Here is a 57671-nt window from a genome sequence, read left to right on the forward strand (position 1 = left end):
AAAGTAGGTGCCCCCCCGCACAGGGGGAACGCTAATAGACCACTAACAAAACAAGAAAAGGCCAAAGCCCTAAGAACACGGCCAAACAAGCGCTACGCAAGAGAAACCCCTATACGGCCATCACGGCCCTCTTCCTCTCAGCCCGCTGCATAAAATAATTCCCCAAAACAACCCCAACAGTAACCACAGCAATAAACAACGTAGCCAACGCATTCATCTCAGGATTCAACCCAAGCCGAACACGAGAAAAAACAACCAACGGCAACGTCGTAGACCCAGGCCCCGACAAAAACGCCGACAAAACCAGATCGTCGATAGACAAAGTAAACGACAACAACCACCCAGAAATAAGCGCCTGCGAAATCAACGGCAACGTAATGAAGAAAAACACCTTCAGCGGCGTCGCCCCTAGATCCAGCGCAGCTTCCTCAAGCGATGGATTCAACTCCTTCACCCGCGATTGCACAATGATGGCCACATACGAAATACACAACATCACGTGCCCGATCCAGATCGTGAAAATACCGCGCCCAGCAGGCCACCCCAACCACTTGGCCATTTCGATGAACAGCAGCAACAACGAGATCCCCTGAATCACCTCGGGAATCACCAGCGGCGCATTGATCATCCCGGTGTAAAGGGTAAAGCCCCGAAACCGCCCCATGCGGGCCAAGACAAACCCGGCCCACGTGCCGATAATCACCGAAGCAAACGCCGTCAGCAACGCCACCCGCAACGACAACCACGCCGCTGCGATCAACTCGTCGTCCTGCAACAACGCCGCATACCAGCGCGTCGAAAACCGCGTCCACACCGTGACCAGTTGCGATTCGTTGAACGAATACACAACCAGACTCACGATCGGAACGTAGAGGAAGAGAAAGCCGATCCCCAAAGCAATGAACTGAAAAATCCGGTTCGGCTTCATCAGCGTCTTTCCTCCATCGCCTTCGCCTGCGCGTACTGGAAAAACGCCATCGGCACCAATAACAACAACACCATCGCGCACGTCACGGCAGACGCCATCGGCCAATCGGCATTGTCGAAAAACTCATTCCACATCACGCGGCCAATCATCAACGTGTTCGCGCCGCCCAGCAATTCCGGAATCACGTACTCGCCCACCGCCGGAATAAACACCAGCAAACACCCGGCAATAATGCCGTTCTTCGACAACGGCAAGGTGATCTGCCAGAACGCCCGCCACGGCTTCGCACCGAGGTCGTAGGCAGCTTCCAGCAAGGTCATGTCCATCTTCACCAGATGCGCGTACAACGGCATCACGAGAAACGGCAGGTACGAATACACCATGCCGATATAAACCGCGGTGTTCGTGTGATACAGCTCGATCGGCGTATGGATCAGCCCGGTCGACATCAGGAAGTTGTTCAGCAAGCCGTTGTTCTTCAGGATCCCGATCCATGCATACACGCGAATCAGAAACGACGTCCAGAACGGCAGCATCACCGCCATCATCAGCAGATTCCGACTTGCCGGATTCGATCGGGCAATGTAATACGCCATCGGATAACCGATCAGCAAACACAGCAACGTGGATATCGCCGCCACCACCACCGAATTCACATAGGTCGCGAAATAAAGGCTGTCGGTCAGCAGAAACGCATAGTGCGACAGGTCCAGCGCGACGTGAACCACACCGTCGGTGTACTTGGCGAGTTCGGTATAAGGCGGAATGCCAAGCTGCAAATCGGCAAAGCTGATCTTCACGACCAGCAGGAACGGCACGAGGAAAAACAGCAGCAGCCAGATGAACGGGCCGGCCACCACCGCGGTGCGGGCAGTCAGGTTGAAACGGCGCACCGGCCACGACGCAAAAGAACTGATCGAGCGCTTCATGACGTCAGCACCACGCCGGCCGATGCGCTCCAACGCACATACACCTCGTCGCCCCAGGTGGGCGGATCGATCTCCGTTAAGGCAAGGCTCGTCACGTTGGCGATCACGGTTTTGCCGGCGTCGAGTTTCACGTGGTACAGCGAATAGCCGCCCATGTAGGCGATATTCGTGACTATGCCCTTGCCCCAGTTGTACGCACCCTCAGGCGGTTTGCGCGTGAGCGCGATGCGCTCGGGCCGCACGGAAATCGTCACCGGCATGCCGAGCGGCCCGGTGATGCCATGGCTCACGTAAAGACGGACCGGCAAGTCGGGCGTTTCGATGAATACGTGATCGGGTTCGTCTTCGACGACGTTGCCGTCGAACAGATTGGTCGAACCGATGAACTCGGCTGAAAAACGGCTATTCGGATATTCGTACACTTCATGCGGTGTGCCGAGCTGGACGATCTCGCCTTCGCTCATCACGGCAAGACGGTCCGCCATCGTCATCGCCTCTTCCTGGTCGTGCGTCACCATCATGCAGGTCACACCGACCTTGTCGAGAATGTTGACCAGTTCGATCTGCGTGCGCTGACGGATCTGCTTGTCGAGCGCGGACATCGGTTCGTCGAGCAGCAGCAGCTTCGGCCGTTTGACGAGCGAGCGCGCGAGCGCCACACGCTGCTGCTGACCGCCGGAGAGCTGATGCGGCTTGCGCTTCGCAAAACGGCCCATCTGCACGAGATCGAGCGCGGTCTGCACGCGGTCTTTCAGTTCAGACTTCGGCACGCCTTCCTGCTTAAGGCCGAAGGCGACGTTGGCCTCGACCGTCATGTGCGGAAACAGCGCGTATGACTGGAACATCATGTTGACCGGCCGGCGATAAGGCGGCAATTGCGCGAGGTCTTCGCCATCGATCAGGATCTTGCCCGATGTGATCGATTCGAGGCCGGCCAGCATGCGTAACAAGGTGGATTTGCCACAACCGGAACTGCCGAGCAGCGCGAACAGCTCGCCCTTTTTCACCGACAGGTTGACCCCTTTGACCGCTGCGGTCTCGCCGAACTTCTTCACGATGTCGACGATCTGGACGAAATTCTCTGCGGCATCGCCTGCTGCGGCGTTCAGGCCCGGGGACGGCACGGCGGTCCCTGCCAGCGCGCCCGACTGGTCACTACTCATCACAATGCTTTACTCCGGCGTTTGACGAACAAAGCCCCCGGTGGACACCGAGGGCTTCTTGATGATACTTACCCGCTCACTCTGACGGCGAATCAGCGGCCGGACTTGAATTCAGTCCACAGCCGCGTTTGCAGACGCTGGATTTCCGGCGGCAGCGGCTTCAGCAGGAACAGCGTCTTGATGACTTCAGGCGAGGGGTACACGGCCGGATCGTTCGCCACGTCCTTGTCCACATACTTGCGCGCTTCGAGGTTGGCGCTCGGATAGTAGACGGCGTTGGTGATCGCGGCATGAACCTGTGGCGTTTCGATGTAGTTGATCCACTCGAGCGCGGCTTCCTTATTCTTCGCGTCCTTCGGAATCGCCATCACGTCGAACCACACCGGGGCGCCGCCCTTCGGAATGTAGTACTCGATCTTGAAGGCTTTCTTCGCCTCGATCGCGCGATGCTTGGCGATCACGACGTCGCCCGACCAGCCGTACGCGAAGCACACGTCGCCGCCGACCAGGTCATTGATGTAGCCCGACGAGTTGAACTGCGTGATGTACGGACGGATCTTCTTCATCATCTCGAGCGCGGCGCGGTAGTCGGCCGGGTTCGTGCTCATCGGATCCTTGCCGATGTAGTGCAGCGCAGCGGCGAACATCTGGTCCGGTGCGTCGAGCACGGACACGCCGCAGGTCTTCAGCTTCGAAATGTTTTCCGGCTTGAAGAGGACGTCCCAGCTGTCGAGCGGCACGTTCTTGCCGAGGATCTGCTGCGCCTTGGTGACGTTGTAGCCGAGGCCGGTCGTGCCGTATGCCCAGGGTACCGTGTACTTGTTGCCCGGATCGGCGCCGGCCACGAGGGCCATCAGCGAGGGATCGAGGTACTTCAGGTTCGGCAGCTTCGATTTGTCGAGCGGCGCGAAGATGCCCGCGGCGATCTGCTTGCCGGCGTAGTTGCTGGTCGGCACGACGATGTCGTAACCGGAACTGCCGGTAAGGAGCTTGGCTTGCAGCGTGTCGTCGCTGTCGTAGTTGTCGTATTTGACCTGGACACCGGACTGCTTGGTGAAGTTCGGAATGGTGTCCTTGGCGATGTAATCGGACCAGTTATACACGTTGAGCTGCGTGTCTTTCGCAGCAGCCGTCAACCACGGTGTTGCGCACAGAACCAGTGCCGCCACTTGTCCCACTACCCGTCTTTTCATCCCGTTCTCCGATCCTGGCCGGCCCGATCCGGCTGTCTTCAACCACGCCGCGGCACACCGCACGCGGCTCCCCTGAAAAATCCGAAAACTACCATTAATTATTGCGCGCACCAAAAAAAATGCTGGGCTGTCGCGCAAACGGTACAGCGTAAGCCGCGCCGCTACAAAATGGGCGCAATTTTAGCGGGTTATCGGCGCGTGTCTACCCGAAAAAAACACCAGTGACGGCCTTGGTGTTATCTCGTTGTCAAGTTACGGCCGCCGCGCCCCATCGGGTTCGCATCAAGGCAGCAGCCAGAGGCCGTTTCCCGCGAATCTTATGCCTTACAGCTAACCTCGATGCGAGCGTAAGCCACCCGTCGCGCCACGGTGCACAATACCGTAGAGAGCCTTGTAGACGGTACGGCGCGAACCACGCGGACGTACCTTCGGGACTGGCTCCCTGGCCTCGCTGCGTCGCGTGCCGGGTTCGCTGCGGGCACGTCACTTGCGCATGAGTGCGGTCTCAAATCTCCAGGTATCGATCAACACGAATCCGTCCGCGTTGCGACCGAACCGCCGTCGGCGTCTGCCGGACGGCAGACCGGCTGGCCTGACTGTCGGCGGCGTTCATCATCCTGCTGAATATGGCGCTGCTATGGCAGTTGGCATTCGGCGGATGAAGTGGTGGGCCGGCTACTCCCCGCATTGTGTTTGCGAATGAAGCCGGTTTGTAAGTATTCTCTTAGAAATTCCTGATGACCTGCGATGCCGCTGTCTTACCGCGGTGCCGCCTCGCCGTCTTGCCGCCTCGCTCACGCTCCCCTGTTCTCTGGACGACAGCCCATGCGCTTTTTCGCTTCGCTTGCCCGCCTCGCCCCCGATACGTCACTTCAAAGTCAGCGCGCCGTCCAGCGCAATTCACGCACCGTCTTGCTGTCCACCCTCCTCGCCATCGTCACCATCGGCGCCTTCTGCGGCGAGGCCCGCGCGACGGTCGCGATGCTGCAGCCGGCGCGCGTCGCCGCTGCCAACGAGCCATTGCAAATCACGCTGCTCTATTCCGCCGACGACGCCCGCGCCCTCACCGTCACCGTCCCGCCGACGATCCGCGTCACCTTGACCGGTGCCGAGGAGTCGCCGCAGCCGCTCGACCTGCAGCGCGAACCTGGCGTGCCCGACACGCTGCATCTGCGGCCAGGTCAATTCCGCAAAGTGCGTTTCTCGGCACCCTGGCCGCAGTCGGCACGCGGCGAAGTGCGTATCGATCCAGTGGGCTTCGACGCGTCGCCGGCGCTCGTCGCGATCAATCGTGGCCCGCAGCAGGACGCCATCGCCCAAGCAGAACGCGCGGAAAGCGAAGCGAGCACGCCTGCCCAGGCGGCCGAAGCGGCCGCGGCCGCGGCCGCGGCCGTGGGCGGCCCGACAGGCGACGCGATGTCGCCGCCCGGCGACTCGCTCTCCACCACCGGACGTGGCGTGCTCGCGCACGTCTCCTACTACGAGCCGATGTACATCGCCTTCGGCCACAATGGCGATACGAACGCCCGGCTGCAACTGAGCTTCAAATACCGCATCCTGATGCCCGACGATCTGCGCTCGAAGGCGTTCCTCGACAACCTGTACTTCGCCTACACGCAGACCTCGATCTGGGATCTGTCCGCCGACTCACGGCCGTTCCGCGATACGACCTACTCCCCGCAGTTGTTCTACTACGTGCCGGACACCGGTTGGCACAGCCCGTTTTTCACGCGCATGGGTTTTGCAGCAGGTATCGCGCATGAATCGAACGGCAAGGCGGGTACCGACTCGCGCAGCATCAACATGCCCTTTATCCGCCCGACATGGGAATTCGGCGATCTGACGGGCAACCATCTGACCGTCTCGCCAAAAATCTATTACTACCTTGGCACGAGCAACAACCCCGATATCGCCGACTATCGCGGCTACGTCGACCTGTTGGTCAAATACGGCAGCCCGGACGGCTGGCAACTCGCAACCACGCTGCGCAAGGGTACCAAGCACTGGTACGGCAGTGTTGATTCGCAATTCACCTATCCTCTCGCCAAGCTGCTCGGCAGCAAGTGGGGCGGGTATATCTGGGTCGGATACTTCAACGGCTACGGCGAGGATCTGCTCGATTACAACAATCGGCAGCACTGGATGGCACGGGTCGGGTACAGCATCGCGCGCTGAGGAAGGTCGGGGGTTAGGCGTTGATGGTTTTGAAGCTGCCGGGTTCAAGCCAGAACACCGCCGGATGCTGCCAATCGTGCAGGGTTCCTGGCCGCTTCGGGGGCGTGGCCGCCGCATCGGATAACATAGCGGAACTTCGCTTCTCCGCCCCAAGGTTTCCGATGGCTTCGAATCTCCACGATCTTCCCGACAGCCCGTGCATCGGTGTCTGTTCCACGCTTTTCGACGAGGTCTGCAAAGGCTGCGGCCGCACCGCCACCGAAGTGTCCAACTGGGTGTTCCTGAGCGACGAGGAAAAACGCGCGGTGTGGGTACGCATCGAGCAGGACGGCACTGCCATGCGTTTCAAGAACGACAAGCTGTAGCCTCTTGCAGCACTGTGGCCGGCCGCATCGGCCCTCCTGCCGGAAAACCCGTCTCCCGATCGACATAGCAATTGCAATAAAAAACGCCGGACATTCCGGCGTTTTTTGCGTGACGAACGCGGCTTCTCGAGCGCGGCAATCAGAACCGCATACCGACACCCAAACCGACCACCACCGGGTCGATATTCAAGCGGCCGAGCGACTGACCGCCAAGCGTTGCATCGGTGTGCATCCAGATCTTCTTGATGTCCGCATTGACGAACAGCGACTTGGTCACCTGCACGTCCACACCTGCCTGCAACGCGGGGCCGAAGCTGTGGTTTGTGATCGAGATCGGCTGACCGCCTGCGTTCAGGCCGTTGTTATAGAACAACGTGTAGTTCAGACCCGCCCCAACGTACGGACGGATGCGCCCCGCGTGGTTGAAGTGATATTGCAGCAGCAGCGTGGGCGGCAACACGTTCACACCGCCGAGATTGCCGAGACCCGACGTCAACTGATGACGCGACGTGCCGAGAATCAGCTCGACGCCGAGGTAGTCGCGGATCATGTAGGTCAGATCCAGCTCCGGCACGATGGCATTGTTGACGTCTACATTAAGCGCCGACAGCGACTGGCTGGTCCCCACGTTCGGCATGATGCTGATTGCGCGCAGACGCACCAGTACGTCGCCGGCGTGAATGCCGCTCATCTGGTCGTCGCCGGCAGCCTGTGCCGGCAAGGCCAGCGCGCCCGCGCCTAGTAGGCACGTCGCGACAGCAGCGGCCTTGATTCTGTTCCTGAGCAAGTGCTTCATGTGCTTCCCCGAGTGTTGTTTGCGTGCGGGGATTGTCGAAGGTCTTGTCAGGTTTCACGTTGACCCGCATCAACCCAGCGAGAACGCCCAACGACCTGCGACAGCGGGTCGCGTCGCACCGGTCAGGAGCAGTTCGATCAGGTCATGGACGCTGCGGATGGCCGTGTCGAACGGCAAGGCTTCGCGGCCGCGAAAGAACAGGCCGTTAGCCACGTCACCGCGCAATGCCGCGGCGAGTCGCGTGTCGATACAGAAGTGGCCGAACTTTTCGACACCGTCGCGCCAGCCACAAACGCTGAGGCATTCGAGCGCGGTCGGACAGGTGTGTTTGAGCGCGCCGATCTTCTCGCGGATCTTCGTCTCGTGACGCAGATAACGCATCAGCCATGGTGTTTTAACAGCGCGCGCAGGCAACCCCGTCACGCTGACGAATTCGACAATGTCGTCGGGTGTCGCTTCGGCCAGTACGCGTTTGAAGTTCGGATGCGCATCACCTTCTTCGGTGACGGCGAACGGCGTGCCGAGCTGCACGCCGCTGGCACCGGCGCTCAGCAACTCGCGCACAGCTTCGTGACTATTAATGCCGCCCGCGACGATCAAGGGCACGTCTTCCCGACGCAAACCAAGCGACGTGAATACCGCATCGAGTTCCTCAAGCACACGCAAGAATTCGAAGCGTGGGTCATGCATGTCAGAGAGATTGCTCACGCCGAGATGGCCGCCTGCGTGGGCCGGATGTTCGATCACGACGGCATCGGGCAGACGGCCTTTTTTCATCCACTTCTTCAGCACCAGCGCGACGCCGCGGCTATCCGACAGAATGGGGATCAGCGCGATGTCGTGGCTTTGGGTCATGTCCGGCAAATCGAGCGGTAAGCCGGCGCCCATGACAATTGCATCGGCGCCGTTTTCGCAAGCGACGCGCACGTACTCCGCTTGCGCGTTGACCGCTTTCATCACGTTGACGGCGATCATGCCGCGGCCTTCGCTGAGCGCTTTGGCGGTGTGGATTTCACGCGCCAGCGCGGTGAGGTTCGCCTGTTCGAGCATAGCCCGGTCGGGAGATTGCCGGCAGCGTTCGATCAGATCGGGATGATGATGGCGCAGGTCGATGCTGGCGATGGTGCCGAGTGCGCCTTCGCGGGCGACGCTGCCGGCGAGGCGGTGGGCCGAGATGCCGACGCCCATGCCGCCTTGCACGATTGGAAGCAGCGAGCGGCCGCGGATAACAAGTGGTGGGAAAGAGTGAGAGGTGTGCATTGACGACCCGATGGATGGACTATCGAAGCGGTGATCATCGATTGTCGGGCGCGGCGTGCGTTGCTTTGGGTCAATAAGGCTGTTTGCCCGTTTGATTTTGAGACCGGTTGGTTGACGTTGGTCACTTCAAGGTGAGATTGATTCGCGCGGACGGAGCAACCAGGACCCGCGTGCAGAACGCCCACCATGAAAAAAGCCCGCTTCTTTCGAAGCGGGCTTTTTCTTGCACTACACCGTAAAGCAGAGAGCGCTTACTGCACGCCCTGGCTCAACAGGAAGTCTTCATAGTTGCCGCCGAAGTCGTTCAGCGTGCCATCGGTACGCACTTCGATGATTCGGTTCGCGAGGCCACTCACGAACTCACGGTCGTGCGAGACGAAAATCAGCGTGCCTTCGTACTTGTCGAGCGCGATCTGCAGCGATTCGATCGACTCCATGTCCATGTGGTTGGTCGGCTCGTCCATCAGCAACACGTTGTGACGGCCCAGCATCAACTTGCCCCAGATCATGCGGCCCTTCTCACCACCAGAGAGCACCTTGACCGACTTGCGGATGTCGTCGGCATTGAACAGCAGACGGCCGAGCGTGCCGCGCACCATCTGCTCGTCGTCGCCTTCCTGACGGTAGCCGTCGATCCAGTCCATCAGCGTGACGTCGGTCGGAAACTCTTCATACGTATCCTGCGGCATGTAGCCGACGTTCGCGTTTTCCGCCCACTTCACGGTACCGTGATCGAGCGTGAGCTTGCCGAGCAGCGAACGCAACAGCGTGGTCTTACCCGCGCCGTTCTCGCCGATGATCGCGATACGCTCGCCCGGCTGCACGCTGACACTGAAGTCGTTGAAAATCTGACGCTCGTACTTCTTCGAGATCTTGTCCGCCACCACCGCGATGTTGTGCAGCTTCTTCTCGTACTCGAAGCGGATGAACGGGTTCTGGCGCGACGACGGCTTGAATTCCTCGATCTTGATCTTGTCGATCATCTTCAGACGGCTGGTGGCCTGACGCGCCTTCGACTTGTTCGCCGAGAAGCGGCGCACGAAGTCCTGCAGGTCGGCGACGCGTTCCTTCGCCTTGGCGTTGGCGTTCTGCTGACGCTCGCGCGCCTGCGTGCTGGCCAGCATGTAGTCGTCGTAGTTGCCGGGATAGACCTTCAGCGTGCCGAAGTCCATGTCGGCCATGTGTGTGCAAACCTGGTTCAAAAAGTGACGATCGTGCGAGATGATGATCATCGTCGAGTTGTACTGGTTGAGCACGTCTTCCAGCCAACGGATCGAGTTGATGTCCAGGTTGTTGGTCGGTTCGTCCAGCAGCAGCACGTCCGGCTTCGAGAACAGCGCCTGCGCGAGCAGCACGCGCAGTTTCCAGCCCGGTGCGACGTTGCTCATCGGGCCATTGTGGTCTTCGATAGCGATGCCGATGCCGAGCAGCAGCTCGCCCGCGCGCGCTTCGGCGGTGTAACCGTCGTACTCGGCGAACTTCGCTTCGAGTTCGGCGGCGTGCATGTAGTCGTCGTCGGTGGCGTCAGGGTTTGCGTAGATCGCGTCGCGCTCGGTCATGGCAGCCCACATTTCCGTGTGGCCCATCATCACGACGTCGAGCACGCGCACGTCTTCGTACGCGAACTGATCCTGACGCAGCTTGCCGAGGCGCACGTTCGGTTCGAGCATCACGTTGCCGGAGCTCGGTTCCAGATCGCTACCCAGGATCTTCATGAAGGTAGACTTGCCGCAACCGTTCGCACCGATCAGGCCGTAGCGGTTCCCTTCCCCGAATTTGACCGAGATGTTCTCGAAGAGGGGCTTTGGCCCGAATTGCATGGTGATATTGGCGGTAGACAGCACGGCGCGTCCTTTAAGGTGATATCGGCGAACAACCCAATATTTTAGCAGGTTATCGCGAATTCAACCCACGCGAGCGCCGTGCTCGCGCGTTTCGACGCCGCTTTTACGGTCGGTTTGCGCCCCGTTTGCGCCCGATTTGCGCCTCCCCGCCTGCCTTCTAGCCGCCGCGCGGCGTCTGCAAAACGTCGATGAAGGCCGACAGATCGGCCTCGCCCAGCCCCATCGCCGCGCCGAGCCGCAGCAGTTGCTGGACCGTCGACGAAACCGGCATCGGCGTGCCGGTCTCGTACGCCGTCGCGGCGACCGTGTCGATGTCCTTCTGGAACGTACGGAATGCGCCGATCGGCGCGAGGCCGCTTTGTGTCATGCGCGGCACGAAAATCTGCAGCAGCACTGAATCGGCCCAACCGCCAGCGAGACCTTCCGTCAGTTTTGAGGCGTCGATGCCGCTGCGCTGCGCAAGGCTCACGGCCTCGGCGATCGCTGCCAGGGTCGCGGTGACGATGGTCTGATTGCACAGCTTGGTGGTTTGCCCCGCCCCAACGTCGCCCATGTGCGTGACACGGGACGAATACGCGCCAAGGAACGGCGTGACCGCCTCGACGTCCGCTGCGGCGCCGCCCGCCATGATCGCCAGCGTGCCCGCCGTCGCGCCCGCTACGCCACCGGATACCGGCGCGTCGATCCAGCCGACGCTTGCAGTGCCTGCGCCCGCAGGCTTGAGGTCTTGTCCGCCCTCACCCGTAGCAGCAATCGGACCTTCCGCCGCCGCGCGCTGCGCGAACGTGCGCGTCGCGGCCGGCGGAATGCTCGAGTGATCGACGATCCAGCGCACGCATCTCGGCACGGTGGCATCCGCGCTCAACAGTCCCTCGGCACCGAACACCGTTTCTTCAACCGCCGCCGCATCCGCGACGCACAACAGCACCGCTTCGCACCGCGAGGCCAGTTCGCGCGGCGTATCGACCACCTTGGCGCCGTCCGCCAGCAACGCTTCCGCCTTGGCTCGTGTGCGATTCCAGACATGCACCGTATGCCCCGCGCGCAGCAGATGCCGGATCATCGGCGCGCCCATCAGACCAGGACCGCAAAAACCAATTTCCACTTTCAAGCCTCGTCAGGTTTCAGATTGAGTTGCGCGAACATCATAACGGCCTCGCCTCACCGCGGCATATCGGGCACGCGATGTGCGGAATGATCCGCTCACATGCAGGGCATGGGGACATGGAGGACGTCGACAGCAATCCATTGCCTATACTTTTTTTGCACACCAACGAAGGTCAAAGGAGGAAGTTCATGTCAGAACATGTTTACAAACAAATCGAACTGACCGGCTCATCGACCAAATCGATCGACGACGCAATCAGCACCGCGATTAAAAAAGCGTCGAAGACGCTGCGCAATCTGCACTGGTTCGAAGTGACGGAAACACGGGGCCAGATCGAGAACGACAAGGTCGCCTACTGGCAGGTGACCATCAAGGTCGGCCTACGCATCGACTAGCGCTTCGCCCGAAACATCTCCAACACATAATCCGAAGCAAAAAAAAGCTGCGTCCGTACTGGACGCAGCGTCTTAAAGCAGCGGTTGCTGAGACCGCCGCCTGGTCGATTGTTACCCGGTCATTCGCGACCCGGTCGATCCTTACGCGATTCGTTCTAGACGATCGCGCGAGCCGGATTACTTCGGCAGCGTACCGTCTACGCCTTCCACATACCAGTTCAAGCGTTGCAGTTCCGGATCGGTCAGCGTCTTGCCTGCCGGCACCTTCACCGCGCCGGACTGATCCTTGATCGGACCGGTGAAGACGTCCCACTTGCCGCCAGCCAGGTCGTCGCGCTTCGCCGCCACCTGCTTCTGCGCATCGGCCGGAATCGCCGACGTATTCAGGTCTTCAAGATTGACGGCCTTCTGCGGAATGCCCCACCACACCGGATCGTTCTTCCACTTGCCGTCCAGCACCTGCTGAATGGCCGCGTTGTAGTACACGCCCCAGTGCGCGACCACCGAACCGAGGTGCGCATCAGGACCGAACTTCTTCATGTCCGAATCCCAGCCGAACGCATGCACGTGCTTTTCCGAGGCGGTCGCGAGCGTCGCGCTCGAATCGGTGTTTTGCAGCAGCACGTCGGCGCCCTGGCCGATCAGTGTTTCAGCGGCCTGCTTTTCCTTGCCCGGATCGAACCAGCTGTTGATCCAGATGACCTTGGTGTGGATCTTCGGATTTACCGAACGCGCGCCGAGCGTGTATGCGTTGATGTTGCGGATCACTTCAGGAATCGGCACCGATGCGACAAAGCCCAGCGTGTTGGTCTTCGTCACATAACCCGCAGCGACGCCTGCCAGGTAGGCGCCCTGGTACATGCGCACGTCATAGGTGCCGAAGTTCGGCGCCTTCTTGTAGCCGGTTGCGTGCAGGAACACCGTATCCGGGAAGTCCTTTGCGACCTTCAGTTCGAAGTCCTGGTAGCCAAAGCTCGAACCGATGATGATCTTGTTGCCCTTGTTCGCCAGATCGCGGAACACACGTTCCGAGTCGGCCGATTCCGGCACGTTCTCGATGCGGGTGATCTTGATCTTGTTGCCGAACTTCGCTTCGGCTTCCTTCGAGCCCTGATCGTGCGCGAAGGTCCAGCCGGCGTCGCCCGGATTGCCGAGGTAGACGAACGCGACGCCCGGTGCGTCGGCCGCCTGCGCGGTTTGCGCGAGCGGCGCGGCAAGCACCAGGGAAGCTGCGCCCCATGCGAAGGCGGTCAGCAGATTTCTTCTCTTCATGTTTTCTCCTGTCGTGTTTGTCGATTGATTTGAAACGTGTGGTCGGTCATTTGAAGCGACAAGCGTGTCATCCCGCCGAGAAAAACGGCTTGCCAAGCGACGCGGGCGCATTCAGACGAATTGTGTTCGGGTTACGCGAAATCAGCACGAGCACGACGACGGTCGCGACGTACGGCAGCATCGCCAGAAACTGTGTCGGCACCGGCACGCCGATGGCCTGAGCGTAAAACTGCAGACCCGTCACGGCGCCGAACAGCAGCGCGCCGATCAGCAGACGCCCCGGGCGCCATGTCGCGAACACCACCAGCGCGAGCGCGATCCAGCCGCGGCCCGACGTAAGCTGTTCCTGCCACAAGTGCAGGTTGACGATCGAGTAATAGCCGCCGGCGAGACCCGCCATGCCGCCGCCGAAGGCCACCGCGCCGTAACGCACACCGACCACCGGAAAGCCGACCGAGTGCGCCACTTGCGGCGATTCGCCGACCGAACGCAGCACGAGGCCCGCACGCGTACGGTACAGAAACCACCAGATCACCGCGAACATCAGAAATGCAAGGTAATCGAGCGGCGTGAGGCTGAAGAGCGCGGGTCCGAGCACCGGGATCTTCGAGAGACCCGGAATGGTCCACGTGTCGATCGTGGCGCGCACCGCGGCCGACGTGTACGGCTTGCCGACATAGGCCGACAGGCCGATGCCGAAGATAGTCAGCGACAGGCCGGTGGCGACCTGGTTGGCGAGCATGGTCAGCGTGAGGAACGCGAACAGCAGCGACATCGCGAGACCCGCGCCGATCGCGGCGACCACGCCGAGCCACGGGTTGCCGGTAATGGCGGTGACCGCGTAGCCGGTCACGGCGCCCATCAGCATCATGCCTTCAACGCCGAGATTGAGAACGCCCGATTTCTCGGTGACGAGTTCGCCCGCGCCCGCGAACATCAGCGGGATTGCGGCGGTGACGGCGCTCGAGGTGAGCGCGCTGGCTTGTTGAATATCCATGGAGATCCGCCGGGAAAATCAGTGGGCCTGCGCGGCGGCGGAGCGCCGGCGCACGCGGTAGTTCACGAACAGGTCGGCGCCCAGCAGGCAGAACAGCAGCAGCCCCTGGAACACGCCGGAGAGCGCCTGCGGCAATTGCATCGAGGTCTGCACCGCTTCGCCGCCGAGGTACAGCAGCGCCATCAGCAAGCTCGCGAGCACGATGCCGACAGGATGCAGCCGTCCCACGAACACGACGATGATCGCGGTGAAGCCGTAGCCCGGCGACCATGTCGCCTGCAACTGGCCGATCGGACCGGCGATCTCGCCCATTCCGGCGAGACCCGCCAGACCGCCACTGATCAGCAACGACGTCCAGATGGTTTTCTTGTCGGAGAACCCGGCGTAGCGCGCAGCAAGCGGCGCGAGACCGCCGACATTCATCCGGTAGCCCGCGAAACTCTTGCGCATGAAAAGCCACACACACGGAATTACAATCAAGGTGATGAACACGGATGCGTTCAGCCGCGTGCCGCGCAGCCATTTCCAGTGCCAGTCGCCGGAAAAGGTCGGGTACAGCGCGTCGCCGCTGAACATCTCCGAAAGCGGGAAGTTCATGCCCTGCGGATCGCGCCACGGGCCGCTCACCAGATAGATCAGCAGCTGCGTGGCCACATACGTGAGCATCAGGCTGACGAGAATCTCGTTGGTATTGAAGCGGCTTTTCAGGAGCGCGGGAATCGCGGCCCACACCATGCCGCCGAGCACGCCGGCGACCATCATGGTTGGCAGAATCCACCAGCCGGTGGCCTGATCGAAATAGATCGCGACACCGCTGGCGGCAATACCGCCAAGCAGCATCTGCCCTTCAGCGCCGATGTTCCAGACGTTGGCGCGATAACCGATCGCGAGGCCGAGGCCGATCAGGCACAAGGGCGAAGCCTTCAGCAGCAGTTCGGACCAGCCGTTCACGCTGGAGAGCGGTTCGATGAAAAACGCGTGCATGGCTGCGAGCGGATCACGGCCGACCAGGCTGAAGATCAGGAAGCCGATCACGAGCGTGAGCAACGCGGCGATCAGCGGCACGGCGATCTGCATCGTGCGCGAGGGCGTCGTGCGTGCTTCGAGTCGATACGGAAGAATCATGGGAGCGTGTGCTTATGTGAGTGCTTGTATCTGGTTCTGGTGCTTATGGAGCTTTAGCGTCGGTCAGCTATCCGATCGCGCATCGATCCGTTCAGGCATGCGCCGGCTGTTCCGCCGACGGCGCCGCGCCCTCGCGGTCGCCGAACAGGCCCGCCATCCAGCGGCCGATTTCCTCGGCATTGGTCGCCCCCGTGGCACGCACCGGCGAGAGTCTGCCACCGGCCAGCACCGCGATGCGATCGCAGATGTCGAACAACTCCTCCAGTTCTTCGGAGATCACCAGAATCGCCACGCCGCGGGCGGACAGGTCCAGCAACTGCTGACGAATAAACGCTGACGCGCCAACGTCGACGCCCCAGGTCGGCTGCGCGACCACCAGCACCTTGGGCGCCTGCAGAATCTCGCGACCCATGATGTATTTCTGCAGATTGCCGCCGGAGAGACTTTGCGCCAACGCTTCCGAGCCGCCGCAACGCACGTCGAAGGCTTCGATACAACGCTTGGCGAAAGCGCGCATGGCGCCCGCCTTGATCCAGCCAGAGTTCACCATCTGCTGTCGATGCGCCGTAAGCAGCGCGTTTTCCGACAGCGTCATCGCCGGCACCGCGCCGCGGCCGAGACGCTCTTCCGGCACGAAACCAAAACCGAGCGCACGCCGGCCGCCTGCGCCGAGGCGCCCTGCCGCCTTGCCGCAGATCGTGACCGCATCGGCACGCACGCCGCGCTTTTCACCGGAGAGCGCCGACAGCAATTCGGCCTGGCCGTTGCCCGACACACCCGCAATGCCGAAGATCTCACCCGCATGCACGCCGAACGACACGTTATTGAGCGACGTGCCGAACGGATCGTCGCTTTCCACCGACAACTGCTTCACGTCGAGCAACACCGCACCCGGCGTGTGTTCACGGCGCGTGTAATCCGGCAGCGAATGACCGACCATCAGTTGCGCTAGCGACGCGTGCGTTTCTTCTTTCGGCTTCACGTGACCGGTCACGCGGCCGCCGCGCATTACGGTGGCGGTGTCGCACAGCTCCTGGATTTCGTCGAGCTTGTGGCTGATGTAGAGGATGCTGCAACCTTCCGCAGCGAGCCGCCGCAACGTCTCGAAGAGCTTGCGGACCGCTTGCGGCGTGAGCACCGAAGTCGGTTCGTCCATGATCAGGAGACGCGGATTCTGCAGCAGGCAGCGCACGATCTCGACGCGCTGCCGCTCGCCCACTGTCAGGCTATGCACATGACGTTGCGGGTCGATGTCGAGGCCATAGTCGGCGGAGACTTCGCGGATGCGTTTAGAGAGCGTCTTCAGATCGAAGGGTTCGTCGAGCGCGAGCGCGATGTTTTCGCCGACCGTGAGCGTCTCGAACAGCGAAAAATGCTGGAACACCATGCCGATGCCGAGCTTGCGCGCCGCCGCCGGGCTCGCGATCTCGACCGGCTGGCCTTCCCATTGGATCTCGCCAGCGTCGGGCCGCACCGCGCCGTAGATGATTTTCATCAACGTGCTTTTGCCGGCGCCGTTTTCGCCGAGCACGGCATGGATTTCACCCGGCGCGACGATCAAAGTGACGTCGTCATTGGCGCGTACGGCCGGGTACTGTTTGGTGATGCCCTGAAGCATCAACCGGGGCGCCGCCTGTTCCGGCCTGTTTGCCGGCTGCGCGGCGGCGCCGTCGCTATAAGAAGAGTCGCTCATGTGATTCCGTAGTACGTCAGAGACTGCCGGTTGCAGCGCGTCCGCCCGCCCTGTCAGCAGACGATCCGTCACCACAACCGGATGACAATACCTAAATCGACCGGCTCAGTCGAGCCGTCAAAATTCCCCGCAAACCCCCGTCGCAGCGTGCTCTGCGGGTATCCCACTCTTGACGTGGCTTTGTGTTCATATTAAAAGCCATATACACCCACGCCCGCTCGATCAGCCAGAACATATATTTCGGAGAAGTCATGAGTCAGCAACGCGAGGCGATCGATACGTATCTATTACGCGTCTTGCACACCCTGTTGATGGAACGCAGCGTCACGCGCGCGGCCGTCAAACTGAATCAATCGCAACCCGCCATCAGCGCGGCCCTGCGCCGTTTGCGCGACATCACCGGCGATCCGCTGCTGGTGCGCGGCAAATCCGGCATGGTGCCGACCGAGTACGGCCTGCGCCTCCTCGAACCGGTGCAAAACGCGCTGCGCGAAATCGAACGCATCAAGTTCCAGCAGCACAACTTCGATCCCGCCACGTCCATTCGTTGCTACCGGATCGGCTGCCCGGACTACCTGAACGTGCTGTTCGTGCCGACGGTGGTGGAACGCTTTCGTCAGGCCGCGCCGAATGCGACGCTCGAGTTTCACTCGCTCGGGCCGGCGTTCGACTACGAACTCGCGCTCGAGGACGGCAAGCTCGACATCGTGGTCGGCAACTGGCCGGAACCGCCGGAGCAGTTGCACCTGTCGAACCTGTTCGTCGATCAGATCGTCTGCCTGATGAGCAATGCGCATCCGTTCGCCAAACGCGGCGGGTTGACGCTCGACCAGTACCTGAATGCGCCGCATCTTGCGCCTACTCCTTACTCGGTGGGCCAACGCGGCGCGATCGACGTGCATCTCGCGCGCGAGCGGTTAAAGCGTCACGTGGTCGTCACGTTGCCGTACTTCAATCTGGCGCCTTACGTGCTGATCAAGTCCGATCTGATCTTCACGACGACGCGCCTGTTTGCCGACTACTACGCCAAGTTCCTGCCGCTGACCGTGGTGCCCGCACCGCTCGATTTCCCGCCGATGCAGTACTACCAGTTGTGGCACGAACGCGTGCATTACTCCGACGAAGTGCGCTGGCTGCGCAGTCTGGTTGCCGAGGCCACCAAGACGTTGATCGACAAGCCTTGATCTTTTTCCGCGCTCTATCGGCATCTTTGCGGATGCCGATAGAGCTGCTTCTTCTACTTCGCCCTTACTCCGTCATCAGGCGGCCGCTTCGTAAAGCGTCTTCGCCAACCGGTTGTGCTGCTCGATGACCGGTCCGAGTTCCAGCGTCGTCAACTGACCATTCTTCACCACCACCTTGCCGCCGATCACGCTATGGCTCACCTGCGACGGCGCGCAGAACACCAGTGCCGCGACCGGATCGTGCAACGCGCCCGCAAACAGCGGCTGACGCAGATCGAAGGACACGAAATCCGCTGCCATGCCCGGCGCCAGTGCGCCGATGTCGTCGCGGTTCAGCACCTTCGCGCCGCCTAGCGTCGCAATCTCCAACGCTTCACGCGCGGTCATCGCGTCCGGTCCGAAGCCGACTCGCTGCAACAACAGCGCCTGGCGCACTTCGGCGACCATATGCGCGCCGTCGTTCGACGCCGAACCGTCGACGCCCAAGCCCACCGGCACACCGGCAAGACGCATCCGCTTGACCGGCGCAATCCCCGACGCCAGGCGCATATTCGAGCACGGGCAATGCGCGACGCCGGTACCTGTGCGAGCAAACAGTTCGATGCCCGCATCGTCGAGTTGCACACAGTGCGCGTGCCATACATCGTGACCGACCCAGCCGAGGTCTTCCGCATACTCGGCCGGCGTCATGCCGAACTTCTCGCGGCTGTACGCGATGTCGTTGACGTTCTCCGCCAGATGCGTATGCAGCGACACACCGTAATGCCGCGCCATCACCGCCGATTCGCGCATCAGATCGCGGCTCACCGAAAACGGCGAGCACGGCGCGACCACAACACGCAACATCGCGTAGCGTCCTTCGTCGTTGTACGTCTCGATCAGCCGCTGCGTGTCCTTCAGGATGTCCGCTTCACGCTCGACCACCGAATCCGGCGGCAAACCGCCGTCCTTCTGCCCCACGCTCATGCTGCCGCGTGCCGCATGAAAACGCATGCCGATCCGTTGCGCCGCGACGATGCTGTCGTCGAGGCGGCTGCCGTTCGGGTAGATATACAAATGGTCGCTCGAGGTCGTGCAACCGGACAGCAACAGCTCGGCCATCGCCGTCAAGGTCGAGACTTCGATCATCTCCGGTGTGAGGTTCGCCCACACCTTGTAGAGGTTGGTCAGCCAGCCGAATAACTCGGCGTTCTGCGCGGCCGGAATCGCGCGCGTCAGGCTCTGATACATATGGTGATGCGTGTTCACCAGACCCGGGATCACCAGGTGGCCGCGCATGTCCAGCACTTCGTCGGCCGTTTGCGGCAATTCCGCCGTCGGTCCGACCGCGACGATGCGGTTGTCCTCGATATACATGCCGCCGTCGCGCAGTTCGCGCCGGGCGCCGTCCATCGTGACCAGCACGTCCGCGTGCTTCACCAACATCGTTTTCTTCGGCTTGATAGCCGCCTGCTCCATCGTCATTCGTTTCTCCGCTTCATTGCTTCCGTGCAAAGCCGTTCGAACGCGATGTGACGGCACGCCTACCGTGCCGCCGCGTCCCGTCGAACGCCGTTGGCCCGGTTACCCAGCGTGTTTCCGCCGTCTTCGGGGTGTGCCGCGCTTCGCTTGTGTTTGCTGCGGCGCACAGGTGTAACCTTCGACGGTCAAAATAATGCTGACAACTCACGCCGGTGCGATACCCAACCTCACGCTGCCGATATAGTGGGCCTTTTTTGGCGCCGGTACGATCCGCCGGTAGATGAAATGCATGGCAATAGTCGAACAAATCGACTCAAATTGGCTTTCAACAGGCTGTCTGTCATGCGCCAGGTATTATCTTTCCTATCTCGCGCGCGCTGACGTGAACATCCTTTTTACAATGGCTGCCACGGCGCTCGCTTCAATTCGCCGACGGGTATGTAGCCACTGACGTGGAGCCTCGATCCGCCGCAACGTATTCTGGATCGGGCCGCCGCCGAAACCTCGCATTCACATAAGGAAAATTGCGAATGGGAAAGCTCACTACCCACGTGCTCGACACCGCGAACGGCCGTCCCGGCGTGGGCATCAAGGTCGAACTCTTCGCGCTCTCCGGCGACACCCGCCGCGCGCTCAAAACCACCACCACCAATGACGATGGCCGCTGCGACCAGCCGCTGCTCGAAGGCGACGCATTGGTCCCGGGCGAATACGAACTCGTGTTCGGCGCCGGCGACTACTTTGCATCGATCGGCACGAAGGTGCCGGAGCCGCGTTTTGTCGATCGCGTCGTGTTGCGCTTCGGCGTGGCCGATGCCGGTGCGCACTATCACGTGCCGCTACTGGTGTCGCCGTGGTCGTACAGCACCTATCGGGGCAGCTGAGCTGAGCTGAGCTGAACGGAGCGTATCGATAGGCGTTGGAGGAAGACGAGGTTGAAGTCGCGCGGTATTTGCGAGCGCGCCCGATTGCACTGTGCGGATCTTTGGAGACACCCGCGAAGCGCAATCGAACGCGAGCGACTCGACCCGAAGTTCCAATAAAAAACGGCGCTGTGCGAACTGAGCGCACCGCGTCTCTCACCCCGCAGTCTGCGCAGCGACACCGTGCATGCCGGCGACCCGTCAGCCGGGTCACCGAAGGCGTAACCAGGGCACAAGCGTCGTTGCGCGTACAACGAATCAGAAGTGGAGGAGTTTCATGGAAGGCTTTATCACCGACTGGCTGAACCTGGCATTGCGCTGGTTCCACGTCATCGTCGCCATCGCGTGGATCGGCGAATCGTTCTATTTCGTCGCGCTCGACAACAGTCTGAAACCGCCTACCGACCCGAACCAGCGCAAGCGCGGCGTGTTCGGCGAGTTGTGGCACGTGCATGGCGGCGGCTTCTACAACATGCAGAAGTACACCGTCGCGCCGCCGGAAATGCCGGACGACCTGCACTGGTCCAAGTGGCCGTCGTACACCACGTGGCTGTCGGGTGCGAGCCTCTTCACGGTGCTGTATCTGCTCTCGCCGTCCACGTACCTGATCGACAAGAACGTGCTCGACATGGGCCCGGTGGTCGCGGTTGCTTCGGCACTCGGCTTCCTAGCTGCAGGCTGGATCGTGTACGACTCGCTGTGCCGTCTGCTCGGCAACAAAGACAAGGTGCTCGGCATTTGCGTCGGCATTTATGTGGTGATCGCGGCGTACCTGGCGTGCCATATCTTCGCGGGCCGTGCGGCTTACCTGATCATGGGCGCGATGCTGGCAACGATCATGTCGGCGAACGTGTTCTTCGTGATCATCCCGGGTCAGCGCAAGATGGTTGCCGCGATGCTCAAGGGCGAAACGCCGAACCCGATCTACGGCAAGCGCGGCAAGCAACGTTCGGTGCATAACACGTATTTCACGCTGCCGGTGGTGTTCGCGATGCTGTCGAATCACTACGCGATGACGTACACGAATCAGTACAACTGGATCGTGTTGCTGATGATCATGCTGGCCGGCGCGCTGATTCGCCAGTTCTTCGTGATGCGTCACCGTGGCCAGGTGCTGTGGTACTTGCCGCTGGTGGGTATCGTGCTGATGTTCGCCGCCCTCTTCTCGACGATGCCCAAGCCGGTCGTGCCGCAAGCACAAGCTGCGAATGCGCCGAGCATCAAGGTGGCCGATATCGCGCCGGTGCTGCAACAACGCTGCGTGGCATGCCACTCCGCCCATCCGACGATGATGGGCAGCGCCCCAGCTGGCGTGTTGCTGGATACGCCGGACGAGATCTCGCAGAACGCGCAGCGGATCTACCAGCAGGCAGTGACCTTGAAGGCGATGCCGCTGGGCAACGTCACGCACATGACCGACGACGAGCGGATGAAGATCGCCGCGTGGTTCGAAGGCGGTGCGGTGAAGTAAGGCGCTGGCCGGGTGTTGCACCCGGCTTTGCAAAACCTTGGCAGAACATGAAGCGGGCTTTTCGCGTGAGCGGGAAGCCCGCTTTTTTGTTGATCGTTCTCAAGAGGAATTGGCGCGCCGCGCGGGCGTCGCTCGTACCACCGTCGCGCGTATGGAAACGCTGGCCAAAAAACGATATGAGCGTGTCGGTGCTGGTGCGCCTGCTCGAAACGGCCGGCTATGACCTCAAATTCGTCGCCCACGGTCACGGGCGGACGCTCGAAGATATTCTGGCTGAACAACGCATGCCGGACGCGGACTCATGAGGGTCGACGTACGAGATTGCGCCCCGTAATGCGATAGTCCGCAAATGAAAAAACCCACAGCATGCGCTGTGGGCTTTTTTATAACCAACTTACACAACGTACGACGCTAAGGCAACGACCTCAAACAGTCACCGCGCTCAACGCATCTTCAGTCAGCCAGAGCGACTCGGCCAGATCCTGTTCGTTCAGGTTCAGTCCATCTCCGCCGCGATCGACGACGATAAAGTCGCTCACGTCGCCCAATGCGATCAGCGGATGGTGCCAGACGCCCTTCGCATAGTTCACACCTTGCCAGCCGCTCGTCACAAACGCACGAATCTGCTGCGGATCCAGCTCGCCCGCCGGCGCCACGACCACCAGATACGGCTTGTCGTTCAGCGGCACGAAGGCCTGGCTGCCCAGCGGATGACGTTCGAGCATCTTCACTTCGAACGGCAACGTGCGCGGCTGACCCCGAAAGAGGTTCACCAGCGTGCGGCCGTTCTCGTCGGTCACGTCCACTTTCGCAAGATCGTGATAGCGGATCGTGGTGCCGAGGTTGATCGGAATCTGCTTCGCGCCTTCGAGTTCGATCACGTCGCCGAATGCGGCGAACGCTTCCTTCGTCAACGGTTCGATCGCCAGCGTTTTCATGATGCGAGCGTGCCCCACAGACGCAGACGCGACACGCCGCCGTCCGGAATGATGTTGAAGCGCACGTGCGTGACCGGACCCAATGCAGCGATTTCGCTTTCGAAATAGTGCTGGTTGTCCATCTTCAGCTTCTGCTCGCCCAGCAGCACCGGCCAGAACATGGCTTGTGTAATCAGCGAGCTGTCCGTACCGCCCGTCACATATGCGGCCTGGATCGAGCAACGGTCCGGATAGTTGCCCTTGAAGTGAGCCGTATCGACTTCGATCTTTTTGATCACGCCCGGTTGCGCCAGCGCGACGATCGCCCAGTCGTTGCCCGGTTCACGGCGGCGGCGCGTTTCCCAGCCGTCGCCCATGTTCACGCCACGGCCCGGCATCAGAATCGTCGATGCAGCGCCGAAGTGCTGGTTGTTCGCCGCGACCAGATACGCGCCGTTTTCCATCGCGGCCAGATCGAACTGCTCCGTGCGGCTCGCGCCTGCCCAGTCGACTTGCGGCTGGCCATACACACGCAGACGCGCAATACCGCCGTCCGGGTAGATGTTCACGCGCAGGTGTGTATAAGCGTTCGCGTCGCTGACTTCGTGATAGTGGTGGCTGTTGCCTTGCAGCGTGGTCGACGGGACGATTTCGGTCCATTGCGTCGACTGGTTCGGCACGCCGTCCACAACGCGCGCAGCCTCAACCGAAGCCGCCGGCGGGAAGTTGCCCGTGAAGTGGCTGGTGTCGAGGTCGAGACCCTTGATCACGCCCGGACGCGCGAGCTTCACGACGCACCAGTCGTAACCGTTGGCGCGCTTGCGGCGCGTTTCCCAGCCGTCCATCCACTTGCCGTTGTCGTCGTACTTGCCCGGAATGAAGACGGCCGGTTCCGGATTCAGCATGCGTTCCTTCGGTGCGAAGAAATCGTCGCTGGCCTCGAGCGCCTGCGCGCCCAGACGCGGGTCCGCCAGGTTCACATAGCGGCGCGTGAATTCCGGTGCGTTGGGGTCGAGAATCGGGAGTGCCATCTTTGTCTTCCTTAATGTTTGTTGGTACTGAAAAAACGTTTCGGTTCGAGGTCCGCGACGCGTAGTTGAAACCTTACGCGTCGATCAGGTCGTCGAGCCGGAAACGTGCGATGCGGTAGATCTGATCCAGGCTCGCGCGCAATTCGTCGGCGCGGCTGTTGTTCACGCGCGCCTCGAAGTTCGCGATGATGCCGTGGCGGTCGTAGCCGCGCACCGCGAGGATGAACGGAAAGCCGAACTTCTCGCGATAGGCGCTGTTCAGCGCCAGTAGCCTGTCGAATTCTTCCTGCGTGCACTGGGCAAGGCCCGCGCCGCTCTGCTCACGCGTGGATTCGGCCGTCAGTTCGCCGCGCACCGCAGCCTTGCCGGCGAGCTCCGGGTGGGCATTGATCAACGCCAGTTGCTTCTCTTCACCGGCCGTCTCGACGATGTTCGACATCTTGCTATGCAGTTCGTCGATGCTGACAAACGGCCGTTGGAGCGCGGCAATTTCCGCCACCCACGGCGAGTGCTCGAAAATGCCCGACAGCGCTGCGACGAACGCGTCGGTCGAGGTGCTGTTGAGTTGATCCAGAGTGTATTGCATCGCCTTCATGCCGCTGCCCCGCGGTTGTTTTGTTGGTAAGGGTGATGTTCGCGCCAGTGACGCGCGATATCGACGCGCCGCGTCACCCACACGCGATCATGCTGTTCGATATGGTCGAGGAAACGTTGCAGCGCGCGGAAGCGACCCGGGCGGCCGAGCAGACGGCAGTGCATGCCGATCGACAGCATCTTCGGTGCTTCGTCGCCTTCTTCGTACAGCACGTCGAATGCGTCGCGCAGGTACGTGAAGAAATGGTCCGCGGTGTTGAAGCCTTGCGGGCTTGCAAAGCGCATGTCGTTGGTGTCGAGCGTGTACGGCACGATCAGTTGCGGGGTCTTGGCGCCCCCCGTCACGTCGACGTCCATCCAGAACGGCAGATCGTCGCCGTAGTAATCCGAGTCGTACAGGAAGCCGCCGTATTCGGCGACCAGCCGGCGCGTGTTGGGACTGTCGCGGCCGGTGTACCAGCCAAGCGGCCGCTCGCCGGTGATGCGCTCGATCGCTTCCATGCCGAGGCGCATGTGCTCCGCCTCTTTTTCCGGCGACACGTCCTGATAGTGGATCCAGCGATAGCCGTGACAAGCGATCTCGTGACCGAGCTCGACGAAAGCGCGGCCCAGGTCAGGATGCCGTTCGATCGCCATGCCGACGCCGAACACCGTGAGCGGCAGGCCGCGCTTTTCGAATTCGCGCAGGATGCGCCACACGCCTGCCCGCGAGCCGTATTCGTAGATCGACTCCATGCTCATGTGACGGGACGGATACGACGCCGCGCCGACGATCTCCGACAGAAACTGCTCCGAGCCCGGATCGCCGTGCAGCACGCAGTTTTCTCCGCCCTCTTCGTAGTTCAGGACGAATTGCACCGCGACGCGCGCTCGACCCGGCCAGTTCGCCTGCACCGGGTGGCGGCCGTAGCCGATCAGATCACGTGGATAGTTCGAGTCGAGTGGCATGGTTTGACGAAAGCGTGGAGACGGACCGTAAAAATCGCGCGGAACTCACGTGACAGGCACGTAGGTTTGCGTGCGTTCTGCATGCGTGTGTGCGTTTGCCTGCATTTGCCTGCGGTTTTTGCTTCGCAAGCAGGCCGGCGCGGGCGGAAACAACCCTGAAAAAGCGGCACCAGAAGCAGCAGCAAAATAGCATTCGGGTACCAGCGCCGAGTGGGACCAGTGTAGCGAAAACACCCGGGTGCGCCCATACACCCGGGCAGATAGTGCGTGTCAGACTGGATGTATGTGCGAAGCCGGCCCCACCGGGCGTTCTGTGGTGTTTACCCGCAGTAAACCACTCGAATTTGCACTTTCCGTGGCGCTTGCGGCCGAACCGCGCGGCGGCTGCGGATTTGGGTCCGCATCGGTCGGACTGAAGGCTTCCAGGGCGCCGTCGTAACGCTTGGCCAGCGGCCGCGCATAGTCGCCTCGCTTGGCTGTCGACAGCCGCAGCGCGACCAGCGCCTCGGTCCATTTGACCGCCGCGGTCACGCCTTCGATCACCGGCGCGCCCAGCGCATCTTCGATCTCCGCGCACAATTCGGCCATGCCGGCGCAACCGAGCACGATTGCGTCCGAGCCGTCCTCCTCCAGCGCGCGCCGGCACTCTTCGAGGATGATGCGGCGCGCCGCCGAGCCTGGCTTGTCGAGATCGAGCACCGCGACGTCGGTCGCGCGGACGTTGCGGCAGAAGCGCTTCATGCCGTAGCGCTCGGCGAGATGCCACGCCATGCCGCACGTGCGCGCCAAGGTGGTCACCACCGAAAACCCGGGTGCCAGCACGCTTGCGGCGTGCATCGCCGCTTCGGCGATGCCGATCACCGGACCGCGCGCCAACTCGCGTGCCGCGTATAAACCGGGGTCGCCGAAGCAGGCGATCACATACCCGTCGCAACCCTCACGTTCGCCGGCGATGACCTCGGCCAGCAAACCAGGGGTCGCCAGAGCCTCGTCGTAGTAACCTTCGATTGATGGCGGCCCCATTGTCGGATTGACCGCAATCACTTCGGTGCCGGGTGCGGCGACATCACGCGCGCAGCGGCCCATCGCTTCGGTCATGCGTTGCGTCGTATTCGGATTGATCAGTTTGATGCGCATAGCGACTCCTGTTGCGGCACTGACTCAGCGAGCCAGCATGCGATAGAACACAGCACCCAATCCAGCTCCGATGAACCACGAGAAATTGGCCAGCCCGTCGAGCGTCGGCACCATCACGCAGATCACGGCGATGACCGCAGCCGGCAACAAGGCGGCCACCGCGCGGTAGTTGACACCGTTTTTGTACCAGTACGAACCGCTCGGCGAGACCGAGTAAAGATCATCGAGTACGATCTTTTGACGCTTCACGAGGAAATAATCGACGATCAGGACACCATACAGCGGTCCAATGAAGCTGCCCAGTACGTCGAGCGTATAGTGAATCACGGCCGGATTGTTAAACAGGTTCCACGGCGTGATGAAAATCGACGCCACCGCCGCGAGCATGCCGCCCGCACGCCAGCTGATCAAACGCGGCGCGACATTCGAGAAGTCGAAGGCCGGCGACACGAAGTTAGCAACGATGTTAATGCCGATGGTCGCAATCGTGAAGGTCAATGCACCGAGAATCACCGCGGTCGGATAGTCGATACGACCCACCGTTTCGACCGGGTCCGTGATCAGTTGGCCAAACACCGGCAGCGTCGCCGCGGTTGTAACCACCGTCACCAGCGAGAAGGCGAGGAAGTTGACCGGCAAGCCCCAGAAATTACCGCGGCGCACGCTGCGAAAACTCTTGGCATAGCGGGAGAAGTCGCCGAAATTCAGCATCGGTCCGGAGAAGTACGAGACCACCAGCGAGGTTGCCGTGATCATCACCGGCACCACTTCCATTCCATGATATTTGACACCGCCCAGGTTGATGCCGATGTTTCGCCATCCTGCGCGATACACCATGTAGCCCGCGAGAATGAACATCACCACATAGACCGCGGGACCTGCGAAGTCGATGAACTTCTTGATGGTCTCCATGCCGTGCCAGAACACCAGTGCCTGAAGAACCCACAGCAACATGAAACCGGCCCAGCCCAAGGTGGAAAGGCCCATGAAACCATGGTGATGCAGATCCGCGTACGGCAACAGTTGCGGGACGAATTTCAGCACCACAATTACCAGTGCGCTCGAAGCCAAATAAGTTTGGATTCCGTACCATGCCACCGCAATCAAGCCGCGAATCACCGCAGGAATATTCGCGCCAAGCACGCCGAACGTTGCGCGGCAGGCCACCGGATAAGGCACGCCGTTCGCCTGACTCGGTTTGGCAATCAGGTTGCAGAGCAGGTTGACAATCGTAATGCCGACCAGCAGCGCGATCAGCACCTGCCAGCTCGTCAGCCCAAGCGCGAACAGACTGCCCGCGAACACATAGCCGCCTACGCTGTGCACGTCCGACATCCAGAACGCGAAGATGTTGTACGCACCCCAGGTCTGATGACGCAGCGGCGCCAGATCCTCGTTGTACAGCCTCTCGCTGTAGCCTGCTGGCATCGACGGATCGCTGGGTGCGCCGCCGTCTGCGTAAGTGGGGATTGCGGGATTGCCGGGCGCTGCACTGAACTGAGCCATGATTCCTCCTTGGGATAGGGACCATCGATAGCGAATCGAAGGACGTTGCATCGGCCATGCCAGCGACCCTTTTCTCCCCGATTGGAAAACGGGAGCTTCGAGCCAACTGATTAACCGTGCCGCGGATGTCTCCGTACTTGATGTACTTGTGGTTATCGCACCGCCTGTCGCCGCGAATTCCCGGCGATGCGTTACTACTCCAAGGCTGTCATCCCGTGACGGCCACGCGTGCGCAAGCCGGCAGCGCTCACGCAAAGCCGCCTTGCAACGCCTGATTCGGTTCAGTTCAATTCAGTGCGGCGCGCACCAGCAACGGGCGCACACCGGCCGCTTGCCTCAGCCTGGCGCGGACTTGGGTCTAGCTGCTTCCTTCGACGCGCCGCCAAGGGCGCCAAACACTTCATGCAGATCGGCCGCGCCACGTGCGGGGCGCTCCAGCATCTTCAACTCGACGCTTTGCAAATGGCGCGACATCAATGCCGCCGCCTCTTTGGCATCGCCGGCGTCGAGCGCGGCGAGAATCGCTTCATGATCTTCGAACGAGCAAGGGCTGCGTCCGAGCGACTCGTACAGTGCCGAAATCAGCGTGGAGCGCGCCACCAGTCCGTTCAGGCAGTCGCACAGCACAGCGTTGCCGGTGAGCCCGGCCAATTCGGTATGGAACTCGCCCGAGAGGCGAATCCACGCCGGAAAATCACGTGTTTCGAACGCTTTGCGTTCACGGCCGATCATGCTGCCGATGCTCTTCAAACGGCGCAGGCCATGACCGCCGCAAATCTTTTCAACCACGGCCAGTTCGATGATCCGGCGCATTTCGAACACTTCATGCACTTCCTGCAGCGACGGGCTGGCAACAAACGCACCTCGATTCGGTTCGAGGTCGACGAGGTGGTCGGTGGCCAGTTGCGCGAGCGCCTGCCGGATCGGGCCGCGCTTCACGCCGAATACTTCGCATAACTGCGCTTCTGTCAGCTTGGCGCCAGGCGCTAACCGATGCTCGAGGATCGCGGCGCGGATGCGCTCGGCGATCGTTTCGGCTTTCGGACCATTCGCGGCGGCGGAATCTGTGTCGGACATGATGTGCGTCTCGGTATGGTTGTCATCATAGGATGGACATAAAGATTGTCAACAATTTTTGTCTTGAATTTCGACAATCTGGACGCCCGGACCATCGCGTGGCCTGGCGAATAGCCCGCACAGGCCTTACTCAGCTTCACTACCAGTTTAATTAATGTATGGGATGGTCGTCTATTGGAGACGGTTTTTGTCAACAAAGTGAGGGACCTCCATGGGGCCGTTCTGTTGAGAGTCGCCCTGAATAATTGACCGTTAGTTGCGTTGTAGGCTCAAAAAGAAAGCGGGCAAACGCCCGTTTCCCTACTCCGCGCCGTTTCAGGCAAGGGTCGGATAGCCCGATAGTGACAGTTTGAACCCATGCGCATTGGCGACGAGGTGCGCGTCCGCGCCGACAGGCAGCGTCAGCATGTTGGGAACATGGCCGAATTGCAGACCGGTAATGACCGGAATCCCGATTACCGAGCGCACCTGCTCGATCATTGCGTGCAGATCGTAGCCATTGTCGTACTCGTACGATTTGCCGCCGGAGAAATCGCCGAGCACAAGCGCCTGCTGTTGCGCGAGGATGCCCGAGAGATGCAATTGATAAAGCATCCGCTCGAGCCGGAACGGCTGCTCGTTGATGTCTTCGAGGAACAGAATGCCGCCCTGCACCGGCGGCATGTACGGTGTGCCGATCAGAGATGTCACCACCGCCAGATTGCCGCCCCACAACATGCCCGTCACATCGGCAGTCTGTGCTTGCGGCACATTGCTCGTCACCGTCATGGTCGGCCGGGTAAGCGCGGACCAGAAGTGCTGCATGGTGAACTCGCTCAGATCTTCCGCACCGAAGTCGCTCATCAGCATCGGGCCGCCGAAAGTTTTCAAACCGGCGCGTGCCAGCAAAGCAAGCTGCACCGCGGTGAAATCGCTATGCCCTACCAGCGCGACCGGCTGATCGGTCAGCCGCCGTTGCAGCCCTTCGTAGTCGAGTCCATGAAGGATGCGTGCTGCGCCGTAGCCGCCACGCACGGCGAGCACGATGTCGGGCAACGCACGCGAGGGGTCCGCCAGCCGGTTCAGATCGGCGGCACGCTCGCCGTCGGTGCCGGCGAAGCGCTGGTAACGGCGCTTCGTCGCCTCCACACCTTCGACGCGATGCCCCTGCGCATGCAGGCGGTGCAACGCGCGATGCAACACCTCGGCATCATGCGGATATCCGGACGGCGCGATCAACTCAATGGTGCGATGGACGGTCATTGGCAAGACCTGTTGGACGTTGTTGTTTTAGAGCGGCTCAGGCGGCCCCGGTTCGTTGCCTGCTTCGGCGCGTGCGTCGATGCCTGCGTCTGGATGGGCTTCAGCGTGTGCTTCGCTGCATGCTGTGGTGTGCGTTTCGGTGTGCGCGTCCGGGCGTGCTTCGCCGCTTGCAACGACGTGCGCTTCGCCCCGTGCCGCCGCGCGTGCTTCCCGGCTTGCGCGCCGCCGCTCGGCAAAGAACGATTTGAGCGCGGCGCCGCATTCGCTTTCGAGCACGCCGCCGATCACCGTGGTGTGGTGGTTCAACTGCGGATTCGCAAATGCGTCGACGACACTGCCGCACGCGCCGGTTTTCGGATCGCGCGCCCCGAACACAACGCGTGCGATCCGCGCGTGCATGATCGCACCGGCGCACATCAGGCAAGGTTCCAGCGTCACATAGAGCTCGCAGCCCGGCAGACGATAGTTTTCGACAGCTTGCGCGGCTGCGCGCAAGGCGATCATTTCCGCATGCGCCGACGGGTCGTGCGCACCGATCGGATGATTGAATCCTTTGGCGATGACTTCGTCGCCCCGCACGAGCACCGCGCCGACCGGCACTTCACCCGCTGCGCGAGCCTCTTCGGCTGCGGCCTGGGCGAGCGCCATGAAGCGACGATCACGCTCCGACACAGGCGGTGCGGGTGATTCGCAAGATGTGGAGGTATCGATCAGCATCGTGGCGGCCGCCGCGGGCGCTGGCGCATCGGAATCAACGGACCCGGCGTGGCCAGCCGGCAGTGTTGCCGCCTCAGCCGATTCGCTGGACTCGACAGACCCCGGATCTCGCGAGGCGCAGCGGGCAAGCGGCTCGCTCACTGCGAACCCGCATCGGCCATAGTGAGGTTGCCAACGCGCTCCGAGAGGCGCTCGGCAATGCGGCGGCAGTACTCGCGCGGCAGGACCAGCGGGCCGCCGCGCAGCGATTCAAGCGCCATATCGAGCGCCAGCATGCGCGCCTGGAGACGGCAGCGGGTGGTCTGGTCGCTCACAGCATTGAGCTCCGCCTGCAGGTCGCGCAAGGCGCGCAGCTGCTCGACAGCCGGCGGCACGAAGCCCGCATTCTTCAAAATCCGGTTGGCGACGCGCACCTCCTCCGGGACCAGTGCATCGTCCTCGAGAGGCAGCGGCGCGCCCGCGCCCGGCAAATCATCGAACTCACCGCGCGCGGCTGCGGCGGCAATACGCTGTTCGACTAACGCATCAAGCAATTTCATCTGCAGTCCACTACGTTGCGGCCCAAGCATTCTATCAGGGAGCGCGCGACGGTTTTGACTGTCTGACCGACGAATCCCCCTGGTTTTCAGATTCTGCGTATTTGAGGGGCGCATGGTGTGAATTAGGGTGGAGGGTTGCCGGCGCCGCTACTTCCCACCCGAGAAAACTTACGAATATCTTTCGGCCTGCACCGAAAAAACGGCCACTCGGCCCTGCCATTGCCGCGTTCATGGAGTCTACATACGTTATGCAATCCGGAATCACCGACCATCACTTCGACCCAGCACTTCCCACTTGCGCCGCACGCTGCGATCCGCGCCTGAGCGCATTAACTGCGCGGCTTCGAAAGCACACCTTCAAACGATATCTACACACGACAATGATCGCTATTGCTATGGCGGTCGCACTATCAGGCTGCGGCGTGTTCTGCGGAGGTGCGGGTGGAAGCGGCGGCGGCTTTGCCGGCGGTTGCGCAACCGGCGTGCGGTTCTAGTCCGGCGCAACGTCTCCGCGATTCATCGTGAACGAGCCGCCCCTGCACCGCAACGCATCCGGAAGGCCAACGCGAACCCATACATTCACCCGGCTGCCAATGCCCAACGCGCCAGAACGACATGCCGGGTACGGCCGAGCAGGCTGTGCACCAACGCAAACTCACGCACGTTCCAACTGACGGCTTCGACAGGACGTGTCGCGATCGGGGGCATGCCGTAAGCAAGGGTCACGTGCGGGGTGTACGGCGTATTCGGCGAGACCGCACGATCCCCAAATCCAGCGTTCTGCAATGCCAGTCCAAGTGCATCGTGAAGCGCGTGGAGTCCAATGACGCCCTCGCCCCCACCCAACACCAGCGGCCCCGGCCGCGGCTTAATTGCAAAACTGACCGCACTGTCGAACTCGACACTAAAGGGCTCCATGCTGATCAATGCGGCCGCGTTCATGGCTGCATCCACCCGTGCCGGTGGCAAGCCGCCCGCGAAATTCCCGAGATGTAGCAACGTGACATGCAAACGGTTGGCCGCGAGCGGTTTGCTCTTCGAGCGCGTCTCTGAGCAGAGCTGTTGCGCCAGCTTCGAGATGCTCGTTGCCGTGCGCGTATCCGGAAAGACGGCGAAGAACAGGCCGTCGGTCGGCACAGGCGGCGCCTCGAGTCCGGGCAGCCAGAGTTGCTCAGGCATGGCGCGCCTGAATGGGTGACGCAGACATTTCGATGAATCTCCTCGCATCGATGCGGGCTTGACCACGCATCGGAAAATTTTTCACGACTCGATGGGGCGAGGCGAGGTTCAGCACACCCCCATGTTCCCGCGCCCGTTCACGCCCAATGAACTTGCACTCACTGGCCATCCACGCACGATACTGTACATTCATACAGTATCGCTGACAACGTGGAATCGCTCAACTGCAGGAAGTACTGGCCGACGCAGGGAAATGCCCAGGCTTTTGAGCACGCATGTCCGGCACACGAGAAAAAAAGGCGCCGCAGCGCCCTCTTCCGTGACTTCAACGCATCTCGCACCCCGGTTAGACCGGAAACGAAACCGGCGCTGGCAAAGCGCACCTCTGAACGCAGCGCTCGTCCCGAAGACCGCACAGAGCGGCCACAACCAGAGCATCTGCCCGCCAATCCCGCTAAAACCGGTATCCCAGTCCAAGAAACACGATCACCGGATCCGCCGTGATGCGCGTCTTGTTCGACAACACCGTCTGACCGTTGGCAGCCACGGCATTGACCGTCGCATTTGTCTTGAGAGACAGATAGGTCACCGACGCGGTCGCGTACCAGTTCTTGCTGATGTTGTAAGACGCACCCGCGACGAACGCGGGATTCCACGACGGACTGAGCGATGCCGTCACCTGCCCCCCCGGCCCTGCAATCTGCTGCAACGCGCCGCCGAATGTCGAGTTGAGATTGGTATGCGAGAACCAGGTGTAGTTCACGCCGACACCGACGAACGGACGCAGCTTCGCCTGCGCGTCGAAGAAGAAATACTTCAGGAACAGAATGGGCGACCACGACCGGGTGGTAGCGAGCGGCTGCAGATTCCCCAGATTGAGCTTTGGCCCGCCGGCGCCGAATGGTGCGGCGTTGCCCTGCGCAAAGAGCTGGAGCTTGGGTGGTATGCCCGCCGCCAGGTCAACGGCAATGTTGTCCGTGACGAAATACGTGTTCGAGAGCTCCAGGGTGAACGTGTTATGTATCTGACCACCCGTGCCCGTTGACGTGAAGGTGCCCAAAGCCGAACTGCTCTGCAGCGAGGTGGCGGACGACGGGGCAAAGTCGAGCCAAACGCCACCCGCGCTGGTGATGAGACTGCCGGCGCTCTGCGCCATCGCGTTGCTGGTACATATCGCGCCTGGTATTAACGCAAGGCATGCAAGTTTTTTAAACATATCCCCTCCACTTTATTTCGTATTACATATCAATAGTTTTGCATCGACACCGGCTCTCGCAGCACCTCTTGCAGCGCCGCTCAGAACTGCTCGATTGGGAGGTTCGACCCGCCCGACGCCTCGTTGCGGATCGCTTCCAGAAGCGCATTCGCTTTGGGCAGGATCTTGTCGGCGTAGAAGCGCGCGGTGGCGAGCTTGGTGCGATGAAAGTCCGGATCCTCATTCGCTGCGCTTTTCACCGACGCAACGAGCGCTGCGCGCCCCATCTGCCAGCCGCCGCACACGTAGCCGGTGAGCATCAGGTAGTCGACGGAACTGGCAAGCGCGGCATCGGGCTGAGTCGCCAGGGCTTGCAGCATCCAGGCGGTGGCGTCTTCAAGCGCCTGCACACCGGCCGCGAGCGCCGTGCCCACAGAGGCCACTTCCGTATCCGTGCTGCGCGTGAGTTCCAGCGCGGCCTCACGTATCTCCGCAACAAGCTCAGCCATCCCTGCGCCCTGATCTGACGCGAGCTTGCGACCGGCAAGGTCCGCCGCCTGAATGCCTGTGGTGCCTTCATAGATCGGCGCGATCCGTGCGTCACGCAGGAACTGGCATGCGCCCGTCTCTTCGATGTAACCCATCCCGCCGTGCACCTGCACGCCCGTCGACGCGATCTCGACGCCCAACTCCGTGCACCATGCCTTCAACACGGGGATCAAAAGATCGACACGCACCTGGCGACGTGCGCGCTCACCGGCGTCCGAATCACGGTGCGCGCGGTCCATGTCCGCCGCCATCACGTATGCGAAGGCACGCATCGCTTCGATCTGGGACTTCATCGTCATCAACATGCGCCGCACATCCGGGTGATGAATGATGGCCACCGCGCCACCCGATTTGCTCGATGCGAGACGTCCCTGAACGCGTTCCTTCGCATATTCGCGGGCCTGCTGATAAGCGCGTTCCGCGATCGCGAGCCCCTGGATACCCACCTTCTGGCGCGCCTCGTTCATCATCGTGAACATATGCGCGAGGCCTTTGTTCTCCTGCCCCACCAGATAGCCAATCGCCCCGCCCTGATCGCCGAAGCTCATCACACAGGTCGGACTCGCGTGAATGCCGAGTTTGTGTTCGAGAGACACGCAGTGCACGTCGTTGCGCGCACCCGGCGATCCATCGGCGTTGAGCAGGAATTTCGGCACGAGGAACAGCGAGATGCCGCGCACGCCTTCGGGCGCGTCGGGCGTGCGCGCCAGCACGAGGTGAATCACGTTATCCGTCATGTCGTGATCGCCCCACGTGATGAAAATCTTCTGGCCGGAGAGGCGATAGTGATCCCCATCAGGTACGGCCTTGGTGCGCACGGCGGCGAGGTCCGAACCGGCTTGCGGCTCGGTCAGGTTCATCGTGCCGGTCCACTCGCCGCTAACCATCTTCGGCAGATAGCGTGCTTTCAACTCGTCCGAACCATGTTGCCGCAACGCTTCGGTGGCGCCGGCGGTCAACAGAGGACACAGCGCAAACGCCATGTTCGACGAGTTCCACATCTCCACGGTTGCCGCCTGCAGGAGTTCGGGCAGGCCCTGGCCACCGAACTCGGGGTCGCCGCTCAGGCCGCTCCAACCGCCGGCAACGAACTGCCCGTAGGCAGCAGAGAAACCGTCGGCGGCCACCACGCCGTCAGGCGTCAGCCGCGCGCCCTGTTCGTCGCCCGGTTTGTTGAGCGGCGCAAGCACTTCAGTCGCAAGTCTTGCGGCCTCCTCGAGTACCGCCTCGGCGAGTTCCGGGGTCGCCTCCTCGTAGCCCGGCAGCGAAGACAACTCGCCGAGTTCCGCCAGTTCCGTCATCACGAAACGCATGTCGCGCAGCGGCGCAATATAAGTGCTCATCATGTGCTCCCGCATTAAGCCCGTTGTAATTTGTCCAGTTCGCGGGACAACTCCGGCAACACCTTGAAGAGGTCGCCCACGATCCAGTAATCGGCGACCTGAAAAATCGGCGCCTCCTCGTCCTTATTGATCGCGACGATCACCTTCGAGTCCTTCATCCCGGCCAGATGCTGGATCGCGCCGGAGATGCCGACCGCGATATACAACTGCGGGGCGATGACCTTGCCGGTCTGACCCACCTGATAATCGTTGGGCGCGAAGCCGGCATCGACCGCGGCGCGCGATGCGCCGACCGCCGCGTTAAGCTTGTTAGCAATGTCATCGATCAGCGCGAAGTTTTCGCCGGACCCCATGCCGCGGCCGCCGGAGATCACGCGCTGCGCGGACGTCAATTCCGGGCGTTCCGAGCGGGTGAGCTGGTGGCTCACGAAGCGCGAGCCTGGAACCTCGGCAGCCGGCTCCAACGCGTCGATCGCGGCGGCACCCCCTTCGGCGGGCGCGGCCGCGAAGGCCGTCGTGCGAACGGTAATCACCTTGATCGGGTCGGCGCTTCGCACCTTTGCCAGCACGTTGCCCGCGTAGATGGGGCGTACGAACGTATCGGCGGATTCGACGGCGCTGATCTCGGAGATCTGCGCCACGTCGAGCAACGCAGCGACACGCGGCATCACGTTCTTCGCGGTCGTGGTAGCGGGTGCGATCACGTGGCTATAGTCAGCCGCGATCTTCACGACGAGCGCCGCCAGATTCTCGGCCAGCGCATGGCCGTAGTGCGCGGCGTCGGCGAAACGAACTCGCGTGACGCCGGCAATGCGGGCCGCCTGTTCGGCGACTGCCGCGCTTTGCGAGCCGGCCACGAGAACATGAATATCGTCGCCGAGTCGGGCGGCGGCGGTAACGGCGTTCAGGGTCGCTGTCTTGAGCGTCTGATTGTCGTGCTCAGCAATAACGAGTACGGGCATTTTTCTCCCCTTGTGTTAGATGACGTGGGCGACGTTGCGCAGCTTGTCAACCAGTTCGGCTGCATCGGCGACGCGAATGCCTGCCTCGCGTTTGGCGGGCTCGGCGAGCCCGAGCGTAGTGAGTCGCGGCTTGACGTCGACACCGAGCGCGTCCGGCGTCACCACATCGAGCGGCTTCTTCTTCGCCTTCATGATGTTGGGCAGCGTGGCGTAGCGCGGCGTGTTCAAGCGGAGATCGGCGGTAATGACTGCCGGCAGATCGACTTCGATCGTTTCGAGGCCGCCGTCGATCTCGCGCGTGACCGTGGCCTTGCCCGCTTCGATCGCGACCTTCGAAGCGAACGTCGCCTGCGGCCAGCCGAGCAGCGCCGCGAGCATCTGGCCGACCTGGTTCGAGTCATCGTCGATCGCCTGCTTGCCGAGCAGCACCAGTTGCGGTTGCTCCTTATCCACTAGCGCCTTCAGCAGCTTCGCGACCGCAAGCGGCTGCAACTCCACGTCCGTGTCGACGAGGATGGCGCGATCGGCGCCCGTCGCCAGGGCGGTGCGCAGCGTTTCCTGGCACGCCTGCACGCCACACGAAACCGCGATCACTTCGCTCACGACGCCGGCTTCCTTGAGGCGCACGGCCTCTTCAACACTGATTTCGTCGAAGGGGTTCATCGAGAGCTTCACGTTGGCAATGTCGACGGCGCTGCCGTCGGCCTTGACGCGGACCCTCACATTCGCGTCGACGACGCGCTTGACAGGAACAAGTACTTTCATTGCCTACTCCATTTGAAAATTGCTTAGGGTTTGCCGCGCACCGTCACACCGTCACACCGTCACACCGTCACGGCGTCTCGGCGAACACGCTGTTACGCTGGCCGTCGAACATGTCGACCAGATAGCGTTCAAGCGGTTTTTCCGACGCTGTCTTCGGGATCTCGGGCACCACCTGCAACCAGGAGATGACCGAACTCGCTTCCAGCTTCGCGCGACATGCGCGGAATATCTGCTGTGGGTCGAAACGGGCTGCGTCCTTGGGCACCACCGCCGCGACCACATCCTTTTCGCCGGGCGCGCCCGACGCGGCCTTCACGCCGTACACGTAGACGTCTTCGACCAGACCGGATTCGGCGATCACTTTCTCGATCGGCGCCGGATTGATGAACTCGCCGTTGTGGCGAATGCCGCCGCCTTTGCGGTATTCGAAGAAGAGCCAACCGTTCTCGTCTTCGCGTACGACGTCGCCCATGTACAGCCAGCCGTCCCTGCACTTCTTCGCCGACGCTTCCGGATTGCCGAAGTATTCGACCTTGAACGGCGAGCCGTCGGCCGGACGGAACAGCAGTTCGCCGGGCACGCCGGGCGCGCAGTCGTTGCCGTCGTCGTCGACAATGCGATGCCTGAGAATCGGCGCCGGCTTGCCGATACTGCCCACCGGGCCGACGCCGAGCGGCTTGACCGTAATCCCGCCTTCCGCCGCGCCGTAGAATTCGACGATCTGGATACCGAAGCGTTTTTCGAAGTCCTTCCAGATCGCCGCCGGCATCCCTGCGGATATCACGAAGCGCACGGGGTTGTCCGCGTCATCGGGCTTGTTCGGCTCGCTATAGACCGCCGTGGTCATGCCACCGAGCAGCGTGAACGTCGTACAGCGGTACTTGCGGGTGATGTCCCACAGACGCGACTTCGTAAAGCGGCGCGACAGCACGGCGCGCATGCCGGCGGTGAGCGAGGCGCCCAGCGTCACGATCTGCGCGTTGGCGTGCGTGAGCGACAGGCCCGAATACGGCCGGTCGCCGGGCACGTAGCCAAACAGCGCCGACACTGCCGCCGAGGTGCCGCAGTAGCGACGATGCGTCATGACGATGCCCTTCGGATCGCCGGTGGTGCCGGACGTGAAAATCAACTGCATCGCGCTGTCGGGATCGGGGGCCACGATCGGCAATTCGGGCACCCGCTCCGGCAGCAACGCGTGGTACGACAACACGCCGGGGAAATCGGCGAGCGGCTTCGCGCCCTCGTCCGTTTCCAGGCCGATCACCCAGGACAGTTTGGGGAGGGAAGCGCGCACGGCAAGCAGGTTGTCGAGCGCGTAGTCAGCGGCGATAACGCCGCGGCAGCCCGGGCTGTCGAGCATGAAGGCGAGCTTCTCGCCGCGTGCGCGCGGATCGATCGGCACGAACACCGTGCCCGAAATCGAGGCCGCGACCATTGCGTCGATAAATTCCGCGTGATTGGCCATCAGCAGCGCGAAATGCTCGCCGGGTTGCAGGCCCTGATCGATCAAAACCTGTGCGAGCCGCTGGCCGTTCTCCCATAGGTGCCGGTAAGTGCGCACCTCGTCGGGCCGCACGCCGGCGCCTTCGACGGTCAGCACGTCGAGATCCGGCATGGTCTCGACACGGTTGGCGAGCAACGCGGCCAACGTGGTTTCGGGTGTGGTGCTCATGGCGCCCTCTCTCCTTGCAGATGCGATTCGGTCTTGCGCGTGCGCGAAATCTGTCGCGGCTTCACGTGCGGCTTCACGCGTGTTTTCACGATGCAGCCTCAGCGTCCGAGAATCGTGATGCTGGCAACGGCCTCTTCCACGCCGCACAGTCCGCCGCCGTTCTCCGCGATCGCGATGCGCGCGCCCTCCACCTGGCGAGCGCCCGTCTCACCGCGTAACTGGGTCACCAGTTCGTAAATCTGGCCGAGTCCTGTCGCGCCGATCGGATGCCCCTTCGATTCGAGGCCGCCCGACGGATTGATCGGAATCCGCCCGCCTATCGTCGTCTCGCCTCGTTCGGCAGCCACCCCGCCCATGCCCGGCTCGCACAACCCAAGCACTTCGGACTGGATGATTTCGCCGATCGCCGTCGCGTCGTGGACCTCGGCGACCGAGACATCCTGCGGCGCGACGCCCGCCTGCTCATACGCGCGCAACGAGCCCTGCCGGACCAGATGCCGGTCGAGTGCCGTGGCCGGCCGGTCGCTGCCCGTTTGCAGCACGGACGCCAGCACACGAATGGCGCGCGAGCGCCGTCCACGCAACAGCGCGAGGCCGGCTTCGCTGCACACGATCGCCGCGGCCGCGCCATCGCTGACGGGCGAACACATCGGCAGGGTGAGCGGATAGGTGATCGGCGGTGCGCCGAGAATCTCGTCGATCGAGTAAGCCTGCCGGTACTGCGCGAGCGGGTTGTGAACCGAATGTCCGTGGTTCTTGGCCGACACGGCGGCAAACTGCCGCTGGGTAGTGCCGTATTCGCGCATGTGCATCCGGCCCATCGACGCGTAGATATCCATGAACACGCTGTACGGTTTCGTCGAGACGCTGCCCTCTGGCGGCTCGATGCCCTCGCCCATCTCGAGCAACCGGCGCTTGCCGTTCTCCGTGTCATGCACATCCCACGCACCGTCGAAGGCGCTGAAGGTGCGCGCCTTGTCCGTGGAAAACATCTTCTCGGCGCCCACTGCGAGCACGATGTCGGCGGCACCGGCTTTCACGTAGTTGACCGCGAGGTGAAACGCGGTGCTCGCGCTCGCACAGGCGTTCTCGACGTTGATCACCGCGACCTTGTCGATGCCCATCGCCCGCAGCGCAAGCTGGCCGCGAATCATGTGCTGGCCTTCCATGTGCCCCTGCGTGGAGTTGCCGAAAAACGCGCCCTGCAACTGCGACTTGTCACAGCCTGCATCCGCGAGGGCGTCTTCCACTGCCGCGCGCGTGAGCTGCTTCACGCTGGTTTCCAGATGCTTGCCGAAGGGCGTCATGCCGACGCCCGCGATATACACTTCGTTACCCATATCGATCTCCACCGCGAGGGGGAACGCGCCGCAAGCCGCCGGCGCGAGCATTCCGATTCGTCGTCAAACGCTCTTGACCTCATAGGCGAGGTAACCTTCCTCGGCCTGCGCCGCGACCAGGTTGCGCGCGCCGAACGCCTGCGCCGGCGAAACGAAACCCACTGCGTGCAATTGCCCGCGCAGCACGCGTCGCGCTGCCTCGGCTCCGAGCACGCCGGTTTGCGCATAGGGCGAATTGCCACGCAGAATCACGCTGACGGAATTCGTATTGCCGCGCCCCTGGCACGACAACGTGCAGCGATTCACGTCCGGGTTTTCGCGCGGAGGCTCGACCTGCGTCACGGCCTTTCCCCACTCGTTGGTAACCTCTTCCTGTTTGGCGGGATCGAGGTGGCGGCACTCTTCCTCGAATTTCTTCAGCAGGCCGACCACCGCGAGAAAGCGTTCCTGATTTCTGAACGACACGAGCGTCTGGCAGTTGCGCACGCGCGGGTCATCCTGGTACCAGACCGGCTCGCCGCCACCGCTCCATGGCAACGCATTCAGCAGCATGTGTTCACCCGGCACGTGAACCTGATACGGCGTGGCCCACGGCCACTGCACCAGTTGCTTGTTGCGCAGGTAGTACTGCGGCTGCGTGCACATCCGCAGAAACGACATCGTCGAGGCGACGCTCACTTCTGAGTCGCCGAGATAGAGCACATCGAGCGTGTCGATTCCCGGAGTTTCCAGGGCGATCTCCGCCGCGAGATTGCCTTCGGCCCACATGTACGAATTGCCGGGGCACAGCGCCAGACCGCGGGCCGCGAAGGACTCGCCATACGTGCGCTTCAACAGCGACATCCAGTCGGTTTCGCCGGTGGTGTCGAAGTAGTTGCAACCGGCCGCGAGACTCGCCTCGACCACCGGGCGCCCGAGCTGCATGAACGGCCCGACGATATTGATCACCACCTTCTTGCCCTTGAAGAATTCGGTGAGCGCCCCTGTCTCGTGCTGAACCGCCACGCACTGATAGTCGTGTCCCGCGAGTTCGGGCACCTTCGCGAGTTCTTCTTCGAGCCGCTCCTTGCTGCGCCCGGCGGCAATGAACGGAATGCCGCGTTCAGCGAGCTTCCATGCCGTGAGCTTCCCGGTGTAGCCACTCGCTCCATAGAGGACCACTTCGTATGTCGTTGCCATTTCGTCGTCTCCTTCAGGTTGTCATAGGATTGCGTGGACGCGTCGTGCCGTTCAAAGCAGCTCGGGGTCGATCAGGTAGTAGCCACCCTTGATCGCCAGCACTTCGTTGCAACCGTCTTCGATCATCGAAGCGCGTGCGTCGCGCCAGATCTTTTCGATCGGATACTCGCGGGTAAGCCCATTGCCGCAGAAGATCTGCAGCGCGTCGTTGGCGACCTCGAATGCGGTCTGGGTCGCGGTGACCTTCGCCGTCATCGCCGCGTGCAGCGAAGGCTGCGCCGCGGTGAAGTTGTAGTGCACGACACGCTGCGCGAGCGCACGGGCGGCCTCGACCTTGCGAAACATATGAAAGAGCCGTGACGCGACCGACTGATGGCGGATGATCGGCAGACCACCCTGCTTGCGTTCATGCGCGTAAGCGAGTGCGAGCTCGAACGCGGCGCGCGCAGTGCCGGCAAACACGTTGGCCATGATCGCGTTGGCGAATGTGTGGATCGCATAGACCGCGTCGACGTACTGGTCGGGACCGGCGAGGAGGTGCTCCTTCGACAACGTGACGTTCTCGAAGAACAGTTCGCCCTGGTTGAGCGCGCGCTGGCCGATCTTGTCGAGCGGCTTGCCGCGCGAGACGCCTTTGGCGTCGAGCGGCACGATCACCACCGCGCCGCGTTTCGTGTCGGCGCCGTTGCCGCTGTCCGCCGCGCAATAGAGAATGCACACGTCGGCGGCGATACCGTTCGACACCCACGCCGACTTCTGCCCGTTGATGATCACCTCGTCGCCGCGCAGCGTCGCCACGCAGTTTGGGCGGCCGTACGAGCCCTGCGGATGAAAGATCATGCCGTTGGCGTCGAGCATGTCGGAGCCGTGATCGGGTTCCGTGATGGCCCAGCAGCCGAGCTTCTCGTCCGGTGCGAGCGCACGGCAAAACGGGTTGCCGGACACGGCGCTCATCAGTGCGGGCAGCAAGCCTGCGCCGTAGGTGATCGCGAGTCCTGAATCGCCCCAGCCGAGTTCTTCGAACAGGATGCTCATCGTCGTCGCCCGTTCGGCGGGTTCGAGCTCGAGCAGCCCATCAACCCCGAAACCGAGCCCGACGAACTTCTCGCGCGCCTCCCAATAGGGCGAGCCCTTGGCGATCACCTCCTCGGGTGTCATGCGATCGAGCTTGACGCCGATCGGACGCATGACTTCTTCTGCGTATCGATGCACGCTCTGCTGGACCATCTGGTTCATCTCGGAGAGTTCGGGCTGCGCGCCGAGCGGACCGAGTTTGTGCGCTGCAATGTGATTCGTTGCGGTTGACATGTCTCCTCCTGCGAGGTGGTTGGGCGTATGATTTCTATGGAATCCATGGTGTCCCGGCGCGACGCTATGCAACATCCCCCGTACAGGGGAACGCGATTGCATGGAGGGGGAATGGCAGCCAGGGTCAACCCGAACGCCCGGAGCAACTAATGCACGTGATAGAAGCGCCGTCCCCGATCAGGCCGCCTCTCTTTCTCGCAACCAAGGTGTTTCCGCCGCGCCTGCCCGCCGGACTGATAGATCGGCCGCGCCTCGTCTCTCTTGCCGGGAAAGCGGAATACAAAAGGCTCACGGTCATCAAGGCGCCCGCCGGTTTTGGCAAGACATCGCTGGCGCTTACCTGGCTCAACGGGCTGAATGCAAGCGGCGCCTATGTCGCGTGGCTCTCGCTCGACACGGAAGACGACGAACCCGCGCGCTTCTTCCATCATCTGGCGCAGGCATTGCGCAACGCCTGTACAAGCGTCGGCATGTCCGCGGTCAGCCTGACTACCGAGGCGTCACTCGTACCGGCGCATTCAGTGGTATCGACGCTGATCAACGAACTCGTCGACGTCGACGACGAGGTCTATCTGTTCGTCGACGACTATCACCTGATCAGCCTGCCCGCCATTCACGACGCCATGTCGTACTTCATCGTGAATGCACCCTCGAACGTGCATGTCGTGGTCTGCACGCGCACCGATCCACCGCTGCCGCTCGCCAATCTGAGAGCGGGCAACGAGCTTCTGGAAATCGACGCGTCGACACTGCGTTTCAACTTCGACGAAACGCGCAGCTTTGTCGAACACGAATGCCCAGGCGAGCTGCGCGCTGCCCGCGTCAAATCGTTGTTCGCGAGCACGGAAGGCTGGGCTGCGGCGCTGCGCATTTCGGCCTCAGTGCTATCGCGTGACGAAGGCAAACCGGATTGGGACGTGAGCGCGCCGTCCGGCGCGTCCCGGCCGTTCGCTGCGTACCTTGAAGACATGCTCAAGCGTTTGCCGGCCGAGATGGTCGAGTTCATGCAGCGCACGTCGATACTCGACCGTCTGACCGCACCGCTATGCGAAGCGGTAACCGGCATGGCGGCGGCACAAGGCATGCTGGATGCGATCTCCGCACGCCAGTTGCTGCTCGAACCGCTCGATATCGACGGACGCTGGTTCCGCTATCACCATCTCATGGGCGAGTACCTGCATAAGCGGCTCGAAACCCAGAATCCCGATCAGGTGGTAAGCCTGCATCGTCGTGCGTGCCAGTGGTACGCCAAAGAGTCGCGCTGGACCGACGCCGTCAAGCACGCGATCGCCGCGGGCGATACGGAAGACGCTGTCTCCCTGATGGCTCACTGCGCAATGGCGCTCGTCACGAAGGGCGACCTGCTCACGCTGCTCGGCTGGCAACGGCAGTTCCCGGCGCATCTGATGCGCGGTCAGGTCACGATCACGCTCGCGATTGCATGGGGGATGGCGCTGGCGATGCGTTTTGACGAAGCGCTTGCGATCCTCGATGAGATCGAGCGCGACACGGGACCGGGTTCGAGCGACACCGCCGACAACATTCGCTGGGAGTGCCAGGCGATACGCTCAGTGGTGGCCGCGCTGCAGGACGACGCGCCGCGCGCGCTGGCGATCGCGCAGGCGTGCCTTGAACGGTCGTCGACAGATAGTTGGACCACCAACGTCGTCTCCAACGTCGTACGCTTCGCGCATTGGAAATCAGGCAATCTGCAAGCACTGTACGCGACACCGTGGATCCCCTATTCGCTCGAGGAAGACCAGCGCAACGTGTTCGCCTCGGTCTACCGGCTATGCCTGCTCGGCCATGCGGAGATGCAGCAGATGCACTTCACGCTCGCCGAGCGCTATTTCACCGAGTCGATCCAGCTCGCCGAGCGCCATGCCGGTCCGAAATCCATCTCGGCCGCTTTGTGCGCGCCCATGATTGCGCAGATCTGGTACGAGCAGGGACGGCTCGATGAGGCGGAGGCGTTGCTGGTCGATCTCATGCCGGTGATCGACCTGGCGGTGCTGCTCGATAGCACCTTGATCGCTTACCGCGTGCTGGTCCGGATCGCTATCGCGCGTTCCGACGCCGAGCGAGCCTATGCGCTGCTGGATCAGGCGCAGGCCCTCGGTTACGCACGCCGCTGGGACCGGCTGATTGCTGGTGTTCTCGTCGAGCGCGGACGGCTCTATCTGGCTGAAGGCAGAGTGACGGAAGCGTCGGCCTGTGTCGTGCAACTGGACCAGTTGGCAGACGCCCATTGTCCCGCTGAGCATGCCGTTTCGCCGGAGATTGAAACCTACCGCGCGATCGCGGCAGCCTGGGTGGCGATCGCCAGGAACCAGACCGAAGAAGCCCTTGAGGCGTTGACATCCGCTTTGCAGGGCGTCGAAAGCCGGCACGGCGACTATCTCGCGCTGCGTTTGCGCACCGTGATCGCGCTGATCTGGTTGCGCGCGAACAACCAGGCCCGCGCCGTCGAAATCTTTCGCGAAGTCCTGAGCGCCAATAGCGGTATCTACCGCTCGATTCTCGACCAGGGGCCCGAAATCGGGCCGCTCCTACAGGCGGTTCGCGACGACACGCGCTCCACCCCGCAGACGAAGGACATCGTCGCTTATATCGATCGTCTGCTGGACGGCTGGCGAGCGCTCTACGAGCCCGTCACGCCGAGGCGCGACATGGAGCGCGAGCCGTTGAGCGCGCGGGAGCGCAGCATCGTCGAGCTGATTGCTCAAGGGCAGTCGAACAAGGAGATCGCGCGCACCTTGGGGATTGCGCCTGAGACCGTCAAGACTCATGTCAAGAACGTCTTCGTGAAACTCGATGTCGACAAGCGCGCACACGCCGTTGCCCGCGCGCAGGCGCTGGGCCTGGTAGCGACCGGCTGACGCACGTACGTCTTAACGCATGACGATAAGCGTGGCGGCGTGAATCAGCACGCCGACCATGCCACCCACGAATGTGCCGTTGATCCGCACGTACTGTAGATCACGGCCGATTTCCGCCTCGATCTTCCGGCTCACTTCATCCGCATTCCAGCCTTTTACGACCTCGGTGATCAGCACGGAGAGCTGGCGCCCATAGCGCACGACGAGTTCGCGCGCAAGCGCGAGCCACCACGCGTTCAGTTTGTGTTGAACCGCGGGTTCACGGCTGATCCGCTTGCCGAGCGAAGCCAGCATGCTCGTCATGGCGTCGCGCACAGCCGATTGCTCGTGACTGAGATCGGCGATCACACGCATGCGCAAACGCTCCAGCAGCACGCGATGGTGGTCTGCATGCCTGAAATAACGGATGCAGTCACGCATCAGCGACTTGCCGAAACGTCGATGCACGGCCGATGTTTGCAACTGCACGCTCAGGCCCTCCAGGGCCTCATCGAATTGGTGGCGCAGTTCGTGATCCGGATTCGCCGCCACTTCACGGAGGAGCGCAACGATGCCCTCGATAAATTTACTGACGATATACGTGTCAAGCTGCGCGGGCGTGTATCTCGAGGCCTCGCTGAATTTGGCCTTGATCATGCCGACGTTCGCCGTGAGCCATTTCTCCAGCACTTCAAGTCCGCGAACCAGCCACGGCTGATGCCGCTCGCTTTCAGTCAGTACTTTGATGACGTCGCCGGCTACTCGGGATACATCGAACGTACGCAACTGCGGTATCACCAGACGGTCGAAAAACCACTGCGCATCCGCTTCGTCAATGCCATCGAGCAATCCTGCCACGGCATCCGCAACGATATCGGCCACCCCGCGGCTGTTCGCCGGCTGCTCCAGCCAACGGGCGAGCGCCTGCGCGGCATCGTGGCCGCTAAGCCTGTCGACGATGAGTTCCGGCGTCAGAAAATTTTCCTCGACGAACTTGCCGAGGCTTTCAGCGATGGGTTGCTGGTTTTGCGGAATGATGGCCGTATGCGGAATCCGCAGCCCTAAAGGACGGCGGAATAGCGCGACGACGGCGTACCAGTCCGCGATCGCGCCGACCGTGCCGGCCTCCGCAAACGCTCGCGGCCACGCAAGCCATGCATGCTCCGCCTGCCAGGCAACACACGCGAACAGCAACGCAATCATGCAGACGAGCAGGCAGGTCGCCGTTCGCCGCATGCGCGTCAAGCCGCTTGTCTCGCGGTCTTCGTGTGCATTCGCAATGGCCGCCCGCTCGCCATCGCTACCGTGCGCAGAGAAACTCAACTCGCCTCCTGCCGTAGAAACCTGCGCACTACCGGCGCGACTTCAGTCGCGCGCGAGATGAGAAACAGGTGACCGTCATCGATCACATAGAGCGTCGCATTGGGGATACGGGCCGCGAGAATCTTAGCGTTCGTGAGCGGCACGATCGGGTCGTCGTTGCCGTGCATGACCAGGGTCGTCTGGCGCAATGCACCGAGCCACAGCAGACTGCTCCAGCCCGTAGCCGCCAGTAGCTGATAGAGGTAGCCGCGGCCGCGCGGCGGCTGAATATGCCGGCTATGCGCCTTCAGCAACGACGGATCGCGCCGGTAAGCGCCCCCGTAGATATCCGCGCCCACCTGTTGCAGGTAGGTGGGATCGGTATAGCGGCGCGGCCCGATCAGCTTCGACAAGACCGATAGCTTGCCCGGCACCATGATGACGCCGGGTGAGGTTGCCGCGAGAATGAGCCTGCGGCAGCGCTCCGGGTACAGATGCGCGAACTGCTGCGCCAGCGCGCCGCCCCACGAAACGCCGAGCACGTCGACGGCTCCCTCATAACCGAGCCGCGTCAGCAGCTTGTCCGCCAGCACGGACAACGTCGAAAAACGATACGGCACGACCGGCGCGGGCGAACCGCCGACGCCGGGAACGTCGAAGATGATGACGCTCACGTCTTCGAGCGCCGTGACAAACGGCTCCACCAGTTCAAGGTTGGCGCCGATGCCGTTGAAGATAAGGAGCGGCGGCGACGCATCGCTGCCGCGCCAGGTTGCGACACGCAGTGTCTGACCGTCCAGATCGATCATCTGGATTTCCATGCTGCAAAGAGACTCGGGGTTCGTGTGCATTTTTTGTTTCCGGATCATCTTCTGAAAGGACGCTTCATTCGACGCGTCGGCATGCCGCATGGGCAGTGTCGTATGACTTCTTCGGCATTACTTCTTCGGCTGAAGGAGCGTTTTCAGTTCCTCGACGTGCTCGGCGACGCGCTTGGTGACCACGGCGACGCTGTCGGCCTGCGCACGGTACGCAGTGTCCGCGAGTTCCTGCATGTCCACCAGCGCCTTGTTCAACGCCTGCTGCACCACTTCACCCGTATTGGCCGCCGGCTGGCCGCCCGACTGGGCAACGCGGCTGACGAGCGACTGCACCTCGGTCAGCGTCGTGCGGAGAATCTCCGACTGCTTCTGGGCGAGCGACTGCACGCCTGCCAGCGCGGTCGTGTTGGCTTCGACGATCGCCTCGACGTCCTTGCGGCGCGATTCGAGGAGTGCGCCCACGTCGATGCCGGGCAGCTTGAACTGGCCAACGACCTTTTTATACTCGGCGAAAATGCTGTTGAAATTGGTTGAATCCATCATCAATACTCCATTGAAACTACGTTAAGAAAATGTTGACTACGGTGCGGTCAATGCGTGCACCAGGGCATGTACCTCAGGCCTCCATGACATACGTTCCCGGCGCCTCCACGCCCGCGGGGTGCTGCTTGTTGCCTACTGCCGCCGGGGCGGCACGCCGCTCGCCGGAATGGTCGGCGAGCCATGTGCGCCAGTCCGCCCACCACGAGTCCTTTTCAGCCTGGGCATTGGCAAGCCATGCGTCGGCAGTGGCGGCCAAATCGCTGTTGAGAAAGAACTTCGCTTTCGGATTGCCTGGCGGGTTGATCAGGCTCTGGATATGACCGCTCGAACTCAGCACGAAGCGCGTCTTGCCGCCGAACGTGCGCGCCGTGTTGTACACGCCCTTCCACGGCGTAATGTGATCGGTCATGCCCGCGACGACGTATTTGTCGCACTTCACTTCCGAGAGATCGATCGGCGTACCCAGCACCGTCAGCGCGCGCGGCTTGCTGAACAAATTGCCCGTAAAGATATCGAGCAGTTGCCCATGCATCGCCGCGGGCAGCCGGGTCGCGTCGTTGTTCCAATACAGGATGTCAAACGCGGGCGGCGCTTTGCCGAGCAGATAGTTATTGACCCAGTAGTTCCAGACAAGATCGTTGGGTCGCATCCACGCGAACACGCGGCCCATTTCTTCACCGGCGAGCACACCCTTCGATGTGCTGTTCTGCTTCGCGGCCGCGATCGCTTCCGGCGTTGCAAAGAGACCGAGCTGCGAATCAGCCGTGTTGTCCAGCACCGCGACCATCAGCGTGGCGGCATTGACGCTCGTGTCGCCCCGGCTTGCGAGGTGGCCGAGAAGCGCCGAAATCGTCATCGCACCCGAGCAGGCGCCGTGCAGGTTGACGTCGTCGCTGCCGGTAATGTCGCGCACGGCCGTGATCGCTTCGAGTAGCGCCGTCACATAGGTATCGAGGTCCCAGTGACTCTGCGCGGCGGTGGGATTGCGCCAGCTCACCATGAAGACCTGGAACTCGCTCTTCACCAGATAGTCGACGATACTTTTGCCTTCGGACAGGTCGAACACGTAGAACTTGTTGATCTGAGGCGGCACGATCAGCTGCGGGCGGGCATACACATGGTCGGTGGCCGGCGCGTACTGGATCAGCTCGAGCACCTCATTGCGAAAGACCACCGAGCCCGGCGACGTGGCGAGATTTCCGCCCACCTTGAACGCCGATCGGTCGACTTGCGCGGGCATCCCCTGGTTCTGCACCATGTCCGTCACGAGATTGCGCATGCCGCCAAGCAGGCTGGCGCCGCCCGAATCGATGATTTTCTTCAGCGCAGCCGGATTGCCAAGCAGCGTGTTCGTCGGCGACAGCGCGTCGGTGAAGAGCGACAGCACGAACTGCGCGCGTTCCTTGCTCTTCGCGTCAAGCGCGGAGCGGTCGACAAACCCTGTCAACGCGCTACGCCACGCCACGTAGGCTTGCAGCGTCATGCGGTAAAGCGAATTGGTCTGCCACGCCGGGTCGGTGAAGCGCTTGTCGCCCTGAGGCGGCGTACTGTCCGCGCTGCCGCCAAGCACGGCGATCAGGTCGCGGACGAGCGCCGCCTCCTGCTCCATGAGCAAGGTGGGTTGCCGCAGCGCCTGGGTGCCGATCTGCTGCGCGGTTGCCATAATGTCTTGCGGCCGCAATCCCACGAACGGATTCGGTCCGAGCATGCCTTCCGCGGCAGACGCCGCAAGGTCGTTCGTCTGCTCGCTGCGTGCCTTGCTGTCGTCATTTGCCGCCATCTTGCTGCTCCTCTAACATCCCTGTCCGTTTCGTCAACAGTGCTGCTTACGTTTGCGAGACCAGCATCGCCAATGTCTCGGCAATGAGCGCCGGCTTCTCCTCGCCCTCGATCTGCAGTTCGTTCATCGTCTTCACGATGATCCGGCCGCCGCCCTTCTTTTCCACCGAAATCAGCGTCACGCGGTTTCGCACTCGCCCGCCCGCTTTCACCGGTGTCATGAAGCGCACCTTGTCCAGCCCGTAGTTCAACCCAGCCGATGCGTCCTCAGGAATGAGTCCGATCTCGATCGCGAGCGACGCCAGTAGCGATAGCGTCAGATAGCCGTGTGCGATCGTGCCGCCGAACGGGCTTTCGCGTTTCGCGCGCTCAGGATCCACGTGAATCCACTGCCTGTCGCCCGTGCAGGCCGCGAAGGCGTCGATACGTGCCTGATCGACGACAACCCAATCCGACACGCCCAATTCGCGGCCAACGAAGTCGTCAATCGTGGCGACGCTATATCCTTTGATGCTCATCGTGTTTGCTCCTTGCGACGGGTCAGGCGAACTGTTCGCGCAACCACTTCTTGTTCATCTTGCCGACGCTCGTCTTCTGCAGCGCGTCGACGAACTTGACGATCTGCGGCACCGCGTACTTCGAGATCCGTCCGGTTTTGGTGAATCCCATGACGTGTGCTTTGACGTCGTCTTCGGTAACTGCAGCGCCCGCCTTCAGAACCACAAGCGCAACTGGCCGTTCGCCCCATTTCTCGTCCTTGATCCCGATCACCGCGACTTCCGAGACATCCGGGTGCAGCGAAATCAGGCTTTCGATTTCGAGCGAAGAGATCCACTCGCCGCCCGATTTGATGACGTCCTTGATACGGTCCGTGATCTGGATGTTGCCGGTCGCGTCGATGTTCGCGATGTCCTGCGTATGCAGGTATCCGCCTGTCCAGAGCTGCACGGATGCATCCGGATTGTTCAGATAGCCCTGCGTCAGCCACGGCGCACGCACGACGATCTCGCCGTAGGCCCGGCCGTCGTGCACGATGTCTTCCATGTCCTCGTTGACGATGCGCAAGTCGACGAGCGGAACGGGGAAACCGGTCTTGCAACGCAGGCGTACCTCTTCTTCAAGATCGAGCGGCCCGGTGTTAGGCGGAAGTTGCGCGAGGCTCAACACGGGACCGGTCTCGGACATGCCATAGCCGGTAAAGACGTCGATGCCGCGGTCGAGCGCGGCGCGCGCGAGACCGTGCGGCAACGCGCCGCCGCCGATGATGACCTTCCATTTGCTGAAGTCCGCGTGCTTCGCGTCATCGCACGAGAGCAGCATGTGCAGGATCGTGCTGACGCAGTGCGAAAACGTGACGCCTTCTTCGCGAATCAGTTGCACGAGACGATCGGGCACATAACGGCCCGGATAGACCTGCTTCACGCCCATCACCGTCGCGATGTAGGGCATGCCCCATGCGTGCACATGGAACATCGGCGTGAGCGGCATATAGACGTCGCCGCGATGAAAGCGTTGTCCCGATACCGGGCTCGACAGCGCCCCCATCAAGGTGATGGTGTGCAGAACCAGTTGGCGATGCGAGAAGTACACGCCTTTGGGCAGGCCAGTGGTTCCCGTCGTGTAGAAGGTGGTGGCCCGGGTGTTCTCGTCGAAGTCGGGGAAGTCGTAGCTCGTCGCGCTCGCTTCAAGCATCGCCTCGTATTCGGTGGCGAATGCAATGGTGTGCGCGCTCGCTTCACTGCCCGGCTCGTCGATCCACACGAAGGTGCGGACTGTTTCGAGCTGGTCCTTGATCGCTTCGACCACGGGCAGGAAATCGGTGTGGACGAACAGCACCTCGGCGCCGGCGTGGTTGATCGTGTAGGCGATCTCCGCCTCCGACAACCTCACGTTGACCGTCTGAAGCACGGCGCCCATCATCGGCACCGCAAAATACGATTCCAGATAGCGGTGGCTGTCCCAGTCCATGACGGCCACGGTGCTGCCGTGCCGTACGCCGAGCTCGTGAAGGCCATTGGCCAGTCGCGCAATGCGTTCTCTCAGCGTGGTATAGGTCATCCGCAGCTGGCCGCGGTACACGATCTCCTGATCCGGCGCCTGAACGAACGGCGTATGCAGCAGTTGCTTGATCAGCAGCGGGTAGGCATAAGGGGATGGCATCGATCCCTGCACGGCGTCCTGCATCTACGTCTCCTCAAGTCGAGAAATGGGTCGGGCTGACACAGGTCAGTCGGTGCTTGTCGCGCACGGTGGCATCCCGAGTGAAGCCATCATCGGGTGTTTGCCAAGGGGGAGCCATCCCCCGAACAGGGGAACTGTCAGGAAGTGACCGCGGAGCAAGGGCCGCGGCGCGGGGACGGCCGTTGAGGCCGGGCTAAGAGGGGTTCCGCCAGGGTAAGCTGTGCCTTTCGCAAGTTTTCGCCAGTTCTCGCAAAAAGGGGCAAACCAGATGCGGCGTGTCGTCTTCAATCAGAAGGGTGGCGTGGGTAAATCGACCATCGTATGCAACCTGGCGGCGATCAGCGCCAGCGAGGGCATGCGCACCCTGGTCATCGATCTCGATCCTCAGGGCAATTCCAGTCAATACCTTCTCGGCGAACAGGCGAGCGGCCTCAAGCCAAGCGTGGCGGACTTCTTCGAAACGGCCCTGAGTTTCAGTTTCAAGCCCACACCGGTCTCGACCTTCATCCATCCCACGCCGTTCGAGAATCTCGACGTGATGCCCTCTCATCCGGAGCTTGACGCATTGCACGGCAAGCTCGAATCGCGCTACAAAATCTACAAGCTACGCGACGCGCTGAATGAACTGGATGAGTACGACGCGATTTATATCGACACGCCGCCGGCCCTGAATTTCTATACCCGCTCCGCATTGATTGCGGTCGAACGCTGCCTGATCCCGTTCGACTGTGACGATTTTTCTCGTCGCGCGCTTTATACGCTGCTCGACAACGTTAAGGAAATTCAGCAGGACCATAATTCCGATCTGGAAGTCGAAGGGATTGTGATCAACCAGTTTCAGCCGCGCGCGAGCCTGCCGCTCCAGCTGGTTGAGGAACTGGTCGGCGAGGGCTTGCCGGTGTTGGAGTCCCGATTGTCTTCTTCGGTGAGGATTCGCGAATCGCATCAGCATGCCAAACCGATGGTTCACCTCGATCCGCGACATAAGCTTGCTCTGGAATTCATGGCATTACATCGCGAGCTGGTTGGGGAGGCCTGAGCGCCGTTATCAGGTAATGCTATCCAGCATGTCCAGCAACGCGTTTCCATCAACAGGCTTGCGGAAGAAACCTAATGCGCCTCTGCGCAGATAGTAGTCTTCCGTATGCTGGCTCGGTTTGCCCGTGATAATGATGACCGGCGTGGCGGCGCCTGAATGAACCGTTCTATCGAGCACCTGAATGCCGTCAATGGGCCGCATTCCCAGATCGGTAATAACGCATACCAGACCCGCGTAGCCATCGGCAAAAAAATCCAGAGCGGATTCGTACGCCCGTGTTCCGTACCCGCCGGAGGCCAGCAGGTTCGCCAGAGACGTCAGAACGCGTCGGTCATCATCAATCACGGCCACGGTTCGAACCGGAGGCGTGGACATTTTTTTTCTCCGGTCATCGAGTCCAACACCGAATTGGCGTTGGCGTCAGGCGCAGAAAGTGGTTATGGGCGACGTCTCGAGCTGCAGTTTGCCCGCCTGCCTGACCAGCGTGGCAAACGAATCCGCTCGCATCTTTCTCATGATGTGGCCGCGATGAACCTGCACCGTGTATTCGGTAATCCCAAGTACTGCCGCCGCCTGCTTGTTGAGCAGACCACTGGCGAGCAGCGGCAGGAGCTCCTGCTCACGCGGCGTCAGCGTTTGATAAAGCGCATGGAGCAGCGCCGCATCGTCCGCCTCCTTGCGAAGAACGTGCGCCCTTGCGAGCGCCGCAGCCACCACGCGCATCAACTCATCTTCATCGAGGGGCTTGGTGAGGAAATCAACCGCGCCGCCCTTCATGGCGAGCACTGTGGAAGGCACATCGCCCTTGCCTGTAATGAAAATGACGGGAATCTGCGAGTCCCTGACGAGCTTCTGAACTTCCAGCCCACCCATGCCAGGCATTCGCAAATCCAGAATCAGACATGAAACAGTATTCTGACGCGGTGTTTCCAGAAACTCCGTGCCGGAATCGAATGCGCGGGCATCTCTTCCGTTTGCACGCAGCAGCGAGGTGAGTGCTTCACGCACCCGCCTGTCGTCGTCGACCACATACACCACCTCACTTGCGGATTTCATGCGCCTTCTCCGTTGCCGGGTGAAAACCCAGCGTGACGTCGGCACGGACGGTCCACGATAATCTCGTTGAATGTTGTTCTTACGTGGTCCTGCCGACAAAAAAATTATAGCCGCCGGAATCGTCGTCCGGAAGAATAGGCAGCCGTGTTCTGCATTACATAAATATGTAATATCACGGCCCGATATGAAGCAGTAGGCTGGGAAGATGTGTAGACACAGCACGTTGCCAGAGGCTGCTGAGGATACCCTCGTCTATCGTCAACTTGAGCTTGCGTTCGATCTCTCTATCGGAAGGCTGAAGCTGAAGGTCACGCCGCGGGACACGTTGCGCACGGCCCCAATCCGGCCCGCGTGTGCTTCCACGATCGACTTGCAGATTGCCAGGCCCATGCCCATGCCTGTTTTCTTCGTGGTAAAAAACGGCTCGAAGATCCTCTCGAAGTTCACCTGCCCCGCACCGTGATCTTCCACATCGACCACCACATTGCCGGCATCGCGACGTGAGCGGATCACCAGCAGCCTCGGTCGCTCCTCCGTTGCCGCTAACGCTTCGATCGCGTTGCGCACGAGGTTGACGATCACCTGTTGAATCTGAACCGCATCCGCGCTGATCTTCGACACGTCCTCGCCGAGAATTGTCTCGAGCGAAACCGCGTTGTGCTGGATGTCGTCGGCCATCAGCGTGCATACCTGAAGAATCAGCTTGTTGACATCGAGATCAACCTTTTGCGGAGCCGTATGCCTGAAAAGAGCGCGAATGCGGCTTACCACATCTGCCGCGGCATTCGCGTCGCGCACAACCTGCTCGGCCGAGTAGCGGGCTTCGTCGAGCCTGGGCGGCGTTGCAGCGAGCCATCGCACGCAGGCCTGCCCATGCGCCACGATGGCCTGGAGCGGCTGGTTGAGTTCGTGGGCAATGGAAGCGGAGAGTTCAGCCACGGCCGCGAGCCGCGACGCCTGCGCGAGCCTCTCCTGCGCGTCGCGCAAGGCCTTCGATAATTCCGCGCCGTCGTCGATGTCCACGTCGAGGCCGAAGAACTTCATCACTTGCGCGCCGGCCCCTTCGGTGCCGCGGTGCTCCCGAACCTGCTCGACTTCGAGCGTCGAGAGCAAGTCCGGCTCGGCCAATAATTGCTCGAGGAGTGCGACGAGATGATGCCGTACGCTTTCGGAACGGCGCGCACCTTCCTCGATTGCAACAGCCAGTTCCGCCCACCGCGGTTGCCGGTATTGCTCACCCAGATAGGTCCGCACAATAGTCTGTGCAACGAAATCGAAGTGATCCAGCAGATACAGCGAGACGTCGGCCAGAAGTTCTTTGGCAATACGCTCGTCCAGCTCGCCGAGCGCAATGTAGATGCTCCAGATTTCCCGCAACCCGAGGCGCAACGCCTGCAGATGGCTCTGCAGCGGCACGCGTTGATGTTCACGTCGCTGGCTGATTTCCCGAAACACGTCCATGTCCTGCGCCGAGGGGAGTTCACCCGACAACAGCGTCTCGAACCAGACTTTGGCCGACAGCGCGACCGATTCGCGAAGGTCCCGCTGCGCCGCCGGTGCGAGCAACCTGTATCCGTCCATCTGCGTCAGTATCGCCAGCGTGCGTTCGACGACATGCGTCAGATCAGCTGCGATCGAAACAGTTTTTTCCCGCAAGTAATCGCTGATTCTTGGAACATTGGCTAACACGGATAGACACCCATCAATAACGGACGCACGATTTCGAAGGACAAGGAGCGCCGGCGCAATGGGATTCGACGCGGCGTATCATGGGGCGAAAAATGAGTCGGTCCTGGCGAGGCGCGGATGTGCGCATATGGTCGCCTGGCGCGGCGCGCCCTGCCATCCCCCAGATTGGGGAGAGTCACACCCTCCCCCGTCCCGGGGGAGTGCTTCTGCAAATGAGGGGGTGGCAAGCGCGCCTCCCAACAATTGGCTGGCTCAAAACAATGGGTGACTGAAACATGCGTGTGACTGGAGAGACGTCCGCGAGCGGACTGCACCTTTTCCTCGCAACGAAGATCGTTCCGCCGCGCGTGCCGGTCGATCTCATCGCGCGTCCGCGGCTCGCCGGCCTCGCCGAGCGCGCCGCGAACAAACGTCTCACCGTGATCAAGGCGCCCGCCGGATTCGGCAAAACTTCGCTGGCGCTCAGTTGGCTCGACCGGTTGCGCGCGAACGGTGCATTAGTGGCGTGGCTGTCGCTCGACACGGAAGACGATGAACCCGCGCGCTTCCTCAACTATCTGGCGCACGCGTTGCGGCATGCCTGCGATAAGGTCGGCGCCGCGGCGATCAGCCTGACTGCCGACGCCGCATTCGTCCCGTTGCACGCCGTCGTTTCCACACTGGTCAACGAGCTTGTCGAAGTCGACGACGAGGTCGTCCTGTTTCTTGACGACTATCACCAGGTCCGCCTGCCGGCCGTACACGATGCAATGTCGTTCCTGATCGAAAAGGCGCCGCCTCATGTGCATGTGGTCCTCTGCAGCCGCACCGATCCGCCGCTGCCGCTCGCGAGGCTGAGAGCAGGAGACGATCTGCTGGAAATCGACGGGTCGGTGTTGCGTTTCGACTTCGACGAAACGAGGCGCTTTGTCGAACGCACGT

The 57671-nt window shown here is 61.8% G+C and carries 50 protein-coding genes and 1 pseudogene (1 of these 51 running past the window's edge); 10 read left to right on the forward strand and 41 right to left on the reverse strand.

Translation table 11 applies throughout. The features are described 5' to 3' along the window. Positions 1–109: 109 nt before the first annotated feature. From M0D66_RS16995 to M0D66_RS17010, 4 genes are all read right to left on the reverse strand, one after another. Positions 110–928 (reverse strand): ABC transporter permease subunit, encoded by an 819-nt coding sequence (locus M0D66_RS16995; RefSeq protein WP_093647682.1) that lies wholly within the window; start codon positions 926–928, stop codon positions 110–112. Continuing rightward, positions 928–1857, reverse strand: coding sequence for an ABC transporter permease subunit (locus tag M0D66_RS17000; protein ID WP_154566207.1), 930 nt, complete (start codon positions 1855–1857; stop codon positions 928–930). Before M0D66_RS17000 ends, M0D66_RS16995 begins: the two co-directional genes overlap by 1 nt. Next, positions 1854–3020, reverse strand: coding sequence for an ABC transporter ATP-binding protein (locus tag M0D66_RS17005; RefSeq protein WP_211705391.1), 1167 nt, complete (start codon positions 3018–3020; stop codon positions 1854–1856). Before M0D66_RS17005 ends, M0D66_RS17000 begins: the two co-directional genes overlap by 4 nt. Positions 3021–3112: 92 nt before the next feature. Continuing rightward, positions 3113–4213 carry a polyamine ABC transporter substrate-binding protein gene (locus M0D66_RS17010; RefSeq protein ID WP_093647677.1) on the reverse strand — a complete coding sequence of 367 codons (1101 nt, stop codon included), beginning with the start codon at positions 4211–4213 and terminating at the stop codon, positions 3113–3115. A gap of 825 nt (positions 4214–5038) precedes the next feature. Between M0D66_RS17010 and M0D66_RS17015 the strand changes: the two genes are divergently transcribed. Continuing rightward, positions 5039–6388, forward strand: a complete 1350-nt coding sequence (locus M0D66_RS17015; protein ID WP_211705393.1) for a phospholipase A — start codon at positions 5039–5041, stop codon at positions 6386–6388. A 161-nt stretch (positions 6389–6549) separates the two neighbouring features. Continuing rightward, the gene (locus tag M0D66_RS17020; RefSeq protein WP_028199276.1) at positions 6550–6753 is read left to right on the forward strand and encodes a DUF1289 domain-containing protein; all 204 of its coding nucleotides are present in this window, start codon (positions 6550–6552) and stop codon (positions 6751–6753) included. A gap of 139 nt (positions 6754–6892) precedes the next feature. On the opposite strand, the gene M0D66_RS17025 is transcribed toward M0D66_RS17020, so the two are convergent. The 4 genes from M0D66_RS17025 to M0D66_RS17040 all read right to left on the reverse strand — a co-directional run bounded on the left by M0D66_RS17025 (position 6893) and on the right by M0D66_RS17040 (position 11758). Further along, positions 6893–7549, reverse strand: a complete 657-nt coding sequence (locus M0D66_RS17025) for an OmpW family protein (RefSeq protein WP_211705394.1) — start codon at positions 7547–7549, stop codon at positions 6893–6895. 69 nt (positions 7550–7618) lie between these two features. After that, a complete protein-coding gene (locus tag M0D66_RS17030) occupies positions 7619–8809 on the reverse strand; it encodes a nitronate monooxygenase family protein (protein ID WP_211705395.1) in 1191 nt (396 codons plus the stop codon). A gap of 251 nt (positions 8810–9060) precedes the next feature. Continuing rightward, positions 9061–10653, reverse strand: a complete 1593-nt coding sequence (locus M0D66_RS17035; protein WP_093639789.1) for an ABC-F family ATPase — start codon at positions 10651–10653, stop codon at positions 9061–9063. Positions 10654–10810: 157 nt separating this feature from the next. Next, positions 10811–11758, reverse strand: a complete 948-nt coding sequence (locus tag M0D66_RS17040) for an NAD(P)-dependent oxidoreductase (RefSeq protein ID WP_211705396.1) — start codon at positions 11756–11758, stop codon at positions 10811–10813. A gap of 191 nt (positions 11759–11949) precedes the next feature. Between M0D66_RS17040 and M0D66_RS17045 the strand changes: the two genes are divergently transcribed. Further along, positions 11950–12156, forward strand: a complete 207-nt coding sequence (locus M0D66_RS17045) for a dodecin (protein WP_054035325.1) — start codon at positions 11950–11952, stop codon at positions 12154–12156. A gap of 177 nt (positions 12157–12333) precedes the next feature. Here the strand turns inward: M0D66_RS17045 and M0D66_RS17050 are convergent, their stop codons facing one another. From M0D66_RS17050 to M0D66_RS17065, 4 genes are all read right to left on the reverse strand, one after another. After that, a complete protein-coding gene (locus M0D66_RS17050; protein WP_266211065.1) occupies positions 12334–13428 on the reverse strand; it encodes a BMP family ABC transporter substrate-binding protein in 1095 nt (364 codons plus the stop codon). A 67-nt stretch (positions 13429–13495) separates the two neighbouring features. Continuing rightward, a complete protein-coding gene (locus M0D66_RS17055; protein ID WP_200566083.1) occupies positions 13496–14425 on the reverse strand; it encodes an ABC transporter permease in 930 nt (309 codons plus the stop codon). 18 nt (positions 14426–14443) lie between these two features. Further along, positions 14444–15550 (reverse strand): ABC transporter permease, encoded by a 1107-nt coding sequence (locus tag M0D66_RS17060; protein ID WP_266211066.1) that lies wholly within the window; start codon positions 15548–15550, stop codon positions 14444–14446. A 91-nt stretch (positions 15551–15641) separates the two neighbouring features. Continuing rightward, complete coding sequence (locus tag M0D66_RS17065) at positions 15642–17243, reverse strand: ABC transporter ATP-binding protein (protein ID WP_266211067.1); 1602 nt, start codon at positions 17241–17243, stop codon at positions 15642–15644. Positions 17244–17494: 251 nt separating this feature from the next. Between M0D66_RS17065 and M0D66_RS17070 the strand changes: the two genes are divergently transcribed. Continuing rightward, positions 17495–18427 carry a LysR substrate-binding domain-containing protein gene (locus M0D66_RS17070; RefSeq protein WP_012433318.1) on the forward strand — a complete coding sequence of 311 codons (933 nt, stop codon included), beginning with the start codon at positions 17495–17497 and terminating at the stop codon, positions 18425–18427. Between the two features lie 75 nt (positions 18428–18502). Here M0D66_RS17070 and M0D66_RS17075 read toward each other — a convergent pair whose 3' ends face one another. After that, entirely contained in the window at positions 18503–19891 is a 1389-nt protein-coding gene (locus M0D66_RS17075) for an 8-oxoguanine deaminase (protein ID WP_093639808.1), read from the reverse strand. 527 nt (positions 19892–20418) lie between these two features. Here M0D66_RS17075 and uraH point away from each other — a divergent pair. The 3 genes and pseudogenes from uraH to M0D66_RS17090 all read left to right on the forward strand — a co-directional run bounded on the left by uraH (position 20419) and on the right by M0D66_RS17090 (position 22587). Further along, entirely contained in the window at positions 20419–20772 is a 354-nt protein-coding gene (gene uraH, locus M0D66_RS17080) for a hydroxyisourate hydrolase (protein WP_266211068.1), read from the forward strand. Between the two features lie 316 nt (positions 20773–21088). After that, complete coding sequence (locus M0D66_RS17085; RefSeq protein WP_211705401.1) at positions 21089–22282, forward strand: urate hydroxylase PuuD; 1194 nt, start codon at positions 21089–21091, stop codon at positions 22280–22282. A 37-nt stretch (positions 22283–22319) separates the two neighbouring features. Beyond that, positions 22320–22587, forward strand: a pseudogene (locus M0D66_RS17090) (helix-turn-helix domain-containing protein). 120 nt (positions 22588–22707) lie between these two features. Here M0D66_RS17090 and M0D66_RS17095 read toward each other — a convergent pair. The 19 genes from M0D66_RS17095 to M0D66_RS17185 form a co-directional block, all read right to left on the reverse strand. After that, positions 22708–23220, reverse strand: coding sequence for an ureidoglycolate lyase (locus M0D66_RS17095; protein WP_211705403.1), 513 nt, complete (start codon positions 23218–23220; stop codon positions 22708–22710). After that, entirely contained in the window at positions 23217–24230 is a 1014-nt protein-coding gene (alc, locus tag M0D66_RS17100) for an allantoicase (protein WP_093639817.1), read from the reverse strand. Before alc ends, M0D66_RS17095 begins: the two co-directional genes overlap by 4 nt. A 73-nt stretch (positions 24231–24303) precedes the next feature. Continuing rightward, positions 24304–24825 carry a 2-oxo-4-hydroxy-4-carboxy-5-ureidoimidazoline decarboxylase gene (gene uraD / locus M0D66_RS17105; RefSeq protein WP_093639820.1) on the reverse strand — a complete coding sequence of 174 codons (522 nt, stop codon included), beginning with the start codon at positions 24823–24825 and terminating at the stop codon, positions 24304–24306. Then, positions 24822–25772: an allantoinase PuuE gene (gene puuE / locus M0D66_RS17110; protein WP_093639823.1), complete on the reverse strand. Its 951-nt coding sequence runs from the start codon at positions 25770–25772 to the stop codon at positions 24822–24824. The genes uraD and puuE overlap by 4 nt, the downstream gene beginning before the upstream one ends. Before the next feature lie 270 nt (positions 25773–26042). Next, the gene (locus tag M0D66_RS17115; protein ID WP_211705404.1) at positions 26043–26909 is read right to left on the reverse strand and encodes an aspartate/glutamate racemase family protein; all 867 of its coding nucleotides are present in this window, start codon (positions 26907–26909) and stop codon (positions 26043–26045) included. A gap of 24 nt (positions 26910–26933) precedes the next feature. Continuing rightward, entirely contained in the window at positions 26934–28415 is a 1482-nt protein-coding gene (locus M0D66_RS17120; RefSeq protein ID WP_211701296.1) for an NCS1 family nucleobase:cation symporter-1, read from the reverse strand. Between the two features lie 336 nt (positions 28416–28751). Continuing rightward, on the reverse strand, positions 28752–29492 hold the full coding sequence (locus M0D66_RS17125; protein WP_054035315.1) for a GntR family transcriptional regulator: 741 nt from the start codon (positions 29490–29492) through the stop codon (positions 28752–28754). A 315-nt stretch (positions 29493–29807) separates the two neighbouring features. Further along, positions 29808–30734, reverse strand: coding sequence for a muramoyltetrapeptide carboxypeptidase (ldcA, locus tag M0D66_RS17130; protein ID WP_093639831.1), 927 nt, complete (start codon positions 30732–30734; stop codon positions 29808–29810). Positions 30735–30761: 27 nt separating this feature from the next. Further along, complete coding sequence (gene tadA / locus M0D66_RS17135) at positions 30762–31451, reverse strand: tRNA adenosine(34) deaminase TadA (RefSeq protein ID WP_244869684.1); 690 nt, start codon at positions 31449–31451, stop codon at positions 30762–30764. A gap of 137 nt (positions 31452–31588) precedes the next feature. Then, entirely contained in the window at positions 31589–31990 is a 402-nt protein-coding gene (locus tag M0D66_RS17140) for a DUF1992 domain-containing protein (RefSeq protein WP_211705405.1), read from the reverse strand. Positions 31991–32569: 579 nt separating this feature from the next. After that, complete coding sequence (locus M0D66_RS17145) at positions 32570–33169, reverse strand: 2'-5' RNA ligase family protein (protein WP_211705406.1); 600 nt, start codon at positions 33167–33169, stop codon at positions 32570–32572. A 454-nt stretch (positions 33170–33623) separates the two neighbouring features. Continuing rightward, a complete protein-coding gene (locus tag M0D66_RS17150) occupies positions 33624–34325 on the reverse strand; it encodes an OmpW family protein (protein ID WP_234488057.1) in 702 nt (233 codons plus the stop codon). A 140-nt stretch (positions 34326–34465) separates the two neighbouring features. After that, on the reverse strand, positions 34466–36256 hold the full coding sequence (locus M0D66_RS17155; protein WP_266211069.1) for an acyl-CoA dehydrogenase C-terminal domain-containing protein: 1791 nt from the start codon (positions 36254–36256) through the stop codon (positions 34466–34468). A 14-nt stretch (positions 36257–36270) separates the two neighbouring features. Further along, on the reverse strand, positions 36271–37218 hold the full coding sequence (locus M0D66_RS17160; protein ID WP_211701294.1) for an electron transfer flavoprotein subunit alpha/FixB family protein: 948 nt from the start codon (positions 37216–37218) through the stop codon (positions 36271–36273). A gap of 15 nt (positions 37219–37233) precedes the next feature. After that, positions 37234–37983, reverse strand: coding sequence for an electron transfer flavoprotein subunit beta/FixA family protein (locus tag M0D66_RS17165; RefSeq protein ID WP_200621904.1), 750 nt, complete (start codon positions 37981–37983; stop codon positions 37234–37236). A 67-nt stretch (positions 37984–38050) separates the two neighbouring features. Further along, on the reverse strand, positions 38051–39655 hold the full coding sequence (locus tag M0D66_RS17170) for an AMP-binding protein (RefSeq protein WP_266211070.1): 1605 nt from the start codon (positions 39653–39655) through the stop codon (positions 38051–38053). 98 nt (positions 39656–39753) lie between these two features. Next, positions 39754–40995: a thiolase family protein gene (locus M0D66_RS17175; protein ID WP_211705408.1), complete on the reverse strand. Its 1242-nt coding sequence runs from the start codon at positions 40993–40995 to the stop codon at positions 39754–39756. 63 nt (positions 40996–41058) lie between these two features. Further along, on the reverse strand, positions 41059–42174 hold the full coding sequence (locus M0D66_RS17180) for a trans-acting enoyl reductase family protein (protein WP_093639847.1): 1116 nt from the start codon (positions 42172–42174) through the stop codon (positions 41059–41061). A 51-nt stretch (positions 42175–42225) separates the two neighbouring features. Continuing rightward, the gene (locus M0D66_RS17185) at positions 42226–43482 is read right to left on the reverse strand and encodes an acyl-CoA dehydrogenase family protein (protein ID WP_200654255.1); all 1257 of its coding nucleotides are present in this window, start codon (positions 43480–43482) and stop codon (positions 42226–42228) included. 149 nt (positions 43483–43631) lie between these two features. Here M0D66_RS17185 and M0D66_RS17190 point away from each other — a divergent pair, with 149 nt between their 5' ends. Continuing rightward, entirely contained in the window at positions 43632–46361 is a 2730-nt protein-coding gene (locus M0D66_RS17190) for a LuxR C-terminal-related transcriptional regulator (protein WP_211705410.1), read from the forward strand. A gap of 12 nt (positions 46362–46373) precedes the next feature. On the opposite strand, the gene M0D66_RS17195 is transcribed toward M0D66_RS17190, so the two are convergent. The 6 genes from M0D66_RS17195 to M0D66_RS17220 form a co-directional block, all read right to left on the reverse strand. After that, entirely contained in the window at positions 46374–47663 is a 1290-nt protein-coding gene (locus tag M0D66_RS17195) for a DUF445 domain-containing protein (protein WP_211705412.1), read from the reverse strand. Next, positions 47660–48493 (reverse strand): poly(3-hydroxyalkanoate) depolymerase, encoded by an 834-nt coding sequence (gene phaZ, locus M0D66_RS17200; protein WP_200621909.1) that lies wholly within the window; start codon positions 48491–48493, stop codon positions 47660–47662. The genes M0D66_RS17195 and phaZ overlap by 4 nt, the downstream gene beginning before the upstream one ends. An 87-nt stretch (positions 48494–48580) precedes the next feature. Beyond that, positions 48581–49003 carry a phasin family protein gene (locus tag M0D66_RS17205; RefSeq protein ID WP_093640219.1) on the reverse strand — a complete coding sequence of 141 codons (423 nt, stop codon included), beginning with the start codon at positions 49001–49003 and terminating at the stop codon, positions 48581–48583. Between the two features lie 76 nt (positions 49004–49079). Continuing rightward, complete coding sequence (locus M0D66_RS17210; RefSeq protein WP_211705414.1) at positions 49080–50786, reverse strand: alpha/beta fold hydrolase; 1707 nt, start codon at positions 50784–50786, stop codon at positions 49080–49082. A 46-nt stretch (positions 50787–50832) separates the two neighbouring features. After that, positions 50833–51303 carry a MaoC family dehydratase gene (locus tag M0D66_RS17215; protein ID WP_093639862.1) on the reverse strand — a complete coding sequence of 157 codons (471 nt, stop codon included), beginning with the start codon at positions 51301–51303 and terminating at the stop codon, positions 50833–50835. A 22-nt stretch (positions 51304–51325) separates the two neighbouring features. Continuing rightward, positions 51326–52969 carry a fatty acid--CoA ligase gene (locus tag M0D66_RS17220; protein WP_093639865.1) on the reverse strand — a complete coding sequence of 548 codons (1644 nt, stop codon included), beginning with the start codon at positions 52967–52969 and terminating at the stop codon, positions 51326–51328. A 265-nt stretch (positions 52970–53234) separates the two neighbouring features. On the opposite strand from M0D66_RS17220, the gene M0D66_RS17225 reads away from it, so the two are divergent. Beyond that, complete coding sequence (locus M0D66_RS17225) at positions 53235–54005, forward strand: ParA family protein (protein ID WP_211705415.1); 771 nt, start codon at positions 53235–53237, stop codon at positions 54003–54005. Between the two features lie 9 nt (positions 54006–54014). Here the strand turns inward: M0D66_RS17225 and M0D66_RS17230 are convergent, their stop codons facing one another. From M0D66_RS17230 to M0D66_RS17240, 3 genes are all read right to left on the reverse strand, one after another. Beyond that, a complete protein-coding gene (locus tag M0D66_RS17230; protein ID WP_093639870.1) occupies positions 54015–54380 on the reverse strand; it encodes a response regulator in 366 nt (121 codons plus the stop codon). Between the two features lie 45 nt (positions 54381–54425). Continuing rightward, on the reverse strand, positions 54426–55061 hold the full coding sequence (locus tag M0D66_RS17235; protein ID WP_200621913.1) for a response regulator transcription factor: 636 nt from the start codon (positions 55059–55061) through the stop codon (positions 54426–54428). A 258-nt stretch (positions 55062–55319) separates the two neighbouring features. Next, the gene (locus M0D66_RS17240; RefSeq protein WP_234487090.1) at positions 55320–56717 is read right to left on the reverse strand and encodes a sensor histidine kinase; all 1398 of its coding nucleotides are present in this window, start codon (positions 56715–56717) and stop codon (positions 55320–55322) included. Positions 56718–57025: 308 nt separating this feature from the next. Between M0D66_RS17240 and M0D66_RS17245 the strand changes: the two genes are divergently transcribed. After that, positions 57026–57671 carry the start of a LuxR C-terminal-related transcriptional regulator gene (locus M0D66_RS17245; RefSeq protein ID WP_211705417.1) on the forward strand. The gene runs 2093 nt beyond the window's last position, so the window shows 646 of its 2739 coding nt (coding positions 1–646); its start codon is at positions 57026–57028; its stop codon lies off the right edge, out of view.

This window comes from Paraburkholderia sp. SECH2, assembly GCF_030464795.1.
GTDB lineage: Bacteria > Pseudomonadota > Gammaproteobacteria > Burkholderiales > Burkholderiaceae > Paraburkholderia > Paraburkholderia aspalathi.

Bases quoted from the DNA above. Each gene is read 5' to 3' on its own strand.
- M0D66_RS16995 (WP_093647682.1), bottom strand. From the start codon at position 928: ATGAAGCCGAACCGGATTTTTCAGTTCATTGCTTTGGGGATCGGCTTT.
- M0D66_RS17000 (WP_154566207.1), bottom strand. From the start codon at position 1,857: ATGAAGCGCTCGATCAGTTCTTTTGCGTCGTGGCCGGTGCGCCGTTTC.
- M0D66_RS17005 (WP_211705391.1), bottom strand. From the start codon at position 3,020: ATGAGTAGTGACCAGTCGGGCGCGCTGGCAGGGACCGCCGTGCCGTCC.
- M0D66_RS17010 (WP_093647677.1), bottom strand. From the start codon at position 4,213: ATGAAAAGACGGGTAGTGGGACAAGTGGCGGCACTGGTTCTGTGCGCA.
- M0D66_RS17015 (WP_211705393.1), top strand. From the start codon at position 5,039: ATGCGCTTTTTCGCTTCGCTTGCCCGCCTCGCCCCCGATACGTCACTT.
- M0D66_RS17020 (WP_028199276.1), top strand. From the start codon at position 6,550: ATGGCTTCGAATCTCCACGATCTTCCCGACAGCCCGTGCATCGGTGTC.
- M0D66_RS17025 (WP_211705394.1), bottom strand. From the start codon at position 7,549: ATGAAGCACTTGCTCAGGAACAGAATCAAGGCCGCTGCTGTCGCGACG.
- M0D66_RS17030 (WP_211705395.1), bottom strand. From the start codon at position 8,809: ATGCACACCTCTCACTCTTTCCCACCACTTGTTATCCGCGGCCGCTCG.
- M0D66_RS17045 (WP_054035325.1), top strand. From the start codon at position 11,950: ATGTCAGAACATGTTTACAAACAAATCGAACTGACCGGCTCATCGACC.
- M0D66_RS17050 (WP_266211065.1), bottom strand. From the start codon at position 13,428: ATGAAGAGAAGAAATCTGCTGACCGCCTTCGCATGGGGCGCAGCTTCC.
- M0D66_RS17055 (WP_200566083.1), bottom strand. From the start codon at position 14,425: ATGGATATTCAACAAGCCAGCGCGCTCACCTCGAGCGCCGTCACCGCC.
- M0D66_RS17060 (WP_266211066.1), bottom strand. From the start codon at position 15,550: ATGATTCTTCCGTATCGACTCGAAGCACGCACGACGCCCTCGCGCACG.
- M0D66_RS17065 (WP_266211067.1), bottom strand. From the start codon at position 17,243: ATGAGCGACTCTTCTTATAGCGACGGCGCCGCCGCGCAGCCGGCAAAC.
- M0D66_RS17070 (WP_012433318.1), top strand. From the start codon at position 17,495: ATGAGTCAGCAACGCGAGGCGATCGATACGTATCTATTACGCGTCTTG.
- M0D66_RS17075 (WP_093639808.1), bottom strand. From the start codon at position 19,891: ATGACGATGGAGCAGGCGGCTATCAAGCCGAAGAAAACGATGTTGGTG.
- uraH (WP_266211068.1), top strand. From the start codon at position 20,419: ATGGGAAAGCTCACTACCCACGTGCTCGACACCGCGAACGGCCGTCCC.
- M0D66_RS17085 (WP_211705401.1), top strand. From the start codon at position 21,089: ATGGAAGGCTTTATCACCGACTGGCTGAACCTGGCATTGCGCTGGTTC.
- M0D66_RS17095 (WP_211705403.1), bottom strand. From the start codon at position 23,220: ATGAAAACGCTGGCGATCGAACCGTTGACGAAGGAAGCGTTCGCCGCA.
- alc (WP_093639817.1), bottom strand. From the start codon at position 24,230: ATGGCACTCCCGATTCTCGACCCCAACGCACCGGAATTCACGCGCCGC.
- uraD (WP_093639820.1), bottom strand. From the start codon at position 24,825: ATGAAGGCGATGCAATACACTCTGGATCAACTCAACAGCACCTCGACC.
- puuE (WP_093639823.1), bottom strand. From the start codon at position 25,772: ATGCCACTCGACTCGAACTATCCACGTGATCTGATCGGCTACGGCCGC.
- M0D66_RS17115 (WP_211705404.1), bottom strand. From the start codon at position 26,909: ATGCGCATCAAACTGATCAATCCGAATACGACGCAACGCATGACCGAA.
- M0D66_RS17120 (WP_211701296.1), bottom strand. From the start codon at position 28,415: ATGGCTCAGTTCAGTGCAGCGCCCGGCAATCCCGCAATCCCCACTTAC.
- M0D66_RS17125 (WP_054035315.1), bottom strand. From the start codon at position 29,492: ATGTCCGACACAGATTCCGCCGCCGCGAATGGTCCGAAAGCCGAAACG.
- ldcA (WP_093639831.1), bottom strand. From the start codon at position 30,734: ATGACCGTCCATCGCACCATTGAGTTGATCGCGCCGTCCGGATATCCG.
- tadA (WP_244869684.1), bottom strand. From the start codon at position 31,451: ATGCTGATCGATACCTCCACATCTTGCGAATCACCCGCACCGCCTGTG.
- M0D66_RS17140 (WP_211705405.1), bottom strand. From the start codon at position 31,990: ATGAAATTGCTTGATGCGTTAGTCGAACAGCGTATTGCCGCCGCAGCC.
- M0D66_RS17145 (WP_211705406.1), bottom strand. From the start codon at position 33,169: ATGCCTGAGCAACTCTGGCTGCCCGGACTCGAGGCGCCGCCTGTGCCG.
- M0D66_RS17150 (WP_234488057.1), bottom strand. From the start codon at position 34,325: ATGGCGCAGAGCGCCGGCAGTCTCATCACCAGCGCGGGTGGCGTTTGG.
- M0D66_RS17155 (WP_266211069.1), bottom strand. From the start codon at position 36,256: ATGAGCACTTATATTGCGCCGCTGCGCGACATGCGTTTCGTGATGACG.
- M0D66_RS17160 (WP_211701294.1), bottom strand. From the start codon at position 37,218: ATGCCCGTACTCGTTATTGCTGAGCACGACAATCAGACGCTCAAGACA.
- M0D66_RS17165 (WP_200621904.1), bottom strand. From the start codon at position 37,983: ATGAAAGTACTTGTTCCTGTCAAGCGCGTCGTCGACGCGAATGTGAGG.
- M0D66_RS17170 (WP_266211070.1), bottom strand. From the start codon at position 39,655: ATGAGCACCACACCCGAAACCACGTTGGCCGCGTTGCTCGCCAACCGT.
- M0D66_RS17175 (WP_211705408.1), bottom strand. From the start codon at position 40,995: ATGGGTAACGAAGTGTATATCGCGGGCGTCGGCATGACGCCCTTCGGC.
- M0D66_RS17180 (WP_093639847.1), bottom strand. From the start codon at position 42,174: ATGGCAACGACATACGAAGTGGTCCTCTATGGAGCGAGTGGCTACACC.
- M0D66_RS17185 (WP_200654255.1), bottom strand. From the start codon at position 43,482: ATGTCAACCGCAACGAATCACATTGCAGCGCACAAACTCGGTCCGCTC.
- M0D66_RS17190 (WP_211705410.1), top strand. From the start codon at position 43,632: ATGCACGTGATAGAAGCGCCGTCCCCGATCAGGCCGCCTCTCTTTCTC.
- phaZ (WP_200621909.1), bottom strand. From the start codon at position 48,493: ATGCACACGAACCCCGAGTCTCTTTGCAGCATGGAAATCCAGATGATC.
- M0D66_RS17205 (WP_093640219.1), bottom strand. From the start codon at position 49,003: ATGGATTCAACCAATTTCAACAGCATTTTCGCCGAGTATAAAAAGGTC.
- M0D66_RS17210 (WP_211705414.1), bottom strand. From the start codon at position 50,786: ATGGCGGCAAATGACGACAGCAAGGCACGCAGCGAGCAGACGAACGAC.
- M0D66_RS17215 (WP_093639862.1), bottom strand. From the start codon at position 51,303: ATGAGCATCAAAGGATATAGCGTCGCCACGATTGACGACTTCGTTGGC.
- M0D66_RS17220 (WP_093639865.1), bottom strand. From the start codon at position 52,969: ATGCAGGACGCCGTGCAGGGATCGATGCCATCCCCTTATGCCTACCCG.
- M0D66_RS17225 (WP_211705415.1), top strand. From the start codon at position 53,235: ATGCGGCGTGTCGTCTTCAATCAGAAGGGTGGCGTGGGTAAATCGACC.
- M0D66_RS17230 (WP_093639870.1), bottom strand. From the start codon at position 54,380: ATGTCCACGCCTCCGGTTCGAACCGTGGCCGTGATTGATGATGACCGA.
- M0D66_RS17235 (WP_200621913.1), bottom strand. From the start codon at position 55,061: ATGAAATCCGCAAGTGAGGTGGTGTATGTGGTCGACGACGACAGGCGG.